General features: G+C 41.9%; 67 protein-coding genes, 3 tRNA genes, 1 pseudogene and 1 other annotated feature (1 of these 72 running past the window's edge). Of the genes and pseudogenes, 51 read left to right on the forward strand and 20 right to left on the reverse strand.

Features of this window, described 5'->3' with window-relative positions:
• Positions 1-81: 81 nt before the first annotated feature.
• The 3 genes from ACTHRG_RS12505 (at position 82) to ACTHRG_RS12515 (ending at position 328) form a co-directional block, all read left to right on the forward strand.
• A tRNA-Cys gene (locus ACTHRG_RS12505) sits at positions 82-155 on the forward strand.
• Between the two features lie 14 nt (positions 156-169).
• A tRNA-Gly gene (locus ACTHRG_RS12510) sits at positions 170-243 on the forward strand.
• An 8-nt stretch (positions 244-251) separates the two neighbouring features.
• Positions 252-328, forward strand: a tRNA-Ile gene (locus ACTHRG_RS12515).
• An 84-nt stretch (positions 329-412) separates the two neighbouring features.
• On the opposite strand, the gene ACTHRG_RS12520 is transcribed toward ACTHRG_RS12515, so the two are convergent.
• Entirely contained in the window at positions 413-544 is a 132-nt protein-coding gene (locus tag ACTHRG_RS12520; protein ID WP_286149085.1) for a hypothetical protein, read from the reverse strand.
• 358 nt (positions 545-902) lie between these two features.
• Between ACTHRG_RS12520 and ACTHRG_RS12525 the strand changes: the two genes are divergently transcribed.
• The 7 genes from ACTHRG_RS12525 to ACTHRG_RS12555 all read left to right on the forward strand — a co-directional run bounded on the left by ACTHRG_RS12525 (position 903) and on the right by ACTHRG_RS12555 (position 6486).
• Positions 903-1043 (forward strand): cytochrome c oxidase subunit 2A, encoded by a 141-nt coding sequence (locus tag ACTHRG_RS12525; protein ID WP_139325654.1) that lies wholly within the window; start codon positions 903-905, stop codon positions 1041-1043.
• Between the two features lie 12 nt (positions 1044-1055).
• Positions 1056-1520 carry a cytochrome c oxidase subunit II gene (locus tag ACTHRG_RS12530; RefSeq protein WP_076263118.1) on the forward strand — a complete coding sequence of 155 codons (465 nt, stop codon included), beginning with the start codon at positions 1056-1058 and terminating at the stop codon, positions 1518-1520.
• A gap of 14 nt (positions 1521-1534) precedes the next feature.
• Entirely contained in the window at positions 1535-3229 is a 1695-nt protein-coding gene (locus tag ACTHRG_RS12535) for a cbb3-type cytochrome c oxidase subunit I (RefSeq protein WP_440231274.1), read from the forward strand.
• A gap of 60 nt (positions 3230-3289) precedes the next feature.
• Positions 3290-3922, forward strand: coding sequence for an SCO family protein (locus ACTHRG_RS12540; protein ID WP_076263114.1), 633 nt, complete (start codon positions 3290-3292; stop codon positions 3920-3922).
• Positions 3919-4479, forward strand: coding sequence for a hypothetical protein (locus ACTHRG_RS12545; RefSeq protein ID WP_076263111.1), 561 nt, complete (start codon positions 3919-3921; stop codon positions 4477-4479). The genes ACTHRG_RS12540 and ACTHRG_RS12545 overlap by 4 nt, the downstream gene beginning before the upstream one ends.
• Positions 4480-4627: 148 nt before the next feature.
• Positions 4628-5416, forward strand: a complete 789-nt coding sequence (locus ACTHRG_RS12550) for a DUF2935 domain-containing protein (RefSeq protein WP_076263109.1) — start codon at positions 4628-4630, stop codon at positions 5414-5416.
• A gap of 200 nt (positions 5417-5616) precedes the next feature.
• The gene (locus ACTHRG_RS12555; RefSeq protein ID WP_076263107.1) at positions 5617-6486 is read left to right on the forward strand and encodes a cation diffusion facilitator family transporter; all 870 of its coding nucleotides are present in this window, start codon (positions 5617-5619) and stop codon (positions 6484-6486) included.
• A 38-nt stretch (positions 6487-6524) separates the two neighbouring features.
• On the opposite strand, the gene ACTHRG_RS12560 is transcribed toward ACTHRG_RS12555, so the two are convergent.
• On the reverse strand, positions 6525-6944 hold the full coding sequence (locus tag ACTHRG_RS12560) for a hypothetical protein (RefSeq protein ID WP_076263105.1): 420 nt from the start codon (positions 6942-6944) through the stop codon (positions 6525-6527).
• A gap of 223 nt (positions 6945-7167) precedes the next feature.
• Here ACTHRG_RS12560 and ACTHRG_RS12565 point away from each other — a divergent pair, with 223 nt between their 5' ends.
• Positions 7168-7704, forward strand: a complete 537-nt coding sequence (locus tag ACTHRG_RS12565) for a DUF3267 domain-containing protein (RefSeq protein WP_076263103.1) — start codon at positions 7168-7170, stop codon at positions 7702-7704.
• 8 nt (positions 7705-7712) lie between these two features.
• Here the strand turns inward: ACTHRG_RS12565 and ACTHRG_RS12570 are convergent, their stop codons facing one another.
• The gene (locus tag ACTHRG_RS12570; RefSeq protein ID WP_076263101.1) at positions 7713-7946 is read right to left on the reverse strand and encodes a hypothetical protein; all 234 of its coding nucleotides are present in this window, start codon (positions 7944-7946) and stop codon (positions 7713-7715) included.
• 104 nt (positions 7947-8050) lie between these two features.
• Positions 8051-9685, reverse strand: a complete 1635-nt coding sequence (locus tag ACTHRG_RS12575; protein ID WP_076263099.1) for a bifunctional metallophosphatase/5'-nucleotidase — start codon at positions 9683-9685, stop codon at positions 8051-8053.
• 128 nt (positions 9686-9813) lie between these two features.
• Here ACTHRG_RS12575 and ACTHRG_RS12580 point away from each other — a divergent pair, with 128 nt between their 5' ends.
• Positions 9814-10107 (forward strand): hypothetical protein, encoded by a 294-nt coding sequence (locus tag ACTHRG_RS12580; protein WP_440231276.1) that lies wholly within the window; start codon positions 9814-9816, stop codon positions 10105-10107.
• 126 nt (positions 10108-10233) lie between these two features.
• The gene (locus tag ACTHRG_RS12585) at positions 10234-10593 is read left to right on the forward strand and encodes a hypothetical protein (protein WP_076263094.1); all 360 of its coding nucleotides are present in this window, start codon (positions 10234-10236) and stop codon (positions 10591-10593) included.
• 25 nt (positions 10594-10618) lie between these two features.
• Here ACTHRG_RS12585 and ACTHRG_RS12590 read toward each other — a convergent pair whose 3' ends face one another.
• The 3 genes from ACTHRG_RS12590 to ACTHRG_RS12600 all read right to left on the reverse strand — a co-directional run bounded on the left by ACTHRG_RS12590 (position 10619) and on the right by ACTHRG_RS12600 (position 13373).
• Positions 10619-10750: a hypothetical protein gene (locus tag ACTHRG_RS12590; RefSeq protein WP_286149083.1), complete on the reverse strand. Its 132-nt coding sequence runs from the start codon at positions 10748-10750 to the stop codon at positions 10619-10621.
• A 198-nt stretch (positions 10751-10948) separates the two neighbouring features.
• On the reverse strand, positions 10949-12670 hold the full coding sequence (locus ACTHRG_RS12595) for a sensor histidine kinase (RefSeq protein WP_076263092.1): 1722 nt from the start codon (positions 12668-12670) through the stop codon (positions 10949-10951).
• Entirely contained in the window at positions 12657-13373 is a 717-nt protein-coding gene (locus tag ACTHRG_RS12600) for a response regulator transcription factor (RefSeq protein ID WP_076263090.1), read from the reverse strand. Before ACTHRG_RS12600 ends, ACTHRG_RS12595 begins: the two co-directional genes overlap by 14 nt.
• A 152-nt stretch (positions 13374-13525) precedes the next feature.
• Here ACTHRG_RS12600 and ACTHRG_RS12605 point away from each other — a divergent pair, with 152 nt between their 5' ends.
• From ACTHRG_RS12605 to ACTHRG_RS12635, 7 genes are all read left to right on the forward strand, one after another.
• On the forward strand, positions 13526-14215 hold the full coding sequence (locus ACTHRG_RS12605) for an ABC transporter permease (protein ID WP_076263087.1): 690 nt from the start codon (positions 13526-13528) through the stop codon (positions 14213-14215).
• The gene (locus ACTHRG_RS12610) at positions 14215-15120 is read left to right on the forward strand and encodes an ABC transporter ATP-binding protein (RefSeq protein WP_076263084.1); all 906 of its coding nucleotides are present in this window, start codon (positions 14215-14217) and stop codon (positions 15118-15120) included. Before ACTHRG_RS12605 ends, ACTHRG_RS12610 begins: the two co-directional genes overlap by 1 nt.
• Positions 15121-15147: 27 nt before the next feature.
• Positions 15148-15642 carry a PH domain-containing protein gene (locus tag ACTHRG_RS12615; RefSeq protein ID WP_076263082.1) on the forward strand — a complete coding sequence of 165 codons (495 nt, stop codon included), beginning with the start codon at positions 15148-15150 and terminating at the stop codon, positions 15640-15642.
• Entirely contained in the window at positions 15639-17093 is a 1455-nt protein-coding gene (locus ACTHRG_RS12620; protein ID WP_076263080.1) for a PH domain-containing protein, read from the forward strand. The genes ACTHRG_RS12615 and ACTHRG_RS12620 overlap by 4 nt, the downstream gene beginning before the upstream one ends.
• An 82-nt stretch (positions 17094-17175) precedes the next feature.
• A complete protein-coding gene (locus ACTHRG_RS12625; protein ID WP_076263120.1) occupies positions 17176-18276 on the forward strand; it encodes a serine hydrolase in 1101 nt (366 codons plus the stop codon).
• A 102-nt stretch (positions 18277-18378) separates the two neighbouring features.
• Positions 18379-19047, forward strand: a complete 669-nt coding sequence (locus tag ACTHRG_RS12630) for a response regulator transcription factor (RefSeq protein ID WP_076263077.1) — start codon at positions 18379-18381, stop codon at positions 19045-19047.
• Positions 19044-20402 carry a sensor histidine kinase gene (locus ACTHRG_RS12635; RefSeq protein WP_076263075.1) on the forward strand — a complete coding sequence of 453 codons (1359 nt, stop codon included), beginning with the start codon at positions 19044-19046 and terminating at the stop codon, positions 20400-20402. The genes ACTHRG_RS12630 and ACTHRG_RS12635 overlap by 4 nt, the downstream gene beginning before the upstream one ends.
• Positions 20403-20410: 8 nt before the next feature.
• Here the strand turns inward: ACTHRG_RS12635 and ACTHRG_RS12640 are convergent, their stop codons facing one another.
• Positions 20411-20590, reverse strand: coding sequence for a hypothetical protein (locus tag ACTHRG_RS12640; protein WP_076263073.1), 180 nt, complete (start codon positions 20588-20590; stop codon positions 20411-20413).
• Positions 20591-20721: 131 nt separating this feature from the next.
• Between ACTHRG_RS12640 and ACTHRG_RS12645 the strand changes: the two genes are divergently transcribed.
• The 13 genes from ACTHRG_RS12645 (at position 20722) to ACTHRG_RS12705 (ending at position 31162) form a co-directional block, all read left to right on the forward strand.
• Positions 20722-21633, forward strand: coding sequence for an ABC transporter ATP-binding protein (locus tag ACTHRG_RS12645; protein ID WP_076263071.1), 912 nt, complete (start codon positions 20722-20724; stop codon positions 21631-21633).
• A complete protein-coding gene (locus ACTHRG_RS12650; protein WP_076263068.1) occupies positions 21630-22340 on the forward strand; it encodes an ABC transporter permease in 711 nt (236 codons plus the stop codon). Before ACTHRG_RS12645 ends, ACTHRG_RS12650 begins: the two co-directional genes overlap by 4 nt.
• Entirely contained in the window at positions 22340-23071 is a 732-nt protein-coding gene (locus ACTHRG_RS12655; protein WP_076263065.1) for an ABC transporter permease, read from the forward strand. The genes ACTHRG_RS12650 and ACTHRG_RS12655 overlap by 1 nt, the downstream gene beginning before the upstream one ends.
• Positions 23072-23234: 163 nt before the next feature.
• The gene (locus ACTHRG_RS12660) at positions 23235-23417 is read left to right on the forward strand and encodes a hypothetical protein (protein WP_440231279.1); all 183 of its coding nucleotides are present in this window, start codon (positions 23235-23237) and stop codon (positions 23415-23417) included.
• Between the two features lie 213 nt (positions 23418-23630).
• A complete protein-coding gene (locus ACTHRG_RS12665) occupies positions 23631-24566 on the forward strand; it encodes a polysaccharide deacetylase family protein (protein WP_440231280.1) in 936 nt (311 codons plus the stop codon).
• A gap of 138 nt (positions 24567-24704) precedes the next feature.
• Entirely contained in the window at positions 24705-25370 is a 666-nt protein-coding gene (locus tag ACTHRG_RS12670; RefSeq protein ID WP_076263061.1) for a Yip1 family protein, read from the forward strand.
• The gene (locus ACTHRG_RS12675) at positions 25371-26489 is read left to right on the forward strand and encodes an efflux RND transporter periplasmic adaptor subunit (protein WP_076263058.1); all 1119 of its coding nucleotides are present in this window, start codon (positions 25371-25373) and stop codon (positions 26487-26489) included. It abuts the gene before it with no gap.
• The gene (locus tag ACTHRG_RS12680; RefSeq protein ID WP_076263055.1) at positions 26486-27178 is read left to right on the forward strand and encodes an ABC transporter ATP-binding protein; all 693 of its coding nucleotides are present in this window, start codon (positions 26486-26488) and stop codon (positions 27176-27178) included. Before ACTHRG_RS12675 ends, ACTHRG_RS12680 begins: the two co-directional genes overlap by 4 nt.
• Positions 27175-28368, forward strand: a complete 1194-nt coding sequence (locus tag ACTHRG_RS12685; RefSeq protein ID WP_076263053.1) for an ABC transporter permease — start codon at positions 27175-27177, stop codon at positions 28366-28368. Before ACTHRG_RS12680 ends, ACTHRG_RS12685 begins: the two co-directional genes overlap by 4 nt.
• Positions 28369-28428: 60 nt before the next feature.
• Positions 28429-29130, forward strand: a complete 702-nt coding sequence (locus ACTHRG_RS12690; RefSeq protein ID WP_076263051.1) for a tubby C-terminal domain-like protein — start codon at positions 28429-28431, stop codon at positions 29128-29130.
• A gap of 96 nt (positions 29131-29226) precedes the next feature.
• Entirely contained in the window at positions 29227-30207 is a 981-nt protein-coding gene (locus tag ACTHRG_RS12695; protein ID WP_440231317.1) for an EAL domain-containing protein, read from the forward strand.
• Positions 30208-30433: 226 nt separating this feature from the next.
• Complete coding sequence (locus tag ACTHRG_RS12700) at positions 30434-30949, forward strand: GNAT family N-acetyltransferase (protein WP_076263046.1); 516 nt, start codon at positions 30434-30436, stop codon at positions 30947-30949.
• Between the two features lie 57 nt (positions 30950-31006).
• Positions 31007-31162, forward strand: a complete 156-nt coding sequence (locus ACTHRG_RS12705) for a DUF1540 domain-containing protein (RefSeq protein WP_076263044.1) — start codon at positions 31007-31009, stop codon at positions 31160-31162.
• Positions 31163-31242: 80 nt separating this feature from the next.
• Here ACTHRG_RS12705 and ACTHRG_RS12710 read toward each other — a convergent pair whose 3' ends face one another.
• A complete protein-coding gene (locus ACTHRG_RS12710) occupies positions 31243-31512 on the reverse strand; it encodes a hypothetical protein (protein WP_076263042.1) in 270 nt (89 codons plus the stop codon).
• A gap of 256 nt (positions 31513-31768) precedes the next feature.
• On the opposite strand from ACTHRG_RS12710, the gene ACTHRG_RS12715 reads away from it, so the two are divergent.
• The 4 genes from ACTHRG_RS12715 (at position 31769) to ACTHRG_RS12730 (ending at position 33035) form a co-directional block, all read left to right on the forward strand.
• Positions 31769-32221, forward strand: a complete 453-nt coding sequence (locus ACTHRG_RS12715) for a GNAT family N-acetyltransferase (RefSeq protein WP_076263040.1) — start codon at positions 31769-31771, stop codon at positions 32219-32221.
• 21 nt (positions 32222-32242) lie between these two features.
• Complete coding sequence (locus ACTHRG_RS12720) at positions 32243-32410, forward strand: hypothetical protein (RefSeq protein WP_175609178.1); 168 nt, start codon at positions 32243-32245, stop codon at positions 32408-32410.
• Between the two features lie 6 nt (positions 32411-32416).
• Entirely contained in the window at positions 32417-32578 is a 162-nt protein-coding gene (locus ACTHRG_RS12725) for a hypothetical protein (protein ID WP_175609177.1), read from the forward strand.
• A gap of 316 nt (positions 32579-32894) precedes the next feature.
• Positions 32895-33035, forward strand: coding sequence for a hypothetical protein (locus tag ACTHRG_RS12730; RefSeq protein WP_175609129.1), 141 nt, complete (start codon positions 32895-32897; stop codon positions 33033-33035).
• 48 nt (positions 33036-33083) lie between these two features.
• Here ACTHRG_RS12730 and ACTHRG_RS12735 read toward each other — a convergent pair whose 3' ends face one another.
• The 4 genes from ACTHRG_RS12735 to ACTHRG_RS12750 form a co-directional block, all read right to left on the reverse strand.
• Positions 33084-33383 (reverse strand): putative quinol monooxygenase, encoded by a 300-nt coding sequence (locus ACTHRG_RS12735; protein WP_076260105.1) that lies wholly within the window; start codon positions 33381-33383, stop codon positions 33084-33086.
• A gap of 21 nt (positions 33384-33404) precedes the next feature.
• Positions 33405-34040: a nitroreductase family protein gene (locus ACTHRG_RS12740; RefSeq protein ID WP_076260102.1), complete on the reverse strand. Its 636-nt coding sequence runs from the start codon at positions 34038-34040 to the stop codon at positions 33405-33407.
• 36 nt (positions 34041-34076) lie between these two features.
• Positions 34077-34505, reverse strand: coding sequence for a MarR family winged helix-turn-helix transcriptional regulator (locus ACTHRG_RS12745; RefSeq protein ID WP_076260099.1), 429 nt, complete (start codon positions 34503-34505; stop codon positions 34077-34079).
• Between the two features lie 160 nt (positions 34506-34665).
• Positions 34666-35301 carry a class I SAM-dependent methyltransferase gene (locus ACTHRG_RS12750; RefSeq protein ID WP_076260096.1) on the reverse strand — a complete coding sequence of 212 codons (636 nt, stop codon included), beginning with the start codon at positions 35299-35301 and terminating at the stop codon, positions 34666-34668.
• A 246-nt stretch (positions 35302-35547) separates the two neighbouring features.
• Here ACTHRG_RS12750 and ACTHRG_RS12755 point away from each other — a divergent pair.
• Positions 35548-35909, forward strand: a pseudogene (locus ACTHRG_RS12755) (pyridoxal-phosphate dependent enzyme); the annotation flags it as partial.
• A gap of 236 nt (positions 35910-36145) precedes the next feature.
• Here the strand turns inward: ACTHRG_RS12755 and ACTHRG_RS12760 are convergent.
• From ACTHRG_RS12760 to ACTHRG_RS12770, 3 genes are all read right to left on the reverse strand, one after another.
• Positions 36146-36442, reverse strand: coding sequence for a 4a-hydroxytetrahydrobiopterin dehydratase (locus tag ACTHRG_RS12760; protein WP_076260093.1), 297 nt, complete (start codon positions 36440-36442; stop codon positions 36146-36148).
• Positions 36439-38169: an aromatic amino acid hydroxylase gene (locus ACTHRG_RS12765; RefSeq protein ID WP_076260090.1), complete on the reverse strand. Its 1731-nt coding sequence runs from the start codon at positions 38167-38169 to the stop codon at positions 36439-36441. Before ACTHRG_RS12765 ends, ACTHRG_RS12760 begins: the two co-directional genes overlap by 4 nt.
• 92 nt (positions 38170-38261) lie before the next feature.
• Positions 38262-38468, reverse strand: a binding site (T-box leader).
• Positions 38469-38571: 103 nt separating this feature from the next.
• Positions 38572-38826, reverse strand: a complete 255-nt coding sequence (locus ACTHRG_RS12770; protein WP_076260087.1) for a YiaA/YiaB family inner membrane protein — start codon at positions 38824-38826, stop codon at positions 38572-38574.
• A gap of 332 nt (positions 38827-39158) precedes the next feature.
• On the opposite strand from ACTHRG_RS12770, the gene ACTHRG_RS12775 reads away from it, so the two are divergent.
• The 5 genes from ACTHRG_RS12775 to ACTHRG_RS12795 all read left to right on the forward strand — a co-directional run bounded on the left by ACTHRG_RS12775 (position 39159) and on the right by ACTHRG_RS12795 (position 43691).
• Complete coding sequence (locus ACTHRG_RS12775) at positions 39159-39662, forward strand: hypothetical protein (RefSeq protein ID WP_076260084.1); 504 nt, start codon at positions 39159-39161, stop codon at positions 39660-39662.
• A 142-nt stretch (positions 39663-39804) separates the two neighbouring features.
• Positions 39805-40107: a hypothetical protein gene (locus ACTHRG_RS12780; protein ID WP_076260081.1), complete on the forward strand. Its 303-nt coding sequence runs from the start codon at positions 39805-39807 to the stop codon at positions 40105-40107.
• A gap of 137 nt (positions 40108-40244) precedes the next feature.
• Positions 40245-40952, forward strand: a complete 708-nt coding sequence (locus tag ACTHRG_RS12785; RefSeq protein ID WP_076260078.1) for a DNA alkylation repair protein — start codon at positions 40245-40247, stop codon at positions 40950-40952.
• A 328-nt stretch (positions 40953-41280) separates the two neighbouring features.
• Positions 41281-41895 carry a hypothetical protein gene (locus ACTHRG_RS12790; protein WP_076260076.1) on the forward strand — a complete coding sequence of 205 codons (615 nt, stop codon included), beginning with the start codon at positions 41281-41283 and terminating at the stop codon, positions 41893-41895.
• Between the two features lie 413 nt (positions 41896-42308).
• Complete coding sequence (locus ACTHRG_RS12795; protein ID WP_440231282.1) at positions 42309-43691, forward strand: serine hydrolase domain-containing protein; 1383 nt, start codon at positions 42309-42311, stop codon at positions 43689-43691.
• Positions 43692-43728: 37 nt separating this feature from the next.
• Here ACTHRG_RS12795 and ACTHRG_RS12800 read toward each other — a convergent pair whose 3' ends face one another.
• Complete coding sequence (locus tag ACTHRG_RS12800) at positions 43729-44205, reverse strand: VanZ family protein (protein WP_076260070.1); 477 nt, start codon at positions 44203-44205, stop codon at positions 43729-43731.
• Between the two features lie 356 nt (positions 44206-44561).
• On the opposite strand from ACTHRG_RS12800, the gene ACTHRG_RS12805 reads away from it, so the two are divergent.
• The 3 genes from ACTHRG_RS12805 to ACTHRG_RS12815 all read left to right on the forward strand — a co-directional run bounded on the left by ACTHRG_RS12805 (position 44562) and on the right by ACTHRG_RS12815 (position 45891).
• A complete protein-coding gene (locus ACTHRG_RS12805; protein ID WP_076260068.1) occupies positions 44562-44753 on the forward strand; it encodes a hypothetical protein in 192 nt (63 codons plus the stop codon).
• 22 nt (positions 44754-44775) lie between these two features.
• Positions 44776-45213: a YfmQ family protein gene (locus ACTHRG_RS12810; protein WP_076260065.1), complete on the forward strand. Its 438-nt coding sequence runs from the start codon at positions 44776-44778 to the stop codon at positions 45211-45213.
• A 237-nt stretch (positions 45214-45450) separates the two neighbouring features.
• A complete protein-coding gene (locus tag ACTHRG_RS12815; RefSeq protein ID WP_076260062.1) occupies positions 45451-45891 on the forward strand; it encodes a GNAT family N-acetyltransferase in 441 nt (146 codons plus the stop codon).
• 39 nt (positions 45892-45930) lie between these two features.
• Here ACTHRG_RS12815 and pdxR read toward each other — a convergent pair whose 3' ends face one another.
• On the reverse strand, positions 45931-47364 hold the full coding sequence (gene pdxR, locus ACTHRG_RS12820; protein ID WP_076260059.1) for a MocR-like pyridoxine biosynthesis transcription factor PdxR: 1434 nt from the start codon (positions 47362-47364) through the stop codon (positions 45931-45933).
• A gap of 225 nt (positions 47365-47589) precedes the next feature.
• On the opposite strand from pdxR, the gene spxA reads away from it, so the two are divergent.
• The 4 genes from spxA to ACTHRG_RS12840 all read left to right on the forward strand — a co-directional run bounded on the left by spxA (position 47590) and on the right by ACTHRG_RS12840 (position 49862).
• Positions 47590-47985 (forward strand): transcriptional regulator SpxA, encoded by a 396-nt coding sequence (gene spxA, locus ACTHRG_RS12825; RefSeq protein WP_076260056.1) that lies wholly within the window; start codon positions 47590-47592, stop codon positions 47983-47985.
• An 86-nt stretch (positions 47986-48071) separates the two neighbouring features.
• Entirely contained in the window at positions 48072-48485 is a 414-nt protein-coding gene (locus ACTHRG_RS12830; RefSeq protein WP_076260054.1) for an RrF2 family transcriptional regulator, read from the forward strand.
• An 84-nt stretch (positions 48486-48569) separates the two neighbouring features.
• The gene (locus tag ACTHRG_RS12835; RefSeq protein WP_076260130.1) at positions 48570-48899 is read left to right on the forward strand and encodes an IDEAL domain-containing protein; all 330 of its coding nucleotides are present in this window, start codon (positions 48570-48572) and stop codon (positions 48897-48899) included.
• A 552-nt stretch (positions 48900-49451) separates the two neighbouring features.
• Positions 49452-49862: a hypothetical protein gene (locus ACTHRG_RS12840; RefSeq protein WP_286148894.1), complete on the forward strand. Its 411-nt coding sequence runs from the start codon at positions 49452-49454 to the stop codon at positions 49860-49862.
• A 259-nt stretch (positions 49863-50121) separates the two neighbouring features.
• Here the strand turns inward: ACTHRG_RS12840 and ACTHRG_RS12845 are convergent, their stop codons facing one another.
• Entirely contained in the window at positions 50122-50562 is a 441-nt protein-coding gene (locus tag ACTHRG_RS12845; protein WP_076260048.1) for a cell wall hydrolase, read from the reverse strand.
• Positions 50563-50801: 239 nt separating this feature from the next.
• On the opposite strand from ACTHRG_RS12845, the gene ACTHRG_RS12850 reads away from it, so the two are divergent.
• Positions 50802-51098: a hypothetical protein gene (locus ACTHRG_RS12850; RefSeq protein WP_076260045.1), complete on the forward strand. Its 297-nt coding sequence runs from the start codon at positions 50802-50804 to the stop codon at positions 51096-51098.
• A 44-nt stretch (positions 51099-51142) separates the two neighbouring features.
• On the opposite strand, the gene ACTHRG_RS12855 is transcribed toward ACTHRG_RS12850, so the two are convergent.
• A protein-coding gene (locus ACTHRG_RS12855) for a DMT family transporter (RefSeq protein ID WP_076260042.1) crosses the window boundary here: on the reverse strand, positions 51143-51899 show its 3' portion. Its footprint extends 185 nt past the window's final position; only the last 757 of its 942 coding nucleotides appear in the window; the start codon falls outside the window, past its right edge; it ends in the stop codon at positions 51143-51145.

Raw genomic sequence — 51899 nt, forward strand, 5'->3', positions numbered from 1 at the left:
GGCTATAGCCAAGCGGTAAGGCACCGGACTTTGACTCCGTCACTCGCAGGTTCGAATCCTGCTAGCCCAGCCATTTTTTAAGGCAGCATAGCCAAGTGGTAAGGCAGAGGTCTGCAAAACCTCCATCCCCGGTTCAAATCCGGGTGTTGCCTCCAAACCAAAATTATTTGCGGGTGTAGTTTAGTGGTAAAACCTCAGCCTTCCAAGCTGATGATGAGGGTTCGATTCCCTTCACCCGCTCCAACAAATATGGGCCTATAGCTCAGCTGGTTAGAGCGCACGCCTGATAAGCGTGAGGTCGATGGTTCGAGTCCATTTAGGCCCACCATTATACATACCATTATCAAACTAATTCCAATAGGGATTAGTTTCTTTTATTTATGAGAAACTTTTTGAAATTAGTACAGCTATCCTAACTTTCATTTATTTTAACTTCTAAATCTTTCACTCTCTTTTCAAGTTTCTTAATTTTATCATCTGAAAATAATGCAAAAGAGAACGCACCAGCTGCTAATGAAAAAGCTAATATTACAAAAACATCCAAAATAGTTCCTCCTATCTTCCCTTCAATTTTTATTAACCTGCCGGTTAGCTTAAAAACCACACTATTATCTTAACATAAAATCCCAATTATTCTTTGTGTTATTTACATTAGTTGGATATTCTATCTTAGCATTTTCGTAATCAAAAACAGGTGAATTGCCTTTTTGTGAACTATTTGTGAACCGTTATTCTTGCCAGAGCACCATTCGGTGAAGGAAACCCTTGATACTACAGTGTTTTAGCCAAAATCGCAACCTTTTTGCCTTTGAGTGAATATGAAGAAAGTGTGATTCACTTCACTTTTATGAAAACCCTTCTCAACTATGATGTAAGTAACAAAGTAAAGGAGCTGATGGAAGGTGGATACACGAAAAGTGGACCAAAGCAGTTCAAAAGAACAAAACTCACTAAAGGGTACGTTCTTTTCAGTTACAGTTGTAGGGCTTGGGATCTTTGTTACGTATTTAATCTTGTACGGCCTGTATATGGCCAGAATATAGGGGGGATAAACAATGATGCATCGTTCTGAAAAGGTATGGCTTATTTTGAGCTTTGGAATGATTATTGGATTCATGTTAATCGCGGGCTATCAGGCATTCGCTTTTGAAATGGGGCCGCCAAGCTATGGAGAGCGAATTGATCCTCAGAAAGTGGATGAAACAGCACCGTTCGATAAGCCAGGAATTAAGAAAATTGGCGATAATGAGTATGAAGTAGTTATGACTCTTCAAGTGTTCAGTTTTACTCCGAGTGAGATAGAAGTGCCTGCTGGATCAACAGTTCATTTTACATTGACGTCAAAAGATGTCGTTCACGGGTTCCAGGTTGCTGAAACTAACTTAAATGCTATGGTTGTGCCTGGTTATGTACAAAAAATAACTCAGAAATTTGATAAGCCAGGTGAATATTTGGTTCTTTGCAATGAGTACTGCGGTGCGGGTCATCAAATGATGAGCACAACCATTACAGTGAAATAAAGGGGGGATAGACAGTGGAAACAGTTATTAAACAATCAGGAAAAACACAAGTTTTTAAGGATAAAGCAAATAAAGTTATGGGGATTAGCCTCGAGGATGGAAAATTAACGAAATCATATTTATCTGTTGCTTTCTTGGCCATCCTTCTGGGCGGAATACTCGGACTGGTGCAAGGCCTGAACCGGGCTGGAATGCTCGAATTGCCGGCATGGCTGAATTATTATCAGGTTCTGACAGCTCATGGTCTTCTGCTGGTAGTCGTATTGTCAGCGTTCTTCACAATTGGATACTTCTATGCTGGGTTATCCCATACACTGGGCGGCCTGCTTCCTAAGGTCAGAAAGATGGCATGGATAGGCTTCTGGATGAAGATTCTCGGATTTGTCCTAGCGGTAATCCCGATTTTAATGAATGAAGCATCTGTTATGTATACTTTCTATCCGCCAATGGCTGCTTCACCTATTTTCTATATCGGCTTAGTATTTATCGTATTGGGTGTATGGATGTGTGCCTTTGGTGCCTTTATCAATGTGGCCAGCTGGAGAAAGAGAAATCCCGGCAAGCATATCCCGATTCTTTCTTTCTTTGCAACCGGCGTTTTTGTTCTCTTATTCTTCGGAAGCATACCTGTAGCAATCGAGGTTTTTACTATAATTCCTTGGGCTTTTGGATGGGTTGAGACAATAAATGTTATGGTTGCACGCACTCTGTTCTGGGCGTTCGGCCATACGCTGGTTAACATCTGGTATTTAACGGCAGTCTCAGCCTGGTATGTCATCGTGCCGAAAGTTATTGGCGGCCGAAGATGGAATGATTTATTAACAAGAATTGTGGTTATAGCACTAGTAATTATGAATATTACCGGAGGCTTCCACCATCAAATTATTGACCCGGGTATCTCTGAACCTGTGAAATATATGCACGTGTTTATGAGTTTGGCCATTGGCTTCCCTTCATTAATGACTGCTTATGCAATGTTTGCAGTCTTTGAACGCACAGCGAGAAGGAAAGGCGGAAAAGGCATTGTTGGATGGTATAAGAAGCTCCCTTGGGGAGACGTCAGATTCCTTGCACCATTTATCGCAATGGCTGCTTTTATCCCTGCTGGGGCGGGCGGTATTGCTCAAACTACAAACCAATTGAACCAAGTAGTCCATAACACGATGTGGGTCGTTGGCCATTTCCACTTAACACTTGGCATGTCAGTAGTTATGACGTTCTTCGGCTTAAGCTATTGGCTCATTCCTTATGTATCTAAAAGAGTGCTTACACCGCAGATCAACAAACTTGGGGTTATTCAAACGATTATATGGACGGTCGGTATGATCATCATGTCTGGTGCGATGCACTGGGTCGGTCTGCTGGGATCTCCGAGAAGAACTTCTTATTCAACTTACTTTGACAATGCAACTGCCCTAAGCTGGGATCCATACCTGTTTTTCCTGGCGATTGGAGGAACACTTCTGATGATCGGGGTGTTAATGCAGGTATACGCAGTATTCTACCTCATGTTCTTTGCACCAAAAGGAAACACAGAGTTCCCTATTGCAGAAGTTGAAGAGGATGAAGCACCAACACCTAGATGGACAGAACGCTGGGGATTGTGGGTTGTGTGTATGATTGTCCTTGTCGGCATGGCATATGTCATTCCATTGGTCGATTTCATGGTCAATGCGCCTCCAGGTTCACCTCCATTTAAAACCTGGTAAGGTATGAGAGATAGCTCGGCTGCTGGGCTGTCTCTTTCTTTTAAAAGGAAGTGATGAAACATGTTTCCAAAAAATAGAACAGCTTTATCAAGCTTGCTTGTACTGATGTTTGGCATAGTCCTATTTTATATTGGCACAGATGGGTTTCAGGCTTTTACTGCTGAAACAGCCAGGGTTAATCAGTTAATGGATGAAAAGCCTCAGTTCCCCGATGTAACGCTTGAAGACAATAATGGAAGGACCTACTCTTTCTCGGAATTTGAAGGGAAGTATGTTTTTATTACTTTCTTATATACTTCATGCGGTACGGTTTGCCCTGAGCTTGAGGTTAATATGTCTGAAGTATATAAACGGATTCCGGAAGAGTATATTGGCCATGACATTCAATTCCTTAGTATCAGTTTTGATCCGGAGAGGGATGATCCGAAAACATTGGATACTTACCGTAAGGCTTTCGGCAGTGACGGAGAAACGTGGAGAATGGCAAGGATCCCGGATAAGAAAGAGCTTGAATCTTTGCTGGACCGGTTTGGCGTCATTGTCATACCGGATGAATACGGCAACTTTGCCCATAACTCGGCTTTTTATCTGGTGAACCCAAAAGGACAGTTAATTGAAGTCATGGACTACACATTGATTGAAGAAGCGGCTGATCGGGTAACGGAGATTCTGCTCAGCGGGAGGGAAGAATGATGAAGTCACCAGTTTACGGATTGCTTCTGCTTCTTGCGTTGATGCTCCCGCCTGTATCTAATTTGCTGGAGTCCATTATGATTACCCATATGCATATGCAAATGCCCCTGCTGGTGATCTCTGGATTATTTATGGCGAAGTTCTTTCAGAATCGTTTTCCGGAGTTTTTCTCAAAATGGAATGAAAACGGAGTGCCGGGTCTATTGCTGTTTTCAATCATTATGGTGTATTGGTCTCTGCCAAGGACGATGGATGAAGCTTTGACGCTTACCAGTGTAGAAGTATTTAAATATATCTCATTGCCATTTTTGGCTGGGGTGCCATTGCGGGACAGCTGGCCAAAGCTAAGTTCATTTTGGAAGCATGCTCTCATTATCTTTTTTACTATTCTTTTTCTAGCTCTTGGATGGCTATATATCTGGTCTCCTGTGCAGCTTTGCAATAACTATTTGGTTATCGAGCAGATTACGCTCGGCTGGGGGTTCATCTCAACCGCGTTTGCGATGGTTGTTTACTTGATTTATAGCTATTTTATGGATTTTTCAAAATATGAGTAAAAGAAGGACTGCTGCCGTCTTGGGAGCAGTTCTTGCATTTTCTGACTGATTTGCCTTCTGTTAATGAGCCGTAAGTAAAATAGATGGAATGATCGCAGCAAACCGTAAATAAAAATGAAAAGGAGTGAGTAATTAGGGAGGGGAAGAAATGGCGGATCCAATTGTCGCTAGATCACTGGACGAAATTAAATTTTGGTCCAGGATTATGAAAGAACATGCCTTATTTTTAAGTTTGGGTTTTACATATGAGCAGAAACAACTAATTACCGAAGCACAGCAGTTTATTGCATTGTTTGAAAGAATAGAGGAAAAGCTGGCTAGGTTTAATGTAAATTCGGAACTTGGCCAGGTGCAAGCTTTTAATAACGAGGTTTATCAGGCTGCTGCCGCAATCTGGAGTTATAAAAGAAAGGTATTGGGTCTGACATTAAGATGCGAAATCCGTTCAAATAATTACCCATTATTGATTGACCATATCAGCAGAGAAGCAGCTTATTTTGCTAATCGATTAAAAGAGCTTAATTCAGGGGTACTTGCTCCAAAACCTGAAGCCATTATAGAGGAGAATGTATTTTTCCTGAAGATCATGGCAGATCATGCTAAATTTATCGGTCATTTATTAGACCCTTCCGAAAGAAAGCTGGTTGAACAGGCCAGAGAGTTCAGCCATGATTTCGATCAATTGCTATTCCAGGCTGTGGACCTGGAATCTATGCAGCCGCAATCAGAAACGAAACCGATTCTGAGCCAATTCTTAAACCAGAATAAACTATCAGTTGCTTCATTAAGGGATTTTAAGAAAACTGCCAGAGAATTAATAGAGGCATGCCGGATCAAAAGCAATATTCATCCTCTTCTGGCTGACCATACCTTTAGGGAAGCAGAGCGGTTTTTGGAAATAATCGATATGTTTGAGGCGAATCTTAAGAGGGCTTAGATTTGATTAGAAGGCTGTTTAAATTCTGTTTCGTTCTTTAACGTATTAAGATGCCAGCCTTTTACGGGCTGGCTTGATTTTTCATTGGTGCAACTTAATTGCACTTTGCTTATTTATTTAATAAAAGACAAAAAGATTGCTCTAGACCCACCCGAATGCCGCTTGGTAATATAATCAAGGGTAATGTAGGAGGCTGGGGCATGGAAGAAGAAAAGTATCGAAACCTTAAGTTGGGTGAGCGTGCTGCGGTTATTAGTATTGCAGCTTATATATGTCTTTCTGTACTAAAATTAACAATTGGATATGTGAGTGATTCTGCTGCTTTGAAAGCGGATGGATTGAATAATACCACGGATATTATTGCTTCAATTGCAGTGCTTATAGGTCTTAGGATTTCCCAGCGTCCTCCGGATAAAAATCATGGGTATGGCCATTGGAAGAGTGAAACCATTGCTTCTATGGTAGCTTCCTTTATTATGGCCGCTGTAGGTCTTCAAGTCCTGCTGAATGCTGTTTCATCCATGTTTGAAGGTGTTAATGAATCTCCCGATGTTTTTGCGGCATATACGGGAGTTTTTTCTGGAGCGGCAATGTACTTTGTGTACCGCTACAACAGGAAATTAGCGATAAAAATTAACAGCAAGGCCGTAATGGCAGCGGCAAAGGATAATATTTCAGATGCCTGGGTGAGTTTAGGCACAGCCATCGGGATATTTGGGTCACAGCTGAACATGCCATGGCTTGATCCGTTAACAGCCATTATTGTCGGGCTTTTAATATGCAAAACGGCTTGGGATATTTTTATACAAGCTTCCCATGAGCTTTCAGATGGATTTGATGAAAAAAAGATTAAAGAATATCAGGATGTCATCAAAAAAGTAAACGGGGTTAAAGGAATAAAAGATATTAAAGGTAGAAACTACGGCAATAATGAGGTGATCGATGTGGTCATCTTGGTTAATTCCACACTTGATATTAAGGAAGCCCATGATATTGCGACACATGTGGAAAAAGTGATGATGCATGATCATGGTGTTTATGATGTTCATGTCCATGTTGAGCCAAATTGAAAAGAAATGCGTCTCATGATGAGGCGCATTTCTTTTTTTTAGCTGAACACTTTATCTAATTCCCTAAACTGATCATAGGCATTGACCAGATGTTCAGGTACTATCTTTCTTCCGTAATCCCAGGAGTTTTTTTCTATTTCAGCCATGAGCTGTTCTTTCTCGTCATCTTCTCCATACATAAGCGTTCTGATGTCGTGTTTGTTTTTTTTGAAATCAAGGTAATAGCCGATTTCATGGTAAAGCATTAATTTTACCAGGTTCTCATCCGTCTCTTTTATTTTAAAATTGATTTTGGCTATATAGCCGTTCACTTTCAGATAGTTAAACTTGATTGTATTCGTTGATACGTTGTAGCTCATGGGTGAAGCGAGTGTATTGCTGAACTCGTAATTTATATTGAGGCGTTGTTCATTTAATGTATGTAAAATAATTTTTTCAATATCCCATATATACAGCACTTTCCTTATCACAGTCCTTTCAGAGTTTTCTTGCCTTGATTATACAAGGCGATAAGTCACGGTAACAGTGTTTTCAGCTACAATAGGTCCATTTGGGCAGAAACTGTAAATTATGAAAAAATGAGACTGAGGCAAAAGAAGGAGAGAAAATGGGGAAATCTGAAACTTCGCTGTTGCTTGATCCGTAGATATGGGTATTGACCAATTCTGATGGGGTGAAAAATTGGATAATAAAAAAGCAACAGTTGTTTCTGTTTCGATGATGAAGCTGCAGATTTATTTGTTTTTTGCAACGATGGCGCTTATATTTGGGGTCTACATTCTACATGCTGTGATCTATGGCGGCGGGGAAATGACTATTGATCTTATGGGTATGCTATTATTTTTAGCTGGCATGGTCGTTATCGTTATTTTGCATGAAGCCATCCATTTGGCGGGTTTTCACTATATTGGCGGTGTTCCATGGAAGGAAATGTCCTGGGGAGTCAACTTGAAAATGGGTATAGCTTATGCACATGCCAAACAGCCTGTGACGGTTCAGCAAATGAAAAAGGTTTTAATGCTGCCATTCATTCCGACTGGCTTATTGCCGCTTATTCTGGGGGTGGTGCTTAACACGCCTGGATTATCGGTCCTGGGAGCGATATTGACAGTTGGTTGTATGGGAGATCTTGTTTTGTATCAAAAGCTATTAAAATTTCCGAATGATGCTCTTGTCATTGACCATCCGACGAAACCGCAATTTACGGTATATGAATAGCGGTTATACTAGCTTTTATATTTGCTGTCCCATCTAATAAATAGCTGCGTGAAATAGAAAGCAGCAAGGGCCGCCAGTGCTGATATAAGGAGGTTTCTCATGGAATCAAGCCCATAGAGCCGGATCCCGGTTAATTTAGAAGCTGTGGTGCATAATCTCCAGTTTTCATAAACGATTGCTGACTTATGAAAAATTGGAAAGAAGACACCGAACAGCATGAGGAAATAAATATATTTTTTCATTATCCAATTCCTTTCTTTCTGAATCTAATAGAAGATATGAGGGAAATCCTGCTATTAGTATCAAATGGACAAGAAAAAAGGACAGTCGCGTGAGGCTGTCCTTTTTAGTCTATTCTCTTTATCCGACCATCAATTGCAGAACTAAACGGCTGTGGGAGCTGCTTGATATATTTCTCCAGTGCATCAATATCCATTGGTCCAGTCACTCTATTTATACCACTTCGAAATACAGTGAAAATATCTCCGCCATCAGCGAGATAGGTATTTACGGCAACTGAATATTTCCTATCCGGATCAAGCTTTGTTCCATCGGGCAGATAGATTTCTTGAATTTTACTGCCGGCAGGCTGTCTGTCATCCCAGCTGTATGTGAAGCCGGAGATCTGAAGAATTCTGGCAGTGTCAGGCTGCCATTGCTGATTGAGGGCATCACGGATTTGGCTGCCTGTCAGGTTCATTTTAACCAATTGATTACTGAAGGGAAGCACGACATATAAGTTTCCCCATGTAATACGGCCGGCGTCAATGTCTGCGCGGATTCCTCCTGGATTGATGAAAGCGAAATCTGTTTTCATCGCTGCCCGCTCGGAATCGGCAATAAGATTGCCCAAGGCGGACTCCCCGCTTCTGTTACGGGCAGCTGTGATAGGTATAGCAGCAGTGCCAATATATCTGTTCACAGCATGCTCTACTTTCCTTTCATAGTGATTGATCATTCTGGTTATGTCGCTGGCAGGCTGGATATTCTCTTGAAAAACATTCACAATTTCCGCGTGCTTGCGGACAATATCCTTTGTCCTGGGATTTATTTCGATATCCACATCAGAAAAGGCAGTGCCATATGAATAGGCCTGCACCAGCAGCTTCCCATTCACCACACTGTTCAGATAAGCATGACTGTGGCCTCCGAACATAATATCCACTTCGTCATCCACTTGATGGGCCAATTCTATTAGCTGGCCCATGGCTAGTTCTCCATTTGGTTTTGATTTGCCGGGAACATGGGCCAGTACCACAATGGCTCTTACTCCCTGTTTTTTTAGTTCCCGGGTATATGTATTGATTGCTTCTGCTTCATCCGTGAACGTAAGACCCTTCACATTATTTGGCGCGGATAACCTTGGTGTTTCTTGCATAATCACACCAATAAACCCTATTGGGACCCCGCTGACATTTAATATCTTATATGGGGGGAGAATGTGCTTGCCTGACTTCTGACTGATAACATTGGCTGCAATCCATGGAAAGCGGGAGCCAGGGTAACTCTTTGCAGCGGAAGGTTTTCCGCCATTTAGTAAGCGAAGCAGTTCATCTAAGCCCCTGTCGAATTCATGATTACCGATGGTGCCAATATCAAACCCCATTTTATTCAAAAATTCAATAGTCGGTTCATCCTGCAGGAGGGCAGATACAGGAGGACTGGCTCCTATCATGTCTCCAGTATGAAGGAGGATGGTATTTTCATTTTCTGCGGCACGCTTGCGTAAATACGCGGCGAGATAATCCGCGCGTCCTGCTGGTCTGGCGTTAACCTGCCGGGTGACATTCAGCTGACCATGGAAATCATTTATTCCAAGCAGCTGAACTTTCATGTATGGCCCTTCTGAGCGATCTTCAATATGGCCATGATAATCCTCAGAGAGGCCCTGCTGATCCCATTGTTCTTTATCCTCCGGCTGGGCACTGTTTAGAGGCAATCCCCAGAAGCCTAATAATATTAGGGAGATAAGTATTTTCATCAATCTTCCTCCTGCATTAGTGGCAGGGATAGTATTTGCAGGATCTGCGGGATTTAATCAGCAGGAACAGTTTATCCTTTTTTTAAAAGGGTAAGTTCATAATAAGAAACATAATACTGCCAAAGGAGATGACAACAGTGAAATATAAGAAGCTTTTGCTTTCAGTCCCATTGGGTGCAGGATTATTGTTGGCAGGGTGCGGAACAGATGAACAGGAGCCGCCGCCGGAGACGGAAGATGTAGAATTGGAAGATAATCAAATGGAAGAAAACAATAATGAAGATAATGAAATGCAGGATCCAGACACATCAGAGGATTCTGATATGGAGGAACCCGGTATGAATGAAGAATCTCCTCAGGATGAAGAGAATATGGATGAAAGTGATATGGATATGAACGATGGGGGTTCTGAAGAGAACTAATTAGGATACACATCTATATCATGTGGAAAACGTCTGCTAATGGCAGGCGTTTTTTCATTTTCAGCACTTTGGCTGCTGTTTTACTGGATATAATGTAATTATCCAAGTTTGTGAGGGGAGAGTAACATGAACATTGATTCCATAAGGTTCACCGATTCTCCTGTCCATCATCAATTTCCGCCTTTATATGAGAACCTGGGGCTTCCTGAAGTTTCTTCCTTTATTGAGCAGAAATATGAATTTGATATTACAGTAGGAAAAACAAAAAGGAAGACCTATGGAACCATTCGAAAGTATAAGGAAAGTGGGCAGTACAAGGTGCAGCTTACCGAAAAAATGACCGGATTCGGGCCAAAAAGGCTTGAAAAGCTGGAGCGGCTGCTGCTGGAGGAGGTTAAAGAACGGTTTATAAGCAATATAGAAACAGAAACGAAAGCACGAAAAGTATATCACATGCATTTCGGACGCAACGACAGGGATAAATAGGGACAGTTTAACTGTCCCATATGGCTTACTTGGTGTTGTCTCTTTGGGATTTTAAAGCGATTCTTTCAAGGCCGTTTTCTCTGTCACCCGCAAATTGTGTATCTTTTGGAAGTGCATTATTCCTATGATCTGATTGGCTTTTCTTATTCTTTGCCATGATTTTCACCTCCTTTTACAGCTAATAAAAGTATCTGCGCTTTTAGTTTGCATTCTTTTTATGAGGCTATGCTTTAAGTTTTTCGGGCTGTCAAAACATTTATATTAGGCCATCGGATGAACCGGAAATTTCAATCAAACGTTTGATTGAATTGCAATATACAGCAAAAGAGTGCGCATTCGCACTCTTTTCATTACGTTAGCTGACCGGCAGCATGATCCGAATGATTGTGCCGTTTTGCGGCTCACTTTGGACATTGATGCTGCCGCCGTGAAGCTGGACCAGCTGCTTGGCGATGGCCATGCCCAATCCGGTTCCGCTTCCGGTTTCACCAGTGTGGGTTCCTCTATAGTAGCGGCTGAAGAGTTTTCCGAGCGTTATGCTGTCCATGCCGGTGCCATCATCTTCAATCTTCACGACAAGTAAGTGTTCCTCTATAGAAGAGAGGGTAACCGTAATGGCTGTGCCTGCCAGGTTATATTTGATCGCGTTGGCAAGGATGTTATCCAGGATGCGCTGAAACCATTTGGCATCAATGGGAGCTGTAATGGATTCAGGATGCGGAATGAAATTGAATGTTTTATCCTGGTTGACGGGATCATTAATGTATTGAATGATGATCCGGCGAATAAATTCGTTAATATTGGTCGGCACCTTGGCAATTGGCAGCGCACGGTTTCTGAGCCTGTAGGTTAAGGTCAGGTCCTCCAGAAGGTCCATCATGTAATCCGACTTTTCAGACATAATGCCTGAGAATTCCCTTGTTTCCTTTTCAGACCAGGAGTAGTCAGGGGATGCAAGCATTTGAGCATATCCCGAGATAGAGGATAGCGGCGTTTTTAAATCATGGGAAAGGCCGCTGATCCATTCTTCTCTGGTCTGGGCCATAATACGCTGCTGCTTCTCGGTTTCCTTAAGCGTTTCAGTCAGCTGGGCTAAAGTGGCAATCAGTTCTTTATACAAGCGGAATTTTCTTTTCAGTTTCCCTTTTTTGGTTCGTGTTGCCGGCCTGCCATGAACATCGCCAGGCTCCTGATAAACACCATTCCCCAGATTTTGAATCCATTTCATTAAGGTCAGCAGGGGCACACCGAACTTACGTGCATACCAGAGTGTTCCGCCCAGAAGCAAGAGGAATGCCATAATAAAAATGATTATGAGACTCTTGTTTAGAGACTCAAACAAGCTTTTTTCCAGGGTGGAGCTCTTTTCATCAGCAGGAACTCCCACCAGGATTGCCTGTGCTGTGTCTGGATCAAAGTGTAACGCTGTGGAACTTCTTTCCGTATCTTGTTTTGCCAATAGCTCCTTGACTGAATAATGGTTCTGCTGATTTCGGACTCCAAAATCATCCGCTACTTTTCCATCTGCGCCGATAAGCTGGACCCATCCGTTTCTCTTTGCAAGTTCATTCTGTACCTTTTCAGGAAGGTTTAGCTTCTTAAGGTTCCAGTCAACCGCTGGAGATATCTGTTCCAGCAGTTTAGCTGCCATCTGAATTCTTCCGAAAAGAACAAAATGAGATTCATCGCCAATTTTCCAGTATGTATATTGGGATAAGTCACTGTCTCTTCCATAGATCATGGCAGCAATTTCACTTTCCTTTAATGTTACAGGCGGATTTCCCGGCACATTAAAATGACCCAGGACTTCTCCGTTCTCATTGATAGCGAGGAGCCATCCCTTCTGTTCCTTTGCGAGAATTTTCAATTCCTCTTTAAAAACAGCTTTCCCGTCTTTAAAGGTCACATGATCAGACACGAAATAATCTTCAGCATTGGCGAGATCCTGTTTGGATTCAAAATCCATCATGGAAAAACCAAGAAAAGCCCAAAAAGCAATCAAAATGATAAAGAAGAGCACAAAAACGGTAATTAATTGACCAAAAAATTGAAAAATGAATCGTCTATGGATGTTCATGAATACTGCCTTCCGGAACGAATTTATAGCCAAGTCCCCTTATGGTGATGATGTGACTGGGATTGCTTGGGTTGATTTCGATCTTCTCCCGCAGCTTTCGAATGTGCACCATGACTGTGTTGTCCTCTCCGAAGCCTTCTTCTCCCCACACATGCTCGTATAACTGACTTTTACTGAATAGCTGATTGGGATGTTTACTCAGAAAAAGAAGCAGCTGGTAGACTTGTGCCGGCAGATCGATTTTCTTTCCTGAAACAGTAACTTCCCCTGCTAATGTATTAATCTTAATTCTGCCAAAATCGAAATTTGTCTGCACGGAGGCAGGCTGGCTGCCTTTATGGCGGCGCAAATGTGCTTTGATCCTTGCTGCCACTTCAAGCGGATTGAAGGGCTTCGTTATATAATCATCCGCTCCTAGGGCAAAACCTGAAAGTTTATCGAGGTCGGTTGATCGTGCAGTCAGAAAGAAGATGGGAGCATCCGTTGTTTCTCTGATTAATGGGCAAACCTCAAAACCGGTGCGGTCCGGCAGCATGACATCCAATAGAATGAGATCGTAGGATTTGGCACGGCAAAGCTCCAGTGCTTCAGCAGCGGTAGAGGCAGTATCGATATTTTTAAACTGTTCACGCTGCAAAATAGTGGCCAGCATCTGCAGAATGGCTTGCTCATCATCTACAAGCAGTAATTTTGAATTTTGCATCACTATTCTCCTAATCTAATATGTTCAACACTTATCTTATCATTCAACTTCCAAAAATATAGGAATTAAGGAAAAATTAAGGTAGTATTTCAGATAGGTTAAGCTTCAGCATTTATACTTTAGTCATATCAGGCTGAAGGGAGCAAGGATTCATGTTTATGATGTGCAAGAGAGAGTTTATAAGCCTTTTTAAAAGTTTTAAATCGATTATTATAATCGCTATACTATTTGCAGTTTCGTATTATGCGGCGAAATTTTCCAGTTTCATAGCATCAGGTGCGGATTTGACTGCAGGAGAGACCGAGGATATCCACACAATTGGCCTTTTAACTGTCATTTTGCTTCTTGGCCAATTATTTGTATTCGGTTTATCACACGACACAATAAACAGAGAGGTCCACGAACGTACCATGAGGTTTCTTGTGACCAGGGTGTCACGATCAGCTATAGTATACGGGAAATTCCTCGGAATATGGATGTTCTGGTTTGTCTGCATTACAGTGTCCTTTTTGCTTATCAGTATTTTTTCAAGGAAGTTCGATCTGTTCATCTTTTCTCAGACGCTGAGTCTGGTGACGTATCAGGCGGCTTTGGCTTTGCTGTTGTCCGTTCTCATTCCAAGGCCGGGGTATACCATGTTCCTGGGCAATATTCTTGGGCTTTTGCTGCCGGCGTTTGGCTTTTGGGCTGCTTTTACACCAAACGGCTGGGTGAATTGGATGAAGTACTTTGTTCCTTTCTACTATTTGGAGCGGGATGATTTTACATTTCTAGTCATATTGGGATTGGCTGGTATGATGATGCTGGCTGCAAATGCTGTTTTTAAAAGGAGGGAGTGCTGATGAATGCCATCGAAGCGAAACAGCTCTCAAAATCCTATGGTGCCCAACAGGTGGTCCTGGGAATAGACTTAACCGTAAGAAAAGGAGAGATATTTGGATTTCTGGGGCGTAACGGTGCAGGAAAGTCCACCTTTATTAATATGCTGACAGGCATCATTTCTCCGAGCAGCGGAACGTATTCACTCCTCGGGATAGAAGGTCCTGATACCAAAATGATGAAAAGAGTGGGGGTTATGCCGGATTATTCATCTTTCTATGGGGCATGGACCGCTCTGGATCATTTGCGTTTTTTCTCTGAGCTATCGGGCGCCAGGGCTACGAAAGAAAAATGCATGGAGGTTCTGAGAAGTGTGGATCTCTTATCTCATGCCAATAAGAAAGCAGGCAAATTCTCCTTTGGCATGAAAAAGAAACTCGGGATTGCTCAAGCGATTATACATGATCCTGAGCTGGTTTTTCTCGACGAGCCTACATCGGGTATGGATGCAGAATCCGCCATTCTCATACACCGGCTCATTAAAGAGCTTCAAAAGCAGGGAAAGACAATCTTCATGACATCTCATAACCTGGATGAAGTGGAGAAGATTTGCTCAAGGATTGCCATCATGCGGGATGGAATCATTGATAAGATTGGAACGATGGAAGAGCTGCGGGCATTTTACCGTTCAACCATAACGGTCAAGATAAAACACTCCAATGCGCCAATGCAGGAACGGGCAAAGCTGAAGCAGTGGCTTGAGTCAGCTGGCAGTCTGCTTGAACACGGGGACGCTTATACAGTGATCACGATCAGCGATGAGAAAAAGATTGCTGAAATGATAAGGGCATTCACACAATGCAAGGCGGATGTTCTGAGGGTGGAAATTGAAGAGCCTTCTCTGGAAGAAATCTTTTTAAATGAATAATATATGGAAAACAGATAGGAGATTTATATGCTCGTAAATATAAAGGAGCCTCAAAACCGGATATCGCCAAGGGCTATCCGGGTATGGATCATCTCTGAGGTGATCCAGAATATCATCGGATTTGCTGTTCTGGGAGTTTTGTTTTATCTGGATGATTTATTCTCATGGAAGGAATGGATCGGCTGGGTTCTAATTATCTTATTAATTGTCTCGATCCCAGCTGCAATTTGGTCTTTTATATCACCGTTTATTAAGTATAAAAGCTGGCGCTATGATGTGGATGAAGAATATGTACAGATGAAGTCAGGGGTATGGCAGGAAAAGCATCTGCTGATTCCCATGACAAAAGTACAATCGGTTGAAACCGTACAGGGTCCCATTATGAGGAAATACGGGCTATATTCAGTGACTATGGGGACAATGGGTTCCTCTCACACGATTCCGGCTCTGCCGGAAGGTGAGGCGGCCTCATTAAGAAATCAGATAGCCAAATATGCCAAAATAAAGGAAGAAGACGAATGAAGCAAGCCAGAAGATATCATCCGCTTCATATGTTATTTGGAGTTATTCAATTACTGAGAAATGCAACATTTATCGCCCTGTTTTTATTTGTGATGAAAGCCGATTCACAATTCTTTTTAATTGTATGGGGACGCAATCTTTTTCTTCCGTTTCTTGCCTTGGCTGGAATATCAATTTTCTTAAAATGGCTTTCAAATAAGTATACGGTTGACGATGCAGAAATTCATTTATCTAAAGGAGTTTTTGTCCGTTCTAAGCAGACTGTGCCATTTTCTAAAGTTCAGAATACCCATAGGCATACGTCCATTCTTCACCGGTTATTTGGTGTCACATCTCTTACACTTGAAACAGGAATGGAGGGTATTGATTCTGCAGTTGAGTTCAAAGTGATTTCTTTAAAGGGAGCTGCCTGGCTGGAGGAGAAGGTTTCAGCGGAAACAGAAGCAGAAATGCCGGATATGAGCGGAAGAACACTGCATTTCACACCTGAAAAAAAAGATCTTATAAAAGCATCATATACTTCGCTGAGTTTCCTTGTGCTGCTGTCACTGATTGCTTCCATTTATACAAAAGCATCAGAATTTATCGATTTGGAAGAAAGAGGACTGGACTTTTTAAAAGTGCATTTTTCATCATGGCAGGTGCAGGCTTCTGCACTCATCTTTTTTCTGCTTTTATCAGTACTGGCAGGTTTTCTGCGCACGTATATAAAGTATGGAAAATATGAAATCTTATCTGATGAAAAACGGATTTATATCCGCAAGGGTTTCTTGGAAGAAACCTCTTTCTCCATTTCAAAAGACCGGGTTCAGGCCATCGAAATTAAGCAAAATGCTATGAAACGTTTGGCTGGAGTGGCTGAAGTTAAGCTGGCGGCGGCAGGTGATGTTATGGAGGGAGAGGAGAAGGAAGGTGTAAATTCACTATTTCCTTTTCTGCCTGTGGATCGGGCCTATAAGTTAGCAGAGGAGATTTTGCCGGCTTATGAGGTTTCACAGTCCATGGTTCCGCTTCCGAAAAACGCCTTATGGGCAAGCCTATTATCGCCAAGCTGGCTATGGATCATCTCGACAGCAGCCCTTTCTTATTTTAAGCCTGAGTTTATGGGGTTTGGGGATACCTGGATAGCGGCTTCTGTCATTTTAATCATTCTGGTTGTGTTTGCAAGGACAGCTGGATATGCAAATGCACGGTACTTAATCAATGGCTCTTTTATCCAATTTAAGACCGGGATTATTGGTACACGGGTCTTTATCTCCAAACGCAGTAAAATCATTGAGGCAGAAGTAACGGCAACACGCTGGCAAAAAATGTTTGGTCTGGCCTCTATACAGACTGTAAACCGAGGGAAGCCTGTTCAGCATGCCGGCATAGAAAATGTACCGGCGGAATGGGCTTCATTCTTCCATACCTGGTATAAGAGCCGGATAGATGAAGTGAAAATTAAATAGTTTTTTCCATAAAATTGAAACCTCTGGGATTAGCTTTCGTATGTAATAAATAAAAGATAATTATGGAGGTTTCCTTTTGAAGATGGTTTGGATCAGTACGGGAGTCATTCTAATGTTAGCAGCAGCTGTTTTAGCTGGGTTCATGTATCTCAAGAGTAAGAGCAGCGGGGATCCTGAGTCGGTAATTGATTATGTGCAAGAACACAAAGGAACAGAAAATATGGCTATGGTTATTCGCCATAACGATGAGGATTGGGTTAGCATCAATAAGGACATGCCGCTGCCTTTGGCAAGTACGGTTAAAATCATAGTGGCAATCGAATACGCGCGCCAGGCAGCAGAGGGAAAAATAGACCCGCAGCAAAAAGTCGATTTAAAAACACTGGAAAACTATTATGTTCCTAATACAGATGGCGGAGCCCACGAGGCTTGGATTAATAGCCTTACAGATGATGCGGAAAATGTGCCATTGAGCGAAGTGGCTAATGGGATGATCGCCTATAGTTCAAATGCCAATACCGATTACCTGTTAAAAGTTCTGGGGATTGAAAATGTGAATAAGCTCTCTGATGATCTGCAGCTTTCCAGTCATGAAGAGGTGTATCCGATTGTCAGTGCCCTGTTTATTCCGATGGAACTTATGGAGGATAAGGGTTTGTCAAAAGAGGAAGCACTTAAGGAATTGAAGAGCATGAGTCTTGAAGAGTATCGAAAGAGAGGTAGAAAAATTCATCAAAAATGGGAAAGCAACCCGCCGCAAGAACAGGATAAGGAGGAAGTGCTGAAGGTTCTGGATATGGAATTTCAAAAGGTATGGTCTGACAGGCTTCCGCGTGCTTCTGCTGGTGACTATGCAGAGCTTATGAAGCTATTAAACAGCAAAAGCTATTTTTCCAAGGAAGTCCATTCTTATTTGGATCCCGGGATGGAACAGCTGATGAAAAACCCGAGAAACCAGGAGTGGCTTCAGCATGCAGGGCAAAAGAGCGGCTCAACAGCCTTTGTTTTTACCATCAGCATGTATGCAGCCGATAAAGAGGGCAATCGTACAGAAATGGCTTTCCTGGCAAATGATTTGAGCGATAGGGAAATTAAAGAGCTTTCAAGGAATATGAACAGTTTTCAGCTTGAATTTATGACAAACAGCGAATTCCGGGACTCTGTAAAAGAGAAACTGCATTAAAAGTATAGAAGAAGCATTCGTATATAAGGGCGGATGTTTTTTTGCCTAGCAAAATCTCCTGAAATAGCAGATTAATAAAAGATAAGTTAAAGGGTGGAGAGTATGGCGCGAATCTTATACATAGAAGATGAAAGTGATATTGGCAGCTGGCTGAAAAATGATTTAGGGGAAAGAGGCCATGAGGTGATCTGGCTGCAGTCCGGGGAAGGGATGGAAGGCTATCTTTCTGAAGCGGATATGGCAATTTTGGATGTGATGCTTCCCGGGCTTGACGGGTTTTCGCTTGGGAAGCGGATTAAGAAAATAAAGAATGACATGCCGGTACTTATGCTTTCTGCAAGGACGGCGGTGGAGGATAAGCTGGAGGGCCTGAGCTTTGCGGATGATTACTTGACAAAGCCTTTCCAGCCGGATGAGCTTGCTGCGAGGATTGAAGTATTGTTAAGGCGATTTCAAAAGAATGATCAGGTGCTGGAGCTTCACCACCTGCAGGTACATACAAAGGATATGCGGATTATCGACCAGGAGGCAGACCGTGAAATTCAATTGACAGGCAAGCAGTATCAGCTCTTTCAGTTCTTTATTCGCCATCTGAATCAGATACTGACAAAAGAACAGCTCTATGAAGGCATCTGGGGAGAACAATACATGGAGGGCGATAAAACCCTGATGGTTCATATCCGCTACCTTCGTGAAAAGCTTGAGAAGAATCCATCGCGTCCGGAAATCATTGAGACCATCCGCGGAATCGGCTACAGGGTGAAGATATGAAAAAATTTTTTCAATCGCTGCAGTCGAGGTATATGGCGATTATTCTGGTTGCCTTATTTCTGTTTCAGGCAGCTTATTTACTTGTGGCATTGCTGGTTATGGGTCTCGAGGAAGACATTTTAGGAGGGCAGGGCAATAAATACGAACCAAAGCAGATTGAAGAAAAATGGCATGCTGATGCAGCAGAACTCGAGAACGCCTCAAGGGAATCCGTTAGCAGTCTATTTGCTGAATGGAAAAAGACGTATTCTGATGCTTCGATGTTTTGGGTAGATGAAATGGGAAATCTGATGGAGCAGCGGGATGTGAAGTCGAATCTTCCTGTTCAGTGGACGCCTGCCTTTACAGCGAAGTTTATTAAGGAGAGGTATGGCGGTGATCCTTATACAGTCATTAGCTTTATTGGCGGGGATGAGAAAAATGGTTTTATCGTTCTTGAGATACCGCGTAATTTGTTTCTTCCTCCGATGGTCCAGGTTGCAGATAAATACGGAATCTTCCTGGGAGCAGGCCTGCTTTTGATCATTTCTCTGTTTATCATCGTCTCCTTTTTATTTTTCCGGGGCATTCGCAAAAGGCTGCTCCATCTCCAGGAGGCAATGGAAAGACGGGATATGGACAGCCTGCCAATCGGTATCGATGTGCAAAAGAATGATGAAATCGGCCAGCTGGAACAGACGTTTAATGAGATGGTCGAGGAGCTTAAAGAAAGCAAGCGGCGCGAGCAGGAGGAAGAGCAGCTGCGGAGGGAGCTGATTGCGAATCTGTCACATGATCTGCGTACGCCTTTGACGAAGATCAATGCGCAAACCTATTCTATCGCAAAAGAAGATCTGTCTCCTGAAGGGAAGCAGGCTGTCAAAGCACTGGAAACCTCAATCATCAAAATTGATAGACTAATAGAAAATTTAATGAGCTACACGCTTTTAATGGCGAGCAAGCATAAGCAGGAGCTGATCGAGCTGGATGCGGTCCGGTTTGTTCGTGAAAATATGGCGTCCTGGTATCCTGTCTTTGAGAAGGAAGGCTTTGAAGTGAACATCGAGTTAGAGCCATTTGAGAAGAAATGGCAGGCCGATCCAATGTGGCTGGGCCGTATTTTTGATAACATTCTGCAAAATGTGCTGCGGCATGCGAAGGATGGGCTTTACCTTGAAGTGGCGACATTATCCACCGAAGATTGCGATGCCATTGTTTTTATTGATCATGGTAAAGGGCTGAAAAACAGTTCCAATGAAAAGGGAGCGGGGATTGGCTTATCGATAGTGGATATGATGGTAAAGGGTATGAAGCTTGAGTGGGAGATTGAGTCCGGTGACAGTGGTACAGTAATTAAAATCATTAGAAAACATTAGGAGCAGCCTCAGGAGGTGCTCCTTTTTTGCTTCATTTTCCATAAGATAAACACTTGATAGATGCCAAAAAGAACAGCCAGTGTAACCAGGACAACCCAGCCATAGGTGTGCGGAATAAGGAAATATACGAGTAAGCAGGCAATCAGGAATACCGCGTACCCAATGTTAAACAGTTTTTTAAACGTCATTATGTTTACTCCTCTCTGCTGTATTAGACGCATAGCAGAGGGGAAAAGTGTCATTTTTTAAACAAATTTTAAACTTCCCTCCACCTTTGTTTTAACCTTCGCCGGATAAGATGGAATTTGAGGTGAGAGGAATGGAGTATGTCGTAAGAACAGAAAATTTATCAAAGCACTTTGGTCAGGAGAAAGCAGTATCAGGACTGGAAATGAAAATACCAAAAGGTGAGATTTACGGATTTCTGGGACCGAACGGGGCAGGGAAAACGACTACAATCCGGATGCTGTTGGGACTCATGAAGCCTACTTCCGGCAGAATTGAAATCTTCCAAAATGATTTAAAGAAAGAAAGATTAAATATATTGAGACGTGTGGGCTCGCTTGTGGAGTCACCATCCTATTATCCGCATTTAACGGCAAAAGAAAATCTGGAAGCCATGAGAAAAATAGTGGGTGTACCGAAACAGAGAATCGATGAAGTGCTGGAAATTGTCCGGCTGACAGCTGCCGGGGATAAAAAAGTAAAGGGCTTCTCGCTTGGGATGAAGCAGAGGCTTGGGATTGCTGCTTCACTGTTGAATAACCCCGAACTGCTGATTTTGGATGAGCCGACAAACGGTTTGGATCCTTCAGGAATTATTGAGATTCGCAATTTAATTAAAAGCCTGCCATCTGAATGCGGAATGACCGTGCTGATCTCCAGCCATCTATTATCGGAGATTGACCAGATGGCGACAACAGTTGGGATTGTGACAAAAGGAAAAATGATATTTCAGGACTCTATTGAAACGATGCGCATGTTTGCACAGCAGTCCGTTCTATTAAAGGTCAGCGAGAGTGATAAAGCCTGGCGTGCCCTGCTTGGAAGGGGATTGAAGGCAAGTTTGGATAATGGCATCATTTCGCTGCCCCAGCAGTCGGATGAAAAAGTGGCTGAAGCCGTACGCGGACTTGTGGCAGACGGATTTTCCGTTTACCGGGTAGAAGAAGAAAAGCGGTCATTGGAAGACATATTCCTGCAAATGACAAGGGAGGAGCAGGCCGGATGATGGGGAAATTGCTGTCAGCCGAATTTATGAAAATCAAGCGGAAAGGAATCTGGTTCCTGACCATCCTGGGTCCTATTGGGGTAGTAGCCATGCAGATGGTCAATTATGGAGTGCGCAAGGAGTATTTGTTCGGTCAGAATGATGACCGCTGGGGATATTATTTGGACAATATTCATTCATTCACACCGCTGGCGATTGTGCTGGGCATCGTCATCCTGACGTCTTTTATGTCGAGCATTGAAAATGAAACGAATGCCTGGAAACAGCTGATGGCACTGCCTGTTTCGAAAATGAGCGTGTATTTATCAAAATTCACGGTGCTGTCAGTTCTGCTTTTGATTTCTTCTGTGCTTTTGCTGCTGTTCACGCTTGCTTTTGGAACCTCTTTGGATTTGGGCGGTGAGATTCCGTATGCCGGACTGCTGAAATATAGTTTTTATCCTTTTTTTGCGGCATTGCCTGTTTTGGCGCTGCAGCTTTGGGTAGCGACCGTGAGTGTGAACCAGGGTGTGCCAATCACTCTGGGCATTCTGGGTGTGATCTTGACCTATGCCGGCTATGCTTTACCGGATTGGCTGATCTGGAAATGGCCGCTGCTGCTGAACGACTGGGAGGAACCTCTCATCAACGTCCTGCTTGGTGCCGGAGCAGGCATATTATTATACGCAGCAGGAATGATTGATTTTGTGAGAAGGGATGTGAAATAATGCTTACTATTTTGAAATCGGAATGGTTTAAACTGCGCAAATCAAACATGATCGGCATCCTATTAGTGGGTCCACTGATTGGTCTTGGTGCGGGGATTGGGACAGATACAGCTGAAGCAGCGGGGATGATGAATGAATGGTATATGCTTCTGATCTATATGAATTTGCCTTATGCGGTTTTCTTTTTACCGTTAGTGACGGGAGTCCTGGCAAGCCTTGTCTGCAGGTATGAGCATCAGGCCGGGGGCTGGAAGCAGCTGCTGGCACTGCCAGTCACAAGAGGGAAAGTATTTGCTGCTAAGTATGTTCTGATCCTGTTATTGGTATTGTTTATCCAGTTATTTTATTTGGCCGCTATTGCAGGAGCAGGATTATATAAAGGCGTAGCTGATCCTTTTCCGGCGGAGATTGTCTGGAAGAGCATACTTGGAGGCTGGGTCGCAGCGTTCCCATTAGTCGCACTGCAGCTGTGGATGTCTGTCTGGTTCAAAAGCTTTGCGGCGCCTTTTGCAGTCAATGTCGTTTTTACGCTGCCATCCATTCTGGCAATGAATTCAGAGAAAGTGGGTCCCTATTATCCGTGGGCACAGCCGTTTGCCATGATGTATCCCACATCCGATAGCGGTGACATTTTCTTTATTCCATGGGAGCAGCTTATGACTGTGATCGGGGGATTCTTTTTACTGTTTTATCTGGGCGGCTATTTTTATTTTCAGCGGAAGGCTGTGTAGGTAAGATACCAGGGGAGAAATCTCCTGGTTTTAAAAATACAGAAACAAAAAAAGGATCTCTTTCGTCTATAAAACGAGAGGGTTCTTTATAACTCCATAAGTATTTGCGGTACCCTCTGATACGAAGAAAATACACTCAATCATTACAAAGGAGTGCCTTCAAATGAAGAAGTGTTTTGCTTTGGTCGGAGCTATGCTCAGTCTTTTTATTATGGCAGGCTGTCAGAATTTCAAATCATCAGCAGACATGGCGGCAGTAAACTACCATTCTACTCAGGAGAGCGGCCTTGAAAAAAAGGCCATCCCCAGCATGACGAGGGAAGAGAAAGAACAGCTGTTAGCCTAGGCTAAGGTTTCATCCCAACAATATGATTACGAAAAAGCTATTACACTATTAAAGCAATCAGGTATTTCTGAAGATGAAGACATACAAAGGGCTTTAGATGCTTACGAAAAACAAAGGAATCATCTCGTCAAATGGCTAGACAACAGCAAGATTCCTCATTTATTTTTTCACTCATTGATTGTGGATGCATCCAAGGCATTTGATGGTGACAGTATGACTCAAGGTTATCAGGATTACATGGTAACCATTGATGAATGTAAAGAAATCTTAAACGAATTATACGAAAGAGGATACATCCTTGTTAATCTTGAGGATATTGCAAAACTCAATTCAGAGGGGGAAATGGTTTATCAGGATATTCTATTGCCTCCAGATAAAAAACCATTGGTGCTGTCGCAGGATGATGTCAGTTATTATGAGTACATGAGGGGAGACGGATTTCCCCAAAACTTAACGCTCGATACTAATGGAGATATCACAAATACTTATCTAAATGACAAAGGGGAATCCATTCAAGGGGCTTATGACCTGGTTCCCATCGTGGATGACTTTGTTGAACAGCACCCGGATTTTTCCTATAAGGGATCAAAAGGAATTATTGCATTAACCGGATATAACGGAGTATTAGGATATCGAACTTCTGAGACCACCTATGGCCCGAATAGTGAAAAGCATAATCCAAATATAAAAAAGGATCAGCAGCAGGCGAAAAAAGCAGCAAATGCAATGAAGCAAAAGGGGTGGACATTTGCGTCACATACGTGGGGACACCTTGATGCAGGGAAGGCATCTCCAGAACATTTAGAAAAAGATCTGCTTAAATGGAAAAGAGAGGTTGAACCGATCACAGGACCTGTAAACACCATAATATTCGCGTTTGGCAGTGACATTGGAGACTGGCACCAGTATTCAGGTGATAAATATGATTTATTGAAAAGCCTGGGTTTTGCATATTATGCCAATGTTGATGCATCAAACACCTACTGGTCTCAGATAGGACCGGATTACTTCCGGCAAGCACGCATAAATGTAGACGGGATTCGTATGCGTGCAGCGTTAACTGGACAAAGTGATGTTTTAAAAGATTTTTTTGATGTTAAACGAGTTTTTGATCCGTCCCGGCCGGGTGCGAATAAGCTTTTGCAATGAAGAACATGGGGAAAACATGAGAACCGTCCCCATGTTTTTTTTATTTTTTAGGGTGAAAATGTAATTTTTTGAAACCTTTTCTATATATTTCCGTAATGCATAGTGGAATTATTTTTAACTAGAATAGGAGTGTTCTATATGGAACAGGAAGTAAAAACGAGCAGTAAAAAACCTAGTTTGCTAGGGATGATTTGGAGTCCGGGGGAGCAGTTTGACCGGATCCGCCAAAATCCGAGGGTTTGGGTGCCGCTCATTTTGGTGAGTATTATTTATGCAATTGGCATGTTTTTAATGGCAATGTCGATGGATGCATCTTATCTGGGCCTCGAAGGGATGAGTGACGCGGAAGCGGAAATGGTGATGATGTTTGCCAGGGGCGGAGTTGCCATTACAGGTATTTTCACTCCGGTATTTGTGGCGCTGATTTCAAGTGCCATCTATATGATTTTCACGAAGATTGCCGGATCAGATGCGACGTTTAAACAGCTGTTCTCTATGAATGTCCACATTATTGTGATTGGCGGTTTTGGTCTTATCCTTAACATGGCATTGAGAGCCGCTATCGGCGGAAATCCGGAAATTTTTATTACTAGTTTAGCAGGGCTGATGAATAGTGAAAAGCCGGGAATCTTAGGTTCTATTGAATTATTCAGTATTTGGCAGTCGGTTATCACGGCGATAGGGCTGCAGAGGGTGGCAGGATTATCAAAAGGCTGGGCTTGGGGCATTGCGATTGCGTTCTTCATTATTGGCATTCTGTTTGCTTTACTCAGCAATACCGTCTCAGGAATGACTGGTGTTTAAATGAAAAAGAAAGTTTGGATTGCCATCGGAGTGACGGCTGTGGTTTTGCTGATGGCTGGCGTGAGCATCTACAGACAGGCTTTCGCCAAAGGGCCTGAAGTAAAAACTGCCCATCCGGTGCAGGAGGAAATAACAGAACAGATCATGATTCCCGGTACAGTGAAGCTGGTAAATGAACACAAGATATATGCTTCTCCCGAAAAAGGAGAAATAAAGGAGTTCCTTGTGGAAGAAGGGGATTCAGTCAAAAAAGGAGAGGTTCTGGCCAGGTTTGATGAGCAGGCATTAACACTGGAACTTGAAAAAGTTAAACTCCAGGCTGAATCAGGTTATTTAAAAATCAATCAGCTGGAAAAACAGGAAGATGAGCTGGATGATAAGGAAAAAGAGCTGCGCAAACAGGCTGGAAAAAAAGAAGCTGAAAAACAGATACAGCCTGAAAGGGATCAGCTTAAGCTGGAAAAGCGATTGGCGAATCTGGAATTAAGCCAGGTGCTTTTGCAGAAGAAGGATATTGAAAAACGCCTGGAAGAATTAGAGATTAAGAGCACGATGGATGGAGTGGTGCTCCAGGTGAACAAAGCAGCGTCATCCGACCCATCTTCGGCAGGAAAGCCAGTCATTTATATTGGGGATCTGAAAGCGATTGGAGCATCTGGCATGCTTTCAGAATTCGATTCATTGAAGGTCAGTGAGGGGCAAAAAGTAACCCTCCGTTCCGATGCGATTCCTGACAAGGAATGGAAAGGTGAAGTCAGCGAAGTGGCTGACATGCCTGAAGAGAACCAGGGAATAAACCCTGCGGAAAATAATGCGCCGCAGTATCGGGTGGAGATTTCGGTAAAGGAAATGTCCCTGAAACCGGGTTTTCAGCTCATAATGGAAATCGAAACGGATAAGAAGAAGGCACTCACTGTTCCTGCAAACGCAGTGGTAACGGGAGACAGCAGTGTATATGTATTCGTGGTCAGGGATCAGAAAAGCTACAAACAGGAAGTGGAGACTGGTGTTGCTTCCGGGAATAAAATCGAGATAACAGGCGGACTTGAAGAGAAGGATTTGATCATTACGAATCCATCAGATCAGCTGAAAGATGGCGTGGAAGTGGATGCGGAATGATCAACTTAACAGGCATAACCAAGTCCTATCAGGTGGGAAAAGAAAGCATTGAAGTATTAAAAGGTATTAATCTAAGCATTGAGCAAGGTGATTCTGTAGCCATTATGGGGCCATCCGGATCGGGCAAATCCACACTTATGAATATTATTGGATGCCTCGATCTGCCGACAGAAGGAATATATGAACTGGATGGAGAGAATATATCCCATTACCCGGAAGCAGAGCTGGCAAAGGTCAGAAATCAGTCGATCGGGTTTGTGTTTCAGCAGTTTCATCTGCTTCCGAGGCTGACGGCTATTCAAAATGTAGAGCTGCCAATGATTTATAGCGGTCTTGCTAAAAAGGAACGATTGGAACGGGCGGAAGCTGCGCTGGTTAAAGTGGGACTTGCCGATCGGATGGGGCATCTGCCGAATGCCTTATCAGGAGGGCAGAAGCAGCGGGTTGCCATCGCCCGGGCGATTGTGAATGAGCCGAAAATCATCTTGGCGGATGAACCGACAGGTGCACTGGATACGAAAACAAGTGCCTCCATTATGGAGCTGTTCAGTGAGCTGAACCATGAAGGATCAACAATTGTAATGGTGACACATGAACCTGAGATAGCAGAATATGCTCATCACACGATTATGGTGAGGGACGGGCTGATTGTGAACGCTGAACCTTCCCTGAGGGGGGCGCCTGTATGAGCTTTTTAGAAAATATCAAAATGGCGCTCAGCTCATTGAAGGCGCATAAAATGAGATCGATTTTAACCATGATCGGAATCATTATTGGTGTTGGGGCTGTCATCATTGTGGTTGCCATCGGCCAGGGCGGAGAAGCGATGCTGAAAACGCAGCTGACAGGCCCGGGCAATACAGTGGAATTATTTTATCAGCCTTCTGAGGAGGAAATTCAGGCAAACCCGAACATATTTAATGAAGCTCCTTTTGATGGGGAAGATATCAAAGCACTGGAGCAGATTCCAGAGGTTAAACGGGTAGTTGCTTCAAGCTCACAGTTTTCACAGGCTTCATATGGAGAACAGACTGCAGAGACATCAACGACAGGAGTTGGCCCTGCGTATTTTGAGCTGAACAATGTGGACCTGGAAAAAGGGCGATCCTTCACGGCTGCCGATTTCCTTGGCGGACGCAGGGTAGGGCTTGTCAGCTTTTCAATAAAGGAGGAGCTCTTTGACGGCAAGTCGCCGGTTGGCGAAGTGATCCGGATTGGGAACCAGCCGATTGAGATTATTGGCGTCATGGAAAAGCCGACAGGACTCTTTTCATTCGGTGTTCTGGAGATCTATGTGCCTACCAAAACATGGCAGACTATTTATGGGAAAAGTGACTTTACCCAGGTGACACTTCAGGCTGAATCTGCTGATCAGCTTCAGACGGCTGGAAAGAAGGCTGCCAGCTTACTTAACAAGATGCATAATACAGAAGAATCTTATATGGTCATCAACATGGAAGAAATGGCAGAAGGAATCGGCCAGATTACAAAGGTCATGACGTTAATCATCGGCAGTATCGCCGGAATCTCGCTGTTTGTCGGGGGAATTGGCGTCATGAATATCATGCTCGTGTCTGTTACAGAAAGAACGAGGGAAATCGGCATCCGTAAAGCACTCGGAGCGACCAGGGGACAAATTATGGGACAGTTTCTAATCGAATCTGTCACCCTTACCTTGATCGGCGGAGTGCTGGGTATTCTGCTGGGCTGGGGTTCGGCATCCCTCATTTCATTCTTTGCGGGATGGCCATCGCTCATTTCATGGCAGGTCGTCGCCGGAGCCCTATTCTTCTCAATGGCAATCGGCATTATATTCGGACTGCTTCCGGCTAATAAAGCCTCTAGGCTGAGTCCGATTGAATCTTTGCGGTATGAGTGATTAATAAAGAGGCTATCTCCGGCTGAGGCTGGGGGTAGTCTTTTATTTGAGGTGAACATAATGATTCAATTAAATATTATTTTTGTTTTGTTTATATTAGCCTTGCTTGCGCGGTATTTGGTATTTGACGCATTTGAACCCGCTATGTTTGCGGCTGCCTTTTTGTTTCCTGCTGCATCTATTGTGATTTTTTTCATTAGCAAGAGACTTGCAGAAAGGGAGCGGGCTTATCTGCCGAAATCCAAGGATGACTGGTCATTTTATCACATCCAAAAGTCGTTAATGATTGAAAAGCCGCTCTTTAAAGGACAAAACCTGAGAGGGTACGTTAAACGTTATTTTCCACAGAGATGGCAGTATGTCATAGGAGATAGTTTCGGGTTAAATTGGTATTTGTCTTTTGAGGTGCGCATTGACCAGGATTTGTATGATGTACGCTGGTATCGTAAAAAGTGGATAAGCCAGCAGGATCAATGGAGGATTTATAAGAACGGAACGCAAATAGGAGAAGCTCATACAGTCATCACTTTAAAGAATGCAGCAAAATTAAAAGAAGCTATTGAATACAGATTCCATGACGTTTCTTATATATCCTCCGCCTCATCGGTAATGTCAGCCATTACTTTAACTAGAGAAACAGCCGTGCTTGGCAGATTAAAACGGAGTCATATTATTAGCGGTGTTCAGGAAATCAATGTGGAGGAAAACAATCACGACTATCTTGTTGCATTAATCATTCATTCTTTTTATTTTAAAAACTGATTCAATGCGTTTCACCTATAAGCAATCCGGTAATATAGTAAAATAGAACTATTACATAATAAGGGTGTGCTTAGGATGAGCTGTAATGCTTGTAGGGTGGAGGATTTGCGCTTTGAGGTAAAGGCATATGGAGAACTAAATTGCCGAATGTTTTCAAGTGTAGCTGAGCATTTGGAGAGAAAAGGCGTTTTGGTGGAAGCAAAATCAGACCGGTTCGTGCTGAAGGAAGATGGCATGCGGGATTTTCTTGATTTTTGCAGGGAGCATATGGAAGCTGAATGTGTCAGCTTCAGGTTGGCCGATGACGCGTGGCGCCCCATTGCGGAGGCTGCTGAGATCCTGGATAGCCAGTGGATTGATGAAGTGATTGCCAATGGGCTGGTTACCTGCCATGCACAGCCGATTCTCAATAGAGATGAAGAAGTTTTCGCCTATGAAATGCTGGCGAGATTTTATACGGAGGATGGGTCGGTGATTTTTCCGGGAGAAATATTTGGTGCAGCCAGAAAGCGCGGGAGATTGTATGCGCTCGATCGCTTGTGCCGCATGACGGCGGTCAGATTTGCTTCGTTTATTGATAAAAAGGCCTTCATCAATTTTATACCAACAAGCATTTACTCGCCTGAGTTCTGCCTGAAGTCAACGGTACAGCTTGCGAACCGCTTAGGAGTGGATCCGAATCGGCTCGTATTTGAGGTGGTGGAAACAGATAAAGTGGAGGATACGGATCATTTGAAAAGGATCCTCGCTTATTATAGGGAAAAAGGATTCCGCTATGCACTGGATGATGTAGGCGCCGGGTTCAGCACGATCGAGTTATTGAGCGAGCTGCAGCCGCATTATATGAAGCTGGATATGAAATATGTTCAGGGCGTGTCCACAGATCCAGATAAACAGAAAACAGCGGAAGCTTTTTTACAGCAGGCATTGAAGATGGGGTCCGTCCCGCTTGCTGAGGGTGTGGAGACCAGGGAAGACTTTGAGTGGCTCCGGGACAGAGGATATCAGCTGTTTCAGGGGTATTTGTTTGGAAAACCTGCTCCAATAGCTGAAAAAGGCAGGAAAGTAATATCCTAGAGCTGAATTAGCAGAAATGGACCAGTATTTTTCGAATAAAAGGTGTGTCGGGAAAACTTCTGTGCGGATAGCTGAGAAATAGGTCCTCATAAGATTTTTTCTGAGCGGATATCTGTATTTTCTGAGCGGATAAAAAAATTTATGTGCGCTCAGCAATTTTTAAAGGTAATACGGCTGAAATCAACGAACATACATAGGATGAAAACAGCTGAATAGGGGTTAAGAAATGGAGCTTAAAACAGAGAGGCTAATAATCCGTAAGTTTACATCAGAAGACTGGCAGGCAGTTTATGAGTATACAGCAAACCCGGATGTGATGAGATACATTCCGGAAGGTGTATTCACAGAAGAAGCTGCAAAAGAGTTTATCCGCAAAAATATAGAGAAAGCTGAACATTTCCCTGTTTTTATAGAAGGGGATATTCTGATCGGCCATATAGGGTTTCATAAGTATTTCGGTAATCATACATATGAAATCGGCTGGGTATTTAATCCGAAGTTTTATAATAAAGGCTACGCATCAGAAGCAGCATATGCGGTTCTGAAATATGGCTTCGAAAAGCTTGGCCTGCACAGAATTATCGCAACCTGCCAGCCCGAGAACCCGCCGTCTTACCGGGTGATGGAGAAAATCGGCATGAGGCGGGAAGGTTTTTTCAAAAAGTGCATTCCACATGGGGATGAGTGGTGGGATGAATATTATTATGCGATTCTGAAGGAAGAATGGAATTCAGATAAATAAATGGACTAGTATATCACCATCCTGAATTGAAGAAAATATGGCCAGGAGGTGATATACATGGCTAAAGATGTTCTTTGTGAAGTAAATAACTGCACTTATTGGGAACAGGGAAATAAGTGCGCTGCAGAAGCTATTTATGTTGTCAGCCATAAAGGCAAGCAGGCGTCCAACAGCAAAGAAACAGACTGTAAAACGTTTGAGCCGGGAATGTAAGTCTGAGGGGAGGGTAACCGATCTGGTTACCTTCCTGCTATTTATTATTGATAATAATTATCAGTTTCATTCAAAAAAATTTACCATGCTGATTCTTTTGTTTTTCGAAGCGGAGTCAGTTTTTTCATGTTTTTAAAGATTTTATAATGGGCAGTGCCTACTTTTTCTTCTACATAATCCAATGAATAATCACCCGATGGATCAGATAGTTCCCCAATTGCACGTGAAAGGTGGTCAATGACTGTTCTATATGATTCATTCTTCTTATGGTCTTCCTGTGAGTTCATTTCTAGCATAATGTCGTGAGCAAGGCTTTGAATTCTCCGTAAACGAATTTGCTTCGCTGGCATATGATCGCATCCTCCTCTTTTTTGCTGAATCAATATATTATATATGGCCTTTCCATAGAAAAAATAACTGAAATCCGATGTGCGCATTTACTGGAATAATATAGTATAATGAGTGGGTCTTGTTTTTTTCTGACAATTTGGTAAAAGGAGGCGTTCAATATGCTAAATAAAAATTTAGTTATTATGAATCAAAATAAGGGGAGAACGCCTAATTAATAACAGCGTTTCCCCAAAACGTGAAAAGGGGAAATTTATTTTGAATACTGGCAAAGTGAAAATTGAAGAAGTTACATCAGACAATTGGTATGATTGCTGTTTATTAGAGCTATCAGAGGAACAAAAAGCCTATATGGAGCCAAATGCAGTTTCTATTGCGCAATCTAAATTTGAATCGGCGCTGAGACCGTACGTGATTTACCTGGAGGATAAAGCTGTCGGCTTCTTAATGTTTAATACATGTATTGAAGAATTGGATGCTTACTGGATTTATCGGATTATGGTTGATAAGGAGTACCAAGGCAAGGGAATAGGAAAAAAAGCGACCGAACTGATGATTACGGAGATGGGGAAACTGCCAAATGCGAAAAAACTTGCAGTAGGCTACCATCCAGAGAATCTGGGAGCCCACAATCTTTATGCAAGTTTGGGGTTTGTGAATCATGGCGACCGATTTGGGAAAGAAATGGCTGTTGTGAAAGAGTTAGATTAAGGAACAGGGGGGAGATGCAGAATGAAAGTGGGAATGGCCCTGTTTATAGGAGGGCTGATTTTGCTTATGTCCGGCATCTTTCTGTCTGCCTATTGGGCAATTGCCGGCAGTTTCATGGGGATCTTCGGAGGGATGATGATGGGAAGCTCTTCTTATTGCCTTGCGAAAACAGGGCAGAAGGCAGGTTAAGAGATAATGGAATTTATGATTTTCTTATTTGTTTTCTTTCTTTTTCTGGCAATCAGTTCCGTAATGAATGTGTTATTCAAGATGACGGAAAAGAAGCATTGGGGCATGTCATTGCTGCTGAGCCTGTTGCTGGCTGTCATAACAATTGCCATTTTGGGGATTAAATAGGAAGAATGAAGTCCGGGGAGGATTCCCGGGCTTTTTATCGCAGTCTAACGGGCAGTAAGACACCTGCTTCAAGACTCAGAGGAATCAAAGGAGGATAAGCAGGGGTCAAACTGCCCGTAAAGGCCCGAAAAGAAGAGCAAAGACTAAGAACGCCACGTCCTGTGGCAACGTCTTTGTGACCCACTTCCTGTGGGCCTCAACTAACAATCAGTGGGGGATAAGGAAAACCCCCACTGATTGAAGTTTCACTTTATGTGTATAAAAACGTTTGGTCAACACAAACTTTAGGTATCTTACAAGGAAAAGGTGATGAAAAATGGATAAAGAATATCAATTTGCAAATTTGTCCGACGGGGATCTGCAGCAGGTGCATAATCTGGAAAAGCGCTTAAGTGAGGAAAAGGGAGAAGAAGTCATTCTCATTGCTTATCATGATCAGAATGAGAATATAAAGTGAAAACAACGCTTGGGAATCTGCTTCCCCAAGCGTCTTTATGTCTATCATTTACTTTTTATCTACAGGTTTCGCATCATATACTTCCACCTGAGGAGGGGCAGCAAAATACTCAGGTGCTTTTGCCGTAAATGATGTAAAGTGTTCAGTCTGGTTGTGGAACTTCACAGCGTCCATATCCTTCCACAGTTCCACCATAGTATAAGCCCCCGCTTTTTCTGTATCTTTTACAAGGTCATAAGAGATATTGCCTTCTTCTGCTCTGGAAGCCTCAATCAGCGGACGCATTTCAACCAGAAAATCATCTTCTTTATCAGTTTGTATTTGGAAGCCAGCATGAATAATGATCATGTTGCATTTCTCCTTTGTGAGTTATTTCCACTCCGTGATATCTTCAACAGGCAGGCGGACCGATTTGTAGCCTTGATCAGCAGCTTTCCCGATGGAGATTAGCATGACAGGATAGTAGCGTTCCTTGTCCAAATCAAAGGCTTCGGCAATGCGGTCTTTTTCATATCCGCCAATTGGATTAGTATCATAGCCATGGGCGCGGGCTGCAAGCATTAGCTGCATGGATACGAGACCGGCATCAATCAGGTTCATTTCTTTCTTTTGCTCGAATGTCATATTTTCTGCTAAACCTTTGATGGCTGGAACCTGCTTGTCTCTTACATCAGCAGGCATGTATCCTTTTTCAACTGCAGTATCATAAATTTTTTCAATGAAGGCTTCGCTTTTCATATCAACAAAGACGGCAACAACAGCTGCTGATGTCTCTACTTGCCTTTGATTGAATTTTGCAAGTGGTGCCAGTGTTTCTTTGCCTTCTTTTGAATCGATTACCACAAAACGCCATGGCTGCAGGTTTACAGATGAAGGAGCTAAAGAGGCTTCCTCCAGGATTTCAGCCATTTCTTCTCTGCTGATTTTGACTGTTGGGTCATAATTACGGATGGAACGGCGGCCTTTAACGATTTCTTTAAAGTCATTGATAATGGTTTTATTCATGGTGAACTCTCCTTTATGTTTTTCTGGATGAAAAAATTAAAGATTATCTACATTTTCCTGGATGCGAGTGAGCATATTTAATAGTGTGCTTCGCTCAAGCTCCGAAAAGCCGTTCAGGATTTTGGAAATAAACAATTGCTTTTCTTCACAGTAAGCAGCAATCTTCGTTTTGCCTTCCTCTGTCAGGCTGACATAAGTAAAACGGTTATCTGCAGGATTTTTCCTGCGGATCACCATGCCTTTTTCTTCAAGCTGTTTTAGATGTCTCGTGACAGCAGCATGATCGATATTTACTTTTTTCTGAAGCTCCCGCTGTGTAATTTCTTCCGCTTCAAAAAGCTCCCGGAGAATCTCAAGCCGTGACTGGCTGATGCCTGTACAGCGTTCAAACTTCGGCATTGTCTGCTTATTGAGCTCAAACAGCCGGGCAGCAATTAATTCTTCTTGCTTAGAACATTTGAACACAGCATCCCCGCCTTTTTAGATAATTGATAGGTCAATCATTGATACGTCAATTAATATACTGCAAAATATTTTATAAGTCAAACTGGATGCTTAAGGCAGAGAAAATCCTGCTGAATAGCTTATGGATCAGCAGGGTTTTCAGTCATTGAGATCCGTTTTCCTAAAGTTTCTCTGCATCTATTAGCCACACATATCGATTTAGCTGCTTAAACTCAACAGAGAATCCATTGGAATGAAACATGCTTTCTAATATGTGGATGGTTGTATAGTATTCTGTTTCCAGGTCTTGCGCCAGGCTGAGGTAGTGTTTGTTTTTAGCTTCCTGGATAAAAATCTCTTTTTTGTCCTTGCTGCGAAAGACAGTATCGGCAAAAACAACTTTTCCGCCAGTTGTAAGGAGGGCGCTGTATTTAGAGATGGCATTGGCTTTTTCGCTGTCTTCTAAATGATGGAATGCGTAGGTGCTGACGAAAGCATCTATAGGGCCATTCAATTGAAAGCTTAAGAAGTCACCATCCAATATTGTGAGATGAGGCATTTTTTTGCTTGCTATTTTCCTCATGGCAGCAGAAGGTTCAACTCCGACTACTGAACAGCCTTTCTCCAGAAGCATTTGAGTTAAGTTGCCTGTACCTGTACCGAATTCCACTACATTCCCATGAACAAGATCGGCTACTTTATAAAGAATCTGTTCATAATTCATAAACACCTCCTGATATTCAAGGTCTTTACCGGCCACAGTCTCATCATAGGATTCTGCCCAATGGTCAAACAACTCTACAAATTCACGTCCCATTGTAAAATCACTCCTATTAATTCATATAATACTTATTGGTATAGTATGAATTAATGTCTCACTTGGCAACTTTGCAATCTGCCTTAATTCTCAGATGCCAGCTGATTTTTTAGCTGATAATTAATAAAAGTAAACTTAAAACATTCTATACAAGTAGGGATAATAAGGATTAAAAAGAACGTAATAATATCCAAAAAACGCAATGAAAAAGAGTAACCATTCTTTCTGAAAAACAGAGTGCTGACGATGAATTATTACAGCAGCGTGAAAGAACTGATTGGGCATACCCCTCTTGTGATAATCAAACACTATGCTATTCCGCAAGGAGTAAATGTTTTTGCAAAGCTTGAATATTTTAACCCGGGCGGAGTGTAAAGGACCGGTTAGGACAGAAGCTGATTCAGACAGCGATTAAGGATGGACTTCTCCCGGAAGACGGCGCTGTAATTGAACCGACTGCAGGGAATACAGGGATCGGCTTAGCGCTGGCTGCTATAGGAAAGAAGATCAAAATCATCTGTGTTGTACCTCAAAAATTCAGCATTGAAAAGCAGGAACTAATGAAGGCGTTAGGGGCAGAAGTGGTTAATACGCAAACTGAAGAAGGCAGAAAAGCCCCATTTAGTTTAAAATCTAAATGGGGCTTGAGTATTTTTTTATGAGAATGATTAACCTCTTAACGCTCTTCTGACTTTATTAGTGACCTGCTAACAACTTTGCTTTAATGTATGATGTTAGGCTTTGGAGTGTTCTAGGCATCGAAATTTCTTGTACGGGAATATGAAAATCCACTTGATGAAAGGGAAAAGTAAGTGCCCGTCATCTTCAACAGGCACTTAATTTCTTAATTATGGTCTGCAAGGTAAACATCATCTATCTGCCGGGCTAGCTTAAAATCCAGACCTGTCAGCCCATTTTCACTCCAGGAAGTGAGGGAGACAATCACCATTTTGTATTGAATGGCGATAAAAGGATGATGATTTTCGTTTTCAGCAAGTGATGCAATTTTATTTACGAAGGCGATACCGTCTAAATATTCTTTGAAGCGATAGCGCCGTTCAATCCATTTGCTGTCTTTTCTTTTCCAGTCCGGCAGCATGGATAGTTTCCGGGCTATTTCTTCTTCACTTATTTTTGTCATACTGTGACATGCCTCCGATCTAAGATGACATCGAGTCCGTTTTGAATCAGGCGGACATAGCGTTCTTCCTTACTTAACTTTTCAAGCTGGTCCAGGAGCAGTTTTTTCAAAGGCGATTCTTTGTCATGCTTTTCAAGCAGTTCCAGAACTTCCAGCTGAAGCAGCCATTCTTCCGGGAACTCATCGAGAATTTTTCCGATAACACTGTGAAGAAGGACATCTTGAGGGAAATTCGTTTCCCGGATTTGTCTTACTTCCGCATATAATTCTTCTAGAGGGGTTAGGACTGTTCCTTCTTTAGGGCTTTCTTCATTCATAACAGATTCTCCGTGGAATGCAGCGTAATCGGCTGCGAGTGGACGTGCAGAAACAATCTGGCTGCCCACAGCTAAATCATAGGTGCCCCAAGTGGGGTCGAAAAAGATTTCATCTCCCTTTTTGACGAGACATTCTTCAAGTGATATTAAAACAAGGGAATCATGATTAAATAAAAGATTCGTCACATGGCCGGAAATTTCTACTCCGCTTTCGAAGGTGATTTGCATCATTTTATTCATCTCGATGCCAAGTTTTTTCAGGCTCTGTTCCGTTTGATTTTCAAGCCTAATGCCTCCAGCCAATTTTCCGATCGGCGCTCCAAAGCCGTCATGGTGAATATCAGGACCATGATGATTAATTTGTTCATTTTGAAACGAAAGGGCACTCGGACCTGTCGTTTTGACATAGATGGCTTCACCTTCTGCATCCTTCATGATATCAGTGAAAAGACCAGTAATTTGAATGCCTGAATTGAGTTCGATGTGCGCAACCTGGCTTGAAGCGATTGCTTTTTCGATAGCCGCTGTTCCACCTTGCCTGAAGGACATGGACTCGCCGAATCTCGTCACTTCCTCTATCAATTGTTCAAAGCTTTCGCAAACAAATAGCTGGGTCTGCATAGATGTAACGTCATAGCTGGTGTTAATAGCATCTTCAATTGTGAATCGGCGTTTCTTCACCTGATCGGACAGGCAATGCTTGCTTTCACCCACAGATGACAGCAGTCCTGCACCAAAGATCTTGGGCTTCTGCAGGTCGCCAATCAGGCCAAATTCGACCGTCCACCAGAAAATCCGGGAGATTTGCTCAGCTTCAGAAAGTCCTTTTACGTGCTGCTGTTTTTCCTTTAATCGCTGTTTGGCTGCTTCAATTTCTTCTTCAGTTGAAGCTGGCCTTTCCATGACAATCGATAAATGCCTGGTTGCCTCAAACACCTCATGTTCTTCTTTTGTCGCAAAAGCGTTAGCTCCGATATTCCCTATTAATTTAACAAACTCTGAGTAGGTTTCATCAAATAAAATCGGCGCATGCCCCGCCGCTTCATGGAGAATGTCAGGAGCGGGTGTGTATTCGATATTGGTCTTCTGGCGTATATCCGTTGCAATTGGAAGAATGCCATGCGCTTGAAAATCAAAAAATGCTGTGCCGGGAATCAATCCGTCGACAATGACAGCTCCCCAGCCGATTTTATCTAAATGCTCGTTCATTTCACTTACCCGTGGAATGCTGTCGATGGAAATGCCGGATGACTTCAGACCTGAAGTGAATGCATCATGGGCGATGTCCTCAAGGAAATGATGGTTTTGCCTCATCACATATCTCCAAACCGCATGATCAATGGGGCTGTAAGCATTGTAATGCTGCTGGGCTGTAAATGGACGTAAGTGCAAGGGTATCGATTTCTTCATTTGGTATGTCTCCTTTTATTAGCTTTTTATGCTTAAACGCTTTTAAGTGCGAAAGTATTCAGGTATAAAAAATCCCTGCTGAATGTTCATTCAGCAGGGACGAATTTATTCGCGGTACCACCCTGATTGTAAGTAAGAACTTACCACTTCACAGAATAACGGCTAAACCGTCTTATTTCAGAAAAGAAATAAGAAGCTCCAGAAACGTAATTCGTGATCTCCTTTGTACTGGTTTTCAGCACCACCAGCTCTCTGCAACAGGGAGGATACCACTACTTCAATTCCTTCAAAGCATTTAAGTATTAGGATGCTTTATATCTTAAACGCTTTTAAGTATTAAAGTCAATACGTTTTAAATTTAAATCAAAAGAAAAAGCCCAGAAGCCTTTCTGAGCTTGTGTATTATTGCTCAATTTTAGCTGATCTGCGCTCCTGCTCTGCCATGATTTCCGCATCTTCGGCATTGTCCCTTGTCACTTTCTGAGTCAGAATGGACCCGACCGCCACCAGAAGCATGACGGCAATGTAATACCCTTTTTCATTAAGCTCCATATCAGCATTGTAAAGTCCGATCAGAAACAGCCCAGCGCCGGCAATCAGTGTAAAGTATGCTAAAAATGTAAAAGCTGGCGTGTTTCTCCTTCTATACTTTTGCATGTGTTTTAATCCCCTTTTTTCTTAACATATTCTCTCTTTCTCTCCTTGAAGCTGTAAGTTTTCAATCCAATACAACAGATGTAACAATTTATTCTATATTATATAAAATTACCCTTTTTTGTAAAAAAACGCAACAGAAATTTATGGGTGTTTTTTACTGTTTATGATTTTTGTTGAAAATTCACATATTTAGGATGAAATGTTTGTGTAAAAAAGTTTAAATAAAAGAGAGAGACTAAAGCTTGATTTTAATATTGGCTGGAGGGAGGTAAAGATTTGTTAGCAATATAGGTATTCCAGGACTGATTCTGCTATTCCTTAGAAATGTGCCGATGAAAGGTTTGGAAGAGGAAAGGGCTGAAACAAGCCACCATTTAACTGTCAAGTGGATAATAGGTACTGCTCTAGCGGTGTTCGCTTTGGGAGCATTGTTAGGGCTTATAGCCAAATACGCAGATGGTTCAGCTTTGGGGTTAATTGGCTCTGGCCTTGGATTCTGGATAGAAGCAGCTTCTTTGCTTGCAGCCTGGAGCCGAACGCCAATGGCTGCTGGTCTGCATGTTTTAGTGTTCTTTTCTGCGATGCTGTCGGCTTACTATTTGTATTCTATGATTCTGTTCGGATTTTTTCCAAAGTCCCAATTTATCTATTGGGGGAGCATTGCCTTGCTTTCTCCTGTTTGCGGCTATACTGTATGGTTTGCGAGAGGGGCAGGGTGGCTTGCAGCGTTTTGTGCTGCTATGCCGATCAGCCTGCTTATTGGTGAAGGGTTTAGCTTTATCTATACTTACTCCATCCCAAAAGGATTTGTTTTGCTGTTAGCAGTGTTTTTGTGAATTGTTTTGCCTAAAAATCATTTTCAGCGCATTAGGGTTATTCCGCTCACGGCTGTAATCTTATTTTTCATCGAACAGCTTGGACTTCTTTCTATATTGGCAGGCTAAAAAAGCCGGATTGCGTGCGCATGAAGGAGCACTTATGAAAAAACTGATACCATTAGCGGTTTTGGGAGTACTGCTGATTCTGCTTCATTCAACTCCAAACATGGCATTAAGAACCCACGTCTTTTTCAGCGGATATCCTGCAGCTGCCATCGGTTCAGGGATTATTGAAGACGACTTTCATAATGAGGTGGATCGGGATAGGTTTGCTGAGTTAAATGCTAAAGCTTATACATTAACGGAACCTCCTGTTGAAAAAGCGACTCAAGGAAAGTTGAGAAACTATTTAGTTAGAAAATATGAATTCTTCTATTTTGCTGAATACTACGGTGAGGGTTAAAAAGTACAGGGTAATGACCATGCAGGCTGGTTGCAGCCCCTATGATATTAGTTTTTTAAAAAACATATAAACTTCGGCTTAAAGTAAAGGCTCAAGGCCAATAATGTATAGGAGCAATTGTTGAAAGGGTGAGGATCATGACTTATGAAGAAATCATGCAAAAGCTTGAAGAGCTTGGTACAGAGCAGACGAAGAAGACTTTCAAAAATCACGGGGCGAAGGAGCCTTTTTTTGGTGTGAAGGTTGGAGATTTAAAAAATCTGGTAAAGTTTGTAAAGAAGGATCATGAGCTGGCACTTCAATTATATGAATCAGGAAATCATGATGCGATGTATCTGGCAGGGCTGTCTGTCAATCCAAAGCTAATGAAAAAAGAGACTTTACAGGAATGGGCTGAAAAGGCATATTGGTACATGGCTGCGGAGTATACAGTTGCCCAGGTGGCGGCCGAAAGTGAGTATGCTCTTGAATTGGCCCGGGAGTGGATCAAATCCGAGGATGAAATGGTTTCGGTCTGCGGCTGGAACACGTATTCAAATTATGTATCGATTACACCTGATAATGAGCTTGATATAAGTGAAATAAAAGCATTATTGACACAAGTTAAAAATACCATTCATGAAGAAAGAAACCGAGTAAGGTATGTGATGAACGGCTTTGTTATCTCAGTGGGCTCTTATGTACCTGAACTGAATGAGGAAGCGAAGAATATTGCTGAGCATATCGGAAAAGTGCATGTGGATGTTGGAAACACAGCCTGTAAAGTGCCTTTAGCCAAGGAATATATTGAGAAGGTGGAATCGAAGGGAAGGGTTGGGCTTAAGCGGAAGACTTGTATATGTTGAGAATAGCTTTGAACAAAAGACTTGGGAAAATACGTCTCAATAAACTACTGCATCAGACTTTAGGTGAGTGCCAAGATGATCTGGTATAGCTGAGGCACGTAAAATGAGCTCAGGAGGCAATGCTTCTGAACTCATTTGTTTTTATTGAGTTTTCGTTTCTGAATATTCTTTTTCGGTTCCATCTGGAAATTTTGCTTCCAATTCAAATTTTTGGAAAATGCGTCCTTAACCTGGTTAATGACCTCTTGATCTTCAGTATTTTGATCAAACGATATCCCTCAAAAATTGGAGGCATAATTAATAAAATTACTCAAAAAGGATGGACACTATGTTCAAAAAAATCTTTGGAAGAAACTATACAGTTACTGACTTCTGGATCTGGTTTGAAAAGAATTCACAAGGCTATTATCTGTTAGAAGAAGGAAATTTAAATTCATTGTTCAACAAACTAAGTAAACAGTTATCTAAGATAAATGCAGATTTAGCATTTGAATTTAGTGCAGATCTTATCGAAGGAAAGAGAGAGTTTATAATAAGCGCTGATGGCATCTTGTCTGCCTTTCCAGATGTCATTGGCCTTGTTGAAAATGCACCCCAGCTTGCAGGCTTTAAAATAATTGCCTTTCGCCAAAAAAGTACTGTTGATGATATATCCACTATAGAATATGAGGATATACGTTTAGGGCCTGATGATGTCTATTTCACTTACAGAAAAAATGGTGATACTTTAGACATTGTTCTATATCTCAAAGGCTATGATTCTGATTTTGAAGAATGGGAAAATGCTGCTTTTATATTATTAGACACCATTATTGGAGAGTATGATGTTGCTGCTAAAATTGGAAGCATTGATATGCTGCCTTATAAAAAAAGTCCTAATTTAAAATCCATTTTAGAATTACCTGCATTAATAGATAAGGAAGTAACGGGGATAAGATTATAAGTCTTATCCTTTATTAGATAGCAGCTCTTATTGTACTTAAAATAGTTGCCTGACCACGTTTGCTAAAGCTTAAAGCAGGTGGGGCCAGCCTCCTATCTCCTGAAACCCAGCTTGTAAAGTACGCTTGGCCGTATTTACCCTCCGAATTTACCAGTCATTCCCTGCATTATCCACCTTGATGAAAAGAGTCCGATCTTCTATTACATCTCAAGTCCTATTTGAAATAAAGCTGAGGCTCATTATTGGTATTTCCAAATACAGGTAAGATGAAATCAATTATATTTTTTAGCATTCCAGCAACAGGACAAACCGTTGATCAAGGACATTGGTAGAGGGAGAGGTTATATGGCAGTCTTGCCGTCCAGTTTATTAAAAATAATATTGATTCTTATCTTGTTCACTTCATTTAGTTGTTGCCTGAAAATTCGGCTTCAGCTGAAGAAGACATCGAAGCAAAAATTGAGAAGGCAATTAAGGATTACCTGGAAGACTATCAAGTTCCAGGGGCTTCAGTTGCCTTCGTCAATAATAATGAACTATTTTTTTCAAAATCATGGGGAGTTACTGGAGAATCAGAGGAGGAGGTTACAGAACAAACTCCTTTTACGATTGGCTCCATAAGCAAATCATTAACGGCAATGGCCATTATGAAATTAGCTGATAATGGAACTATCCGCCTGGATGCCAGTATTGAAGAATATCTTCCGTGGTTGAAACTGAACAAGGGGAAAGCGGGCGAAATCACAGTGGAGCAATTGCTCGCGCAGACAAGCGGGTTCAGCACCTATGACGGGCTTGCCCTATCTGATAAAGAGTTAACAGGCAGTAAGGCTATTAAGCATCAAGTCAAGAAACTGGCTGAAGTTGAACTGACTGCTGCACCTGGTGAAAAGCATCAATACAGCAATGCCAATTTCTTAATCTTGGGAGCGATGATTGAAGAACTGACGGGAATGTCCTATGAAGAGTACATGGAACAGCAAATTTTTGATCCCTTAGGGATGAAATACGCTGCGGCTGATAAAGAGGGAGCTTATGAGAAGGGCTACCTGAGCGGGTATCAATCCTGGTTTGGATTTCCGGTGAAAAGTTCTGTAGCCTATGATGACGCCGGGGCACCATACGGATACATTACGGCCAGTTCTGCAGATATGGTCCAATTTGTAAAATTATTGAGCGGGAAAGGGCCGGAGCATTTTATCAGTGATAAAACTTTGGATTTATTTAAGACACCGCAGGTCCAAACTGGAGAAGACCGGTATTATGGTTTAGGAATCCGCATATCAGGACCGGATACTCCCAAAGAAATAATTTGGCATTCTGGTTCTACCCCTGATTCGCATGCAGAAATCTTTTATATTCCGGGAACCAGCTGGGGCGGTGTGATTCTGACAAATAAGAATCATATTTTAGAGGAAGATGGACTTTACTATCTGAAGGAACATATTATTAGTCTATTAAATGGCGATGAGCCTGAACAAGTACCTAATCATAGTTTGACCATACAATACATTCTGCTGGGTTGCGTCCTCCTGCTAGTAATACTTTCAATCTATTTATGGAAAAGATTCAGAACCCGGAAGTTTCTAAAAAAGGGAAAAGGACTTTCCGTAGGGCTGATTTTTATTGGTCTGTCAGCTGCACTAATCCCTGTTTTCACAGCTTGTACATCTTCACCTTGGCATTCCATCTCTGTCTTTGCACCTGATATTGCCCTTTTAACGATAGTGGCAGTAATTATGCTGGCCATAAATGGGCTGCTGCTGATTAGATTAATTCATAAAAAAACAAAGTAATGAAAATGCCTGTCTAAACCAGTTAGACAGGCATTTATTATACGTTCACAGCATTTTTCCTTGCTTTCCGATCTGTCATCACTTTCCATAAACCAAACCCTATTAACGCTCCGATCATATTTAGAATAAAATCATCAATATCCAAACTGCCTCTTCTTGTGACCAGCTGTATAATTTCCACACTAAGGATTATGACAGTCATGGTAATTGTAAAGGACTTATGTCTGTTTAGCCTTTTACTAAAATAGGGCAGAAAAATTCCCATTGGCAAAAATGCAGCCACATTGCCGGCAAGGTTTTTTATAGGAATGATTAAATTCATGCTTCCATTGGTCATAGCCAATACATACCCTTTAATGGTTTTAAAGGGCACAAGATTTGAGGACTGCTTCATATATTCGATTAAAGGCATTTCTGACCAGAATCCTCTCGACATGAAAAAGAGCAGTACTGTTAATAAAAGCAGGTAAATAAGAAAGCTTATTCCCATGAAAAATCTTATAATTATCTTCATCTTTATCTCCCGGAAAAATGAGTCTTTGATAATAGTAACATAATTTTTCCATATTATTTAATTGCCAGCTATTATAATGAAAGTATCGCAATACATAGGGGGGATGTTATGGAAAAGATTTCATCTTTTCAGTGCCTGGAGATGTTATGATGACCCTTGTATATTGGAGCAGAGTGCCTGATAAGTAGAATTCAAGATTATTATGCCGTGCCTAATATAAGATGGGAGAGGCATTTTTTTATATGGTGAAAGTGGATGGTGAATTTTATATCTAATTGGATGGTTAATTGTTGGCCCTTTTGCGATATTATTTAGATATAGCAGTTTATTAAAATGTAAAAGAAGAGGTGCGCAGCATGGGAGTAATGCTTGGACTGGTTCTAATTATCTTAATTTTTGCTGTGGTTTCAACTTTGCTGCTGACAGGCAAGGCTGATGAGAACTATGGAAGTTCAACAAAACGGAACACAACCAATTTAACCTTAATATATGTGGTTATTATTTTTATCGGATTAGCTTCTCTTGGAGTTTATATTTGGCGGATTTAAATACAGATGGAGATGAAGAAAGATGACATGGGCAGTATTGGTACCTATTATTCTCGTTAGTCTGCTGAAAATCGTGCTGACCTGTATGCCGACCGGCACGGTTAATTGGCTGATCCGGAAATTTGAAACTCATTCCAGGCTTGATGAGAAAGAGGTTACAGTCACAATTGGTGATAATAGGCTGGAAGATAAGGAGAAACTTCAGATTATCAATCAGTTCAATGAAGGAATATTTATTAAGAAACATTATATCCACCCGGGCAGCGAACAGCTTTTTTTACGGCCTGAGTTCAGTGGAATACCAATAGTTATCGAGTTTCTGGAAAGAGATGACAAGCTGTTCGTATATAGCTATAAGGACCGCATTGATGTGGTCAAACAGCGCAGAAAAAAGGTCATCGCATACAGCCTGATTTCTGATAGCCTTCAAAACAGCTCACTGGCAATAAAGGTCAGTTAAACTAAGAATATTAAATGAAAGCTAGATCCTTGGATCTAGGCTTTTTTTGTCTGCAGGAGGGATGTAATTAACTGCAGCTTACCATGCAGATCGTGGGTGCTCCTTTGATTCTGATGATATATGAAAAATAGTCATAAGGGATTGGGGCCTTTTTCAATACATGTACATATTGAGTTTACAAATATTTGTTAATATTTATATAATTACTTAATTAAAGTTATAAAGGTGGTTATAAAAATGGAAATATATCAAGCTTCAATGGCGGATCTAGAAGGAGTTTCCGCTTTATTTAATTTATATCGTATATTTTACAAACAAGCACCCGATTTGGAAGCAGCAGCCGAGTACATAAAAGAACGCTTAGAAAAGAGGGATTCTGTCATATATGTGGTGAAGAAGGAAGGAAAGTATCTTGGATTTACTCAGCTTTACCCAACTTTTTCATCTATATCTATGAAAAGAGCCTGGATCCTGAATGACTTGTATGTGGATGCAGAGGCAAGAAATCTGGGAATAGGGGAAAAGCTCATAGACAAAGCGAAGGAGCTCGCTGCTGAAACAGGGGCGGTAAGTCTCAGCCTCAGTACGGCTCCTGATAATTTCTCTGCACAAAGACTCTATGAAAAAATCGGGTTTAAGCGGGATGAGCAATTTTACCATTATGAATTAAGTGTTTAATAAAGAAGAAAGAACGCCTGAAACCCAGGCGTTCTTTCATTATTCGAGATTTATCAGGGCATCGGCAAACCGTTTAATCCCTTCATGAATGTTTACTTCATTTTCCCTGCCAAATGTAAATCGAACGAACCCTTTCTCGGATCCCATGGTTGTTCCGGGAACATATATGACACCATGTTTTATTGACTCTTCAAGCAGCTGATTTTCATTGTGCTCTTTTTTGATCCGGCACCAAAGATGTATTCCGCCTTGCGGTGTACTAAATTCCACTTGGTCTTCCAAAAAATGATCCAGGCTTGAAACAATTGAGTTTCTCCGCTGTTCTAATTGCCTGGTCAGAAATTTTAAATGTGACTCAAATTCTGCGGACTCAATAAAATCATTCGCAACCCATTGTGAATAGCTGCCATGGCCGAAATCCACCTGCTGCTTGGCATCTGATAACCGCTCAATTACCGATCTGGGGCCAATGATCCAGCCGATTCTAAGCCCGGAAGCGACAATTTTGGTCAAAGAACTAATATATAAAACAATGCCATCGCGATCCAGGGATTTGAGTGTATTCATTTTTTCACCGGTAAAGGGTGTTAGGCTGTAAGGATCATCCTCCACCACCGGAATCCCGTATTCAGAGGACAATTCAAGGATTTTTCTGCGCCTGTCTTCAGGAAGCAATGTGCCTGTAGGGTTTTGAAAAATAGGATTTAAAAAGATCATCTTTATTCGATGCTTTTTATATAAGGCTATAATATCCTCAGGATTTACTCCATACTTGCCTGTTTTTAAATAATAGGTTTTGACTCCGGCTGATTTAAAGATTGGCAGGCTGTAGTGATAAGAGGGATCCTCGATTGCAACAGAGTCCCCGGGTTTTAAGAGGCATTGAACGACAAGGTGCAGGGCCTGCTGGGCACCGGATGTAATCATTATGGAAGAAGGGCTGGTCTCGATGTCCCGGTACTCTTTTACATGATCAGCCAGTGTTTTTCTCAAAATTTCATTTCCCTGCGGGTGATCGTACCCCAGTGTCCCGATAAAAGAGCGATTGGAAGTAATTTCTCTTAGGGAAGCCAACGGAAAGAGGTCGTGAGAGAGCTCCCCGCTGGCCAGATTGATCAGTTTTGTCTCTGCCAGTTCTTTATGGATCCTTTGTGTGACTGGTAAGTTGGGCAAAAAGGAGCCTGCTTCAATATACCGGTTCCAGCTTGGAATACGTCTTTTCGCCATTCCCCAAATATCCTTGCTGACCATCGTACCGCTTCCCCGATTACGTTCAACGATCCCGTTTGACTCCAGTTCATCATATGCAGCAACAACCGTGCTTCTATTGATATCAAACTGTTTTGCTAATCCTCTTTCTGAGGGCAGCGGCTTGTCTGGCGGGAAGGTGCCATCTGCTATCCCGTTTTCTATATAAATCGCCAGCTGTTTATAAATAGGTGTTTTTGATTTTCTATCAGGTTTCCAATCCAATTGAAACATCCTTTTAAAAAAATGAGTTATGTAATATTATATCAGCTCTTAGAAAAATTATCGGCTGCAAAATTGAGTGAAAGTTCATGTTGACTTTTGTAACTGTAAATATTATTATTACAGTATATCCTGTAGTAAAAATGAATGCAAATGAATGGTCTATTAACTGTAATTTTTATTATTACATTTTTATAAAGACGAACACAATAGAGGGAGTGTTTTTAAATGGTGAATTTATTCTTATCATCAAGCTGCGGTTCCTGCCGGAAAGCCCGTGCCTGGCTTGAGGAGCATCAAATTGAGTATGTCGAACGGAATATTGTAACCGATCCGCTTACCGTTGATGAAATCAAATCGATTCTTCGCCTTACAGAAAATGGAACCGAGGAGATTATCTCTACTAAATCAAAAGCTTACCAGGAGCTGAACGTGAATATTGATTCCATGCCGCTGAAAGAGTTATATCAATTAATTATTGATAACCCGCAAATGCTGCGCAGACCGATTATTTTAGATGAAAAAAGACTCCAGGTCGGCTTTAACGAAGACGAAATCCGCAGCTTCCTTCCACGGAAGTTTCGTACGTTTTCTTACAATGAACTGCAAAGATTGGCTAACTAGATTAGCGCCAGGCTGTATATTCTTGACAAGCTAATCTGTAAAACTTAACATTACAGTATAACAGCAGAAAATATAGGAGGCCGGCCATGAATAGCGATTTTACTCTTGCCATTCACAGTCTAACTTATCTCGCTCTGCAGCTGGATCGCATGTCAACGAGCGATGCGATTTCTGAAAGTGCAGGTGTCCATCCGGTCCGAATCCGAAAAGTCCTGAGTTTATTAAAAAAACATGGATTTATTAAATCAAAAGAGGGAACGGGCGGCGGTTTTATTTTTGCCCGGGATTTAAGTGAAGTGAATCTTTGGGATATTTATAAGATTACATCTGAAGGTGCACTTCAGCCGAAGTGTCCGGATTCCAATGAAGCGTGTGTAGTGGGTGCGAATATGCAAAGAGTTCTGATCAGCATCTTTTTAGGTGCAGAGGAACATTTGGGTGAATATTTGAAGCACTATACCTTAAAAGATATTGTTGATCTCATCCATAAAGAAAATTAATTGGAAGCTTCCAGGCTTTCCAGCAGCAAAAATGTAATAAAAAATGTTACAGTTTTGAAAAACTCTTCGAAGAAGGTGAATGAAATGATGTCCAACCATAATGCCATTTTAAAAACGGGAGATTGGGTTAAGGGAAAATCCCGTGAAGGGGAACTGATCATTGGCTATATCGAGAACCTTGATGAAGGAATTATTAAGACAAAGGTGATTTCGAGTGATAATAAAACCATTGAAGGCAAAATCATTCCGCTGCAGAGCAAACAGGTTAAGAAAATCCCGGCGGCGAAAGTGTCCAACAAGGAACAGATTCATTTCCTAATTGATCTTGCTCTTTCCACTGGAGATGAAGAATGGTTCTTTGAATTGACCTCGAAGCTGAACTCAATGAGAGAGCTTGTGAAGGATGTTAAATAAATCCGGGGAAGTGCCTGTGTCTGTCTGCTTATCAGCAGGTGGATGCAGGCACTTTGTTTTTATTTTGTAGTTATCCCCATAAAAATACCATTTGAAGAGGGATTAGAGCTTGGATTTCGAATATATTATACCAGGTGGGTTACCACTATTTTTTGTAAGTTTTAATATCGCGTATCGGCTGATTGGGAGGATAGTGTTTTATAAAAATATTACGAATAGTTTTGTCTGTTATTATTCTTCCTTTAGCACTTTATATGTTAGTTACTAATAACTTTGAGTGGATGCCTTTTAATTTGTTTTTGTTAAGCTTGTCTATGATGGTGATGGGGACGGATGAGTTTATGAAAGGCAGAAAACAGTATGGGTATCTAAATGTAGCTGTTTCATTTTTTATTGTCTTTGTTGCTTTTTACATTTGGTGAAAAGGTAGCATGTGAGTGATCATTGCAATATTTTTTTTAAAAGGGATGATTTTATATCAAATACAATTTCAGTCAAATGCTGGCAAGAAAAATAATAACTGCATCTATAGCAGGGTCGCTGTTCGCCGTTATGTTAGGTCTGATTGCAGCGGATCCGTTTGCCGGAGAAGTTAATTCAGCTGGCGAGTATTTTCAGGGAGTTATGTTGTCCATTCCCTTCTATCTTCTGTACAGCTTCCCGGTCATTTTGGTTTATGGCACAGTAACTTCTGCCATTAGTGATTACATAGCCCTGTTTATTTCTTACAAAACAAACAAGAAACTGGAATTTTATATTTCCTTATTCCTTCACTTGCTTTTTGGATTAATTTTACTTGGCTTAAGTTTAGCTGCAGCTGTATTATTTTTTGTTACGGATATTGTTTTACGCCGTATACAAATCGGCGGCTGGAGAGATGCTTTGAGATCATTAGGTTTGCCGGTTTTCATTTGGATTGTGTTTATGGGCGGCGTGTATCTTATGGATGTTGGTGGGATTTGATGTGTATTGTCCAGTCAGCCTATGTTTGTCCGAACACAATGGAATTCCAAGATGTAAATATCACAATACACCATTCCCTCCATTGCCTATAAACTGAAATCGGGGTGATGAATATGTTTAGGCTAAACCAAAAAGATATAGAATCCTATCATCAAAACTATTTCCGCTATTTTCCTATTTTGTATATAGCACTTTTATAAATCTCGATTACAGAAATCATATGATTAACTAATACCCCCACAAAACGTGGGGGTCATGTTCACCAAATATAAGCGCCTTCACATGTATTGGCCTTAGGCTCATAATAGCAATGCTGTTTGAATTGCCCTGAGAAAGGTTGATCGTACCATGTTGGCGGACATGCGGCGTACGGATTGAAATACCAGAGAGCAAACTTGGAAGGATGCTGTCTCCAAAAGTCTAAGGTTTGTTTGGCCAATCTCTTTTCCACACTTCGTGCCCTGTTGTAAAAGACATTTCCTTTTTGTACAGCTTCAAAAGAATAATTCCCTCCCTGCACCTGGAAAATGACTTGCGGGATGGTCCTTAAGCCTTCAAAATCGAGGCAATTAGCTTTTCGCCGGTTAACGATTACATTTCCAACCATCAGCATCCCCAGTTTTCCTTCACCTTCGGCCTCTGCCCTCATCATCCTTGCCATTAAAGCTACATCGCTGTCGGTATATTGTACTCTTGGCACTTTTAATCACCTCTAAAGGAATTGTATTAGGAAATTCTGCAAACATGTTGACTCGAGAAAATATTAATTGGGGGTGCAAACTGCATCGCGTTCAGCACCCCCTTATTAGATATATAAATATTAGAGTTAATGAGCTTGCTAATTTATATGCTATGTCTGTAAGAGAAATGCAGAAAAGTAAATATTGGGTGAAACTTTCATTTTGGGAATTCGTACCATCATTTAAGGGGGTAGGTATCTTGAAAACTAAAGATGATAAAAGAGAAGTAAGCCTGAAAAATTTATTATATGGTATAGGCTTATTTATTTTCAGTGGCATGGCTTTAACAAATGTGACGACACCACTGCCATCAAAGGAAGAAACCAAAGAATTTCTTCTGTTTATTTTTGGAAGTGCATTAATCTATTACTTTTTAGTAAGCATCTACTACATAGGCGGTTTTTGGAGAAAGGTTTTTTATATAATGTTAATTCTGCTATGCGGGATTAGCATCTGTATGGCTTTTTATCTGGCAGCTAATTCAATAGCTCACTAACAAGAAAAGGACAAGGGGACAGACAGGTATTCTGTCCCCAATTTTCAACTGGGACGGGGCATCTGTCCCTCTGTCCCGCTCTTAAACACTGTTGCAGGAATCCCCATTGTTGTTTTTCGAGGTCTTGTTTTAAGTGCCGAGAATAAGAAACAACCCGCAATGACAATAATGCTTCCAATGGCTTGTATCCAGTTCATAACCTCTCCTAAGAAGATAAAAGCTAAGAGGGCTGTGAAAATCGGATTAAAGTTTAGGAACAGGCCGGAAGTGCTTGGTCCCAGCTGGCTGATCCCGATGTTCCAGAGCACCATGCATAGGACTGTTGAGATCAGACCCGTATACAAAATGGATAAAAGAAAGGAAGCAGTGACATCTGTGACGGTGAAATCAGCAGTACCAAATGGCAGAAGCACAAGAAGGCCAAATATGCCTGAGTAAAGAATGGACATCATTGGTGAAACGAAAGACATGGCCCATTTGCTGCAGACCGAATAGATTCCCCACATGCCCACTGCAGCCATCATATAAAGATCTCCGGTATTAAACTGCAGTAAGACCAGCATTTCCAGGCTGCCTTTTGAAAGGACCATTACGACGCCAAACAATGAAACGAACATGGACACGAGCTGCAGTGTGTTTATTTTTTCCTTTAGAAAAATGAAAGAGAAGCCAGCAATGGAAAACATATTTAATGTAGAGATTAAGCCAACACTAGTAGCCGATGTCTTTTCCAGTGCCATGAATTGCAGAGCCTGAAACAAAGCAACGCCCGTGATACCCATCAGCAATAATGGCAGGATG

It is taken from the genome of Cytobacillus sp. SAFR-174 (assembly GCF_051964675.1).
Taxonomy (GTDB): Bacteria; Bacillota; Bacilli; order Bacillales; family Cytobacillaceae; genus Cytobacillus.

Excerpts from the sequence above, each read along its gene's own strand:
- ACTHRG_RS12530 (WP_076263118.1), top strand. The coding sequence starts at position 1,056 with ATGATGCATCGTTCTGAAAAGGTATGGCTTATTTTGAGCTTTGGAATG.
- ACTHRG_RS12540 (WP_076263114.1), top strand. The coding sequence starts at position 3,290 with ATGTTTCCAAAAAATAGAACAGCTTTATCAAGCTTGCTTGTACTGATG.
- ACTHRG_RS12545 (WP_076263111.1), top strand. The coding sequence starts at position 3,919 with ATGATGAAGTCACCAGTTTACGGATTGCTTCTGCTTCTTGCGTTGATG.
- ACTHRG_RS12550 (WP_076263109.1), top strand. The coding sequence starts at position 4,628 with ATGGCGGATCCAATTGTCGCTAGATCACTGGACGAAATTAAATTTTGG.
- ACTHRG_RS12555 (WP_076263107.1), top strand. The coding sequence starts at position 5,617 with ATGGAAGAAGAAAAGTATCGAAACCTTAAGTTGGGTGAGCGTGCTGCG.
- ACTHRG_RS12570 (WP_076263101.1), bottom strand. The coding sequence starts at position 7,946 with ATGAAAAAATATATTTATTTCCTCATGCTGTTCGGTGTCTTCTTTCCA.
- ACTHRG_RS12575 (WP_076263099.1), bottom strand. The coding sequence starts at position 9,685 with ATGAAAATACTTATCTCCCTAATATTATTAGGCTTCTGGGGATTGCCT.
- ACTHRG_RS12580 (WP_440231276.1), top strand. The coding sequence starts at position 9,814 with ATGACAACAGTGAAATATAAGAAGCTTTTGCTTTCAGTCCCATTGGGT.
- ACTHRG_RS12585 (WP_076263094.1), top strand. The coding sequence starts at position 10,234 with ATGAACATTGATTCCATAAGGTTCACCGATTCTCCTGTCCATCATCAA.
- ACTHRG_RS12590 (WP_286149083.1), bottom strand. The coding sequence starts at position 10,750 with ATGGCAAAGAATAAGAAAAGCCAATCAGATCATAGGAATAATGCACTT.
- ACTHRG_RS12595 (WP_076263092.1), bottom strand. The coding sequence starts at position 12,670 with ATGAACATCCATAGACGATTCATTTTTCAATTTTTTGGTCAATTAATT.
- ACTHRG_RS12600 (WP_076263090.1), bottom strand. The coding sequence starts at position 13,373 with ATGCAAAATTCAAAATTACTGCTTGTAGATGATGAGCAAGCCATTCTG.
- ACTHRG_RS12605 (WP_076263087.1), top strand. The coding sequence starts at position 13,526 with ATGTTTATGATGTGCAAGAGAGAGTTTATAAGCCTTTTTAAAAGTTTT.
- ACTHRG_RS12610 (WP_076263084.1), top strand. The coding sequence starts at position 14,215 with ATGAATGCCATCGAAGCGAAACAGCTCTCAAAATCCTATGGTGCCCAA.
- ACTHRG_RS12615 (WP_076263082.1), top strand. The coding sequence starts at position 15,148 with ATGCTCGTAAATATAAAGGAGCCTCAAAACCGGATATCGCCAAGGGCT.
- ACTHRG_RS12620 (WP_076263080.1), top strand. The coding sequence starts at position 15,639 with ATGAAGCAAGCCAGAAGATATCATCCGCTTCATATGTTATTTGGAGTT.
- ACTHRG_RS12625 (WP_076263120.1), top strand. The coding sequence starts at position 17,176 with ATGGTTTGGATCAGTACGGGAGTCATTCTAATGTTAGCAGCAGCTGTT.
- ACTHRG_RS12630 (WP_076263077.1), top strand. The coding sequence starts at position 18,379 with ATGGCGCGAATCTTATACATAGAAGATGAAAGTGATATTGGCAGCTGG.
- ACTHRG_RS12635 (WP_076263075.1), top strand. The coding sequence starts at position 19,044 with ATGAAAAAATTTTTTCAATCGCTGCAGTCGAGGTATATGGCGATTATT.
- ACTHRG_RS12640 (WP_076263073.1), bottom strand. The coding sequence starts at position 20,590 with ATGACGTTTAAAAAACTGTTTAACATTGGGTACGCGGTATTCCTGATT.
- ACTHRG_RS12645 (WP_076263071.1), top strand. The coding sequence starts at position 20,722 with ATGGAGTATGTCGTAAGAACAGAAAATTTATCAAAGCACTTTGGTCAG.
- ACTHRG_RS12650 (WP_076263068.1), top strand. The coding sequence starts at position 21,630 with ATGATGGGGAAATTGCTGTCAGCCGAATTTATGAAAATCAAGCGGAAA.
- ACTHRG_RS12655 (WP_076263065.1), top strand. The coding sequence starts at position 22,340 with ATGCTTACTATTTTGAAATCGGAATGGTTTAAACTGCGCAAATCAAAC.
- ACTHRG_RS12660 (WP_440231279.1), top strand. The coding sequence starts at position 23,235 with ATGAAGAAGTGTTTTGCTTTGGTCGGAGCTATGCTCAGTCTTTTTATT.
- ACTHRG_RS12665 (WP_440231280.1), top strand. The coding sequence starts at position 23,631 with ATGACTCAAGGTTATCAGGATTACATGGTAACCATTGATGAATGTAAA.
- ACTHRG_RS12670 (WP_076263061.1), top strand. The coding sequence starts at position 24,705 with ATGGAACAGGAAGTAAAAACGAGCAGTAAAAAACCTAGTTTGCTAGGG.
- ACTHRG_RS12675 (WP_076263058.1), top strand. The coding sequence starts at position 25,371 with ATGAAAAAGAAAGTTTGGATTGCCATCGGAGTGACGGCTGTGGTTTTG.
- ACTHRG_RS12680 (WP_076263055.1), top strand. The coding sequence starts at position 26,486 with ATGATCAACTTAACAGGCATAACCAAGTCCTATCAGGTGGGAAAAGAA.
- ACTHRG_RS12685 (WP_076263053.1), top strand. The coding sequence starts at position 27,175 with ATGAGCTTTTTAGAAAATATCAAAATGGCGCTCAGCTCATTGAAGGCG.
- ACTHRG_RS12690 (WP_076263051.1), top strand. The coding sequence starts at position 28,429 with ATGATTCAATTAAATATTATTTTTGTTTTGTTTATATTAGCCTTGCTT.
- ACTHRG_RS12700 (WP_076263046.1), top strand. The coding sequence starts at position 30,434 with ATGGAGCTTAAAACAGAGAGGCTAATAATCCGTAAGTTTACATCAGAA.
- ACTHRG_RS12705 (WP_076263044.1), top strand. The coding sequence starts at position 31,007 with ATGGCTAAAGATGTTCTTTGTGAAGTAAATAACTGCACTTATTGGGAA.
- ACTHRG_RS12710 (WP_076263042.1), bottom strand. The coding sequence starts at position 31,512 with ATGCCAGCGAAGCAAATTCGTTTACGGAGAATTCAAAGCCTTGCTCAC.
- ACTHRG_RS12720 (WP_175609178.1), top strand. The coding sequence starts at position 32,243 with ATGAAAGTGGGAATGGCCCTGTTTATAGGAGGGCTGATTTTGCTTATG.
- ACTHRG_RS12725 (WP_175609177.1), top strand. The coding sequence starts at position 32,417 with ATGGAATTTATGATTTTCTTATTTGTTTTCTTTCTTTTTCTGGCAATC.
- ACTHRG_RS12730 (WP_175609129.1), top strand. The coding sequence starts at position 32,895 with ATGGATAAAGAATATCAATTTGCAAATTTGTCCGACGGGGATCTGCAG.
- ACTHRG_RS12735 (WP_076260105.1), bottom strand. The coding sequence starts at position 33,383 with ATGATCATTATTCATGCTGGCTTCCAAATACAAACTGATAAAGAAGAT.
- ACTHRG_RS12740 (WP_076260102.1), bottom strand. The coding sequence starts at position 34,040 with ATGAATAAAACCATTATCAATGACTTTAAAGAAATCGTTAAAGGCCGC.
- ACTHRG_RS12750 (WP_076260096.1), bottom strand. The coding sequence starts at position 35,301 with ATGGGACGTGAATTTGTAGAGTTGTTTGACCATTGGGCAGAATCCTAT.
- ACTHRG_RS12760 (WP_076260093.1), bottom strand. The coding sequence starts at position 36,442 with ATGACAAAAATAAGTGAAGAAGAAATAGCCCGGAAACTATCCATGCTG.
- ACTHRG_RS12765 (WP_076260090.1), bottom strand. The coding sequence starts at position 38,169 with ATGAAGAAATCGATACCCTTGCACTTACGTCCATTTACAGCCCAGCAG.
- ACTHRG_RS12770 (WP_076260087.1), bottom strand. The coding sequence starts at position 38,826 with ATGCAAAAGTATAGAAGGAGAAACACGCCAGCTTTTACATTTTTAGCA.
- ACTHRG_RS12775 (WP_076260084.1), top strand. The coding sequence starts at position 39,159 with ATGAAAGGTTTGGAAGAGGAAAGGGCTGAAACAAGCCACCATTTAACT.
- ACTHRG_RS12780 (WP_076260081.1), top strand. The coding sequence starts at position 39,805 with ATGAAAAAACTGATACCATTAGCGGTTTTGGGAGTACTGCTGATTCTG.
- ACTHRG_RS12785 (WP_076260078.1), top strand. The coding sequence starts at position 40,245 with ATGACTTATGAAGAAATCATGCAAAAGCTTGAAGAGCTTGGTACAGAG.
- ACTHRG_RS12790 (WP_076260076.1), top strand. The coding sequence starts at position 41,281 with ATGTTCAAAAAAATCTTTGGAAGAAACTATACAGTTACTGACTTCTGG.
- ACTHRG_RS12800 (WP_076260070.1), bottom strand. The coding sequence starts at position 44,205 with ATGAAGATAATTATAAGATTTTTCATGGGAATAAGCTTTCTTATTTAC.
- ACTHRG_RS12805 (WP_076260068.1), top strand. The coding sequence starts at position 44,562 with ATGGGAGTAATGCTTGGACTGGTTCTAATTATCTTAATTTTTGCTGTG.
- ACTHRG_RS12810 (WP_076260065.1), top strand. The coding sequence starts at position 44,776 with ATGACATGGGCAGTATTGGTACCTATTATTCTCGTTAGTCTGCTGAAA.
- ACTHRG_RS12815 (WP_076260062.1), top strand. The coding sequence starts at position 45,451 with ATGGAAATATATCAAGCTTCAATGGCGGATCTAGAAGGAGTTTCCGCT.
- spxA (WP_076260056.1), top strand. The coding sequence starts at position 47,590 with ATGGTGAATTTATTCTTATCATCAAGCTGCGGTTCCTGCCGGAAAGCC.
- ACTHRG_RS12830 (WP_076260054.1), top strand. The coding sequence starts at position 48,072 with ATGAATAGCGATTTTACTCTTGCCATTCACAGTCTAACTTATCTCGCT.
- ACTHRG_RS12835 (WP_076260130.1), top strand. The coding sequence starts at position 48,570 with ATGATGTCCAACCATAATGCCATTTTAAAAACGGGAGATTGGGTTAAG.
- ACTHRG_RS12840 (WP_286148894.1), top strand. The coding sequence starts at position 49,452 with ATGTTAGGTCTGATTGCAGCGGATCCGTTTGCCGGAGAAGTTAATTCA.